Origin of the sequence: Corallococcus sp. AB045, assembly GCF_003668895.1 — a bacterium.
Classification (GTDB): domain Bacteria; phylum Myxococcota; class Myxococcia; order Myxococcales; family Myxococcaceae; genus Corallococcus; species Corallococcus coralloides.
This window is the reverse complement of the sequence record NZ_RAWN01000041.1, coordinates 1-56,072: the sequence shown is the minus strand read 5'-3', so window position 1 is coordinate 56,072 and position 56,072 is coordinate 1. Positions and strand designations below refer to the sequence as shown.

Annotated in this window: 52 protein-coding genes (1 of these 52 running past the window's edge); 23 read left to right on the top strand and 29 right to left on the bottom strand. The window is 70.5% G+C overall.

The genetic code is table 11. The features are described 5' to 3' along the window. The 9 genes from D7Y21_RS12680 to D7Y21_RS12640 form a co-directional block, all read left to right on the top strand. Positions 1–981: the 3' portion of an RsmB/NOP family class I SAM-dependent RNA methyltransferase gene (locus D7Y21_RS12680; protein WP_120568408.1), read on the top strand. 384 nt of this gene lie to the left of the window's left edge; only the last 981 of its 1,365 coding nucleotides appear in the window; its start codon lies beyond the left edge, outside the window; the stop codon is at positions 979–981. 36 nt (positions 982–1,017) lie between these two features. After that, the gene (locus D7Y21_RS12675; RefSeq protein ID WP_120568409.1) at positions 1,018–2,790 is read left to right on the top strand and encodes a M61 family metallopeptidase; all 1,773 of its coding nucleotides are present in this window, start codon (positions 1,018–1,020) and stop codon (positions 2,788–2,790) included. A gap of 13 nt (positions 2,791–2,803) precedes the next feature. Then, a complete protein-coding gene (locus D7Y21_RS12670; RefSeq protein ID WP_147469263.1) occupies positions 2,804–4,231 on the top strand; it encodes a tol-pal system YbgF family protein in 1,428 nt (475 codons plus the stop codon). A gap of 67 nt (positions 4,232–4,298) precedes the next feature. Beyond that, a complete protein-coding gene (locus tag D7Y21_RS12665; RefSeq protein ID WP_233592116.1) occupies positions 4,299–4,688 on the top strand; it encodes a carboxypeptidase-like regulatory domain-containing protein in 390 nt (129 codons plus the stop codon). Positions 4,689–4,967: 279 nt separating this feature from the next. Continuing rightward, positions 4,968–5,846, top strand: a complete 879-nt coding sequence (locus tag D7Y21_RS12660; RefSeq protein WP_120568412.1) for a ribonuclease HII — start codon at positions 4,968–4,970, stop codon at positions 5,844–5,846. Then, positions 5,843–6,478, top strand: coding sequence for a hypothetical protein (locus D7Y21_RS12655; protein ID WP_014398272.1), 636 nt, complete (start codon positions 5,843–5,845; stop codon positions 6,476–6,478). Before D7Y21_RS12660 ends, D7Y21_RS12655 begins: the two co-directional genes overlap by 4 nt. 81 nt (positions 6,479–6,559) lie before the next feature. Further along, the gene (locus D7Y21_RS12650; RefSeq protein WP_233612076.1) at positions 6,560–7,459 is read left to right on the top strand and encodes a peptidoglycan-binding protein; all 900 of its coding nucleotides are present in this window, start codon (positions 6,560–6,562) and stop codon (positions 7,457–7,459) included. Between the two features lie 54 nt (positions 7,460–7,513). Further along, positions 7,514–8,407: a hypothetical protein gene (locus D7Y21_RS43620; protein ID WP_199735414.1), complete on the top strand. Its 894-nt coding sequence runs from the start codon at positions 7,514–7,516 to the stop codon at positions 8,405–8,407. Positions 8,408–8,488: 81 nt separating this feature from the next. Continuing rightward, positions 8,489–8,851 carry a DUF3060 domain-containing protein gene (locus D7Y21_RS12640; protein ID WP_121713373.1) on the top strand — a complete coding sequence of 121 codons (363 nt, stop codon included), beginning with the start codon at positions 8,489–8,491 and terminating at the stop codon, positions 8,849–8,851. 49 nt (positions 8,852–8,900) lie between these two features. Here D7Y21_RS12640 and D7Y21_RS12635 read toward each other — a convergent pair whose 3' ends face one another. Beyond that, positions 8,901–10,688, bottom strand: coding sequence for a DUF885 domain-containing protein (locus tag D7Y21_RS12635; RefSeq protein ID WP_121713371.1), 1,788 nt, complete (start codon positions 10,686–10,688; stop codon positions 8,901–8,903). Positions 10,689–10,794: 106 nt separating this feature from the next. Between D7Y21_RS12635 and D7Y21_RS12630 the strand changes: the two genes are divergently transcribed. From D7Y21_RS12630 to D7Y21_RS12620, 3 genes are all read left to right on the top strand, one after another. Then, positions 10,795–11,268, top strand: a complete 474-nt coding sequence (locus D7Y21_RS12630) for a MarR family winged helix-turn-helix transcriptional regulator (RefSeq protein WP_120568415.1) — start codon at positions 10,795–10,797, stop codon at positions 11,266–11,268. Next, positions 11,258–11,869 (top strand): VOC family protein, encoded by a 612-nt coding sequence (locus D7Y21_RS12625; protein ID WP_121713369.1) that lies wholly within the window; start codon positions 11,258–11,260, stop codon positions 11,867–11,869. The genes D7Y21_RS12630 and D7Y21_RS12625 overlap by 11 nt, the downstream gene beginning before the upstream one ends. 152 nt (positions 11,870–12,021) lie before the next feature. Further along, complete coding sequence (locus tag D7Y21_RS12620; protein WP_121713367.1) at positions 12,022–13,743, top strand: GMC oxidoreductase; 1,722 nt, start codon at positions 12,022–12,024, stop codon at positions 13,741–13,743. A 3-nt stretch (positions 13,744–13,746) separates the two neighbouring features. Here D7Y21_RS12620 and D7Y21_RS12615 read toward each other — a convergent pair whose 3' ends face one another. After that, entirely contained in the window at positions 13,747–14,304 is a 558-nt protein-coding gene (locus D7Y21_RS12615; protein WP_121713365.1) for an SMI1/KNR4 family protein, read from the bottom strand. A gap of 229 nt (positions 14,305–14,533) precedes the next feature. Between D7Y21_RS12615 and D7Y21_RS12610 the strand changes: the two genes are divergently transcribed. Continuing rightward, entirely contained in the window at positions 14,534–15,145 is a 612-nt protein-coding gene (locus D7Y21_RS12610) for a hypothetical protein (RefSeq protein ID WP_121713364.1), read from the top strand. Positions 15,146–15,157: 12 nt separating this feature from the next. Here the strand turns inward: D7Y21_RS12610 and D7Y21_RS12605 are convergent, their stop codons facing one another. Further along, positions 15,158–16,066, bottom strand: a complete 909-nt coding sequence (locus D7Y21_RS12605) for a LysR family transcriptional regulator (RefSeq protein ID WP_121713362.1) — start codon at positions 16,064–16,066, stop codon at positions 15,158–15,160. Positions 16,067–16,161: 95 nt separating this feature from the next. Here D7Y21_RS12605 and D7Y21_RS12600 point away from each other — a divergent pair, with 95 nt between their 5' ends. Further along, positions 16,162–17,040 carry an aldo/keto reductase family oxidoreductase gene (locus D7Y21_RS12600; RefSeq protein ID WP_120563306.1) on the top strand — a complete coding sequence of 293 codons (879 nt, stop codon included), beginning with the start codon at positions 16,162–16,164 and terminating at the stop codon, positions 17,038–17,040. Positions 17,041–17,292: 252 nt separating this feature from the next. On the opposite strand, the gene D7Y21_RS12595 is transcribed toward D7Y21_RS12600, so the two are convergent. Both D7Y21_RS12595 and D7Y21_RS12590 read right to left on the bottom strand, forming a co-directional pair. Continuing rightward, complete coding sequence (locus D7Y21_RS12595) at positions 17,293–18,105, bottom strand: HEAT repeat domain-containing protein (RefSeq protein WP_147469262.1); 813 nt, start codon at positions 18,103–18,105, stop codon at positions 17,293–17,295. 421 nt (positions 18,106–18,526) lie between these two features. Then, complete coding sequence (locus D7Y21_RS12590) at positions 18,527–18,898, bottom strand: type II toxin-antitoxin system PemK/MazF family toxin (protein WP_120563308.1); 372 nt, start codon at positions 18,896–18,898, stop codon at positions 18,527–18,529. A gap of 101 nt (positions 18,899–18,999) precedes the next feature. Here D7Y21_RS12590 and D7Y21_RS12585 point away from each other — a divergent pair, with 101 nt between their 5' ends. Beyond that, a complete protein-coding gene (locus D7Y21_RS12585; RefSeq protein ID WP_121713358.1) occupies positions 19,000–19,917 on the top strand; it encodes a CPBP family intramembrane glutamic endopeptidase in 918 nt (305 codons plus the stop codon). Positions 19,918–19,979: 62 nt separating this feature from the next. Here D7Y21_RS12585 and D7Y21_RS12580 read toward each other — a convergent pair whose 3' ends face one another. The 7 genes from D7Y21_RS12580 to D7Y21_RS12550 form a co-directional block, all read right to left on the bottom strand. After that, a complete protein-coding gene (locus D7Y21_RS12580) occupies positions 19,980–20,195 on the bottom strand; it encodes a hypothetical protein (RefSeq protein WP_147443184.1) in 216 nt (71 codons plus the stop codon). Positions 20,196–20,276: 81 nt separating this feature from the next. Next, positions 20,277–21,218: a LysR family transcriptional regulator gene (locus D7Y21_RS12575; protein WP_121713356.1), complete on the bottom strand. Its 942-nt coding sequence runs from the start codon at positions 21,216–21,218 to the stop codon at positions 20,277–20,279. A 14-nt stretch (positions 21,219–21,232) separates the two neighbouring features. Next, on the bottom strand, positions 21,233–22,021 hold the full coding sequence (locus D7Y21_RS12570) for an SDR family oxidoreductase (protein ID WP_121713353.1): 789 nt from the start codon (positions 22,019–22,021) through the stop codon (positions 21,233–21,235). A gap of 78 nt (positions 22,022–22,099) precedes the next feature. Further along, positions 22,100–22,993: a protein-glutamate O-methyltransferase CheR gene (locus D7Y21_RS12565; RefSeq protein ID WP_120563312.1), complete on the bottom strand. Its 894-nt coding sequence runs from the start codon at positions 22,991–22,993 to the stop codon at positions 22,100–22,102. A 4-nt stretch (positions 22,994–22,997) separates the two neighbouring features. Further along, positions 22,998–23,555 carry a chemotaxis protein CheW gene (locus D7Y21_RS12560; protein ID WP_121713351.1) on the bottom strand — a complete coding sequence of 186 codons (558 nt, stop codon included), beginning with the start codon at positions 23,553–23,555 and terminating at the stop codon, positions 22,998–23,000. A gap of 15 nt (positions 23,556–23,570) precedes the next feature. Beyond that, positions 23,571–25,259 (bottom strand): methyl-accepting chemotaxis protein, encoded by a 1,689-nt coding sequence (locus D7Y21_RS12555; protein ID WP_120563314.1) that lies wholly within the window; start codon positions 25,257–25,259, stop codon positions 23,571–23,573. Positions 25,260–25,286: 27 nt separating this feature from the next. Further along, positions 25,287–26,951 (bottom strand): chemotaxis protein CheA, encoded by a 1,665-nt coding sequence (locus D7Y21_RS12550; protein WP_233612075.1) that lies wholly within the window; start codon positions 26,949–26,951, stop codon positions 25,287–25,289. 502 nt (positions 26,952–27,453) lie between these two features. On the opposite strand from D7Y21_RS12550, the gene D7Y21_RS12545 reads away from it, so the two are divergent. Then, positions 27,454–29,241, top strand: a complete 1,788-nt coding sequence (locus D7Y21_RS12545; RefSeq protein ID WP_121713348.1) for an FAD-dependent oxidoreductase — start codon at positions 27,454–27,456, stop codon at positions 29,239–29,241. Positions 29,242–29,252: 11 nt separating this feature from the next. Here the strand turns inward: D7Y21_RS12545 and D7Y21_RS12540 are convergent, their stop codons facing one another. Next, a complete protein-coding gene (locus D7Y21_RS12540) occupies positions 29,253–29,645 on the bottom strand; it encodes a cupin domain-containing protein (RefSeq protein ID WP_120563317.1) in 393 nt (130 codons plus the stop codon). 165 nt (positions 29,646–29,810) lie between these two features. On the opposite strand from D7Y21_RS12540, the gene D7Y21_RS12535 reads away from it, so the two are divergent. After that, positions 29,811–30,860 carry a hypothetical protein gene (locus D7Y21_RS12535; RefSeq protein WP_120563318.1) on the top strand — a complete coding sequence of 350 codons (1,050 nt, stop codon included), beginning with the start codon at positions 29,811–29,813 and terminating at the stop codon, positions 30,858–30,860. A gap of 24 nt (positions 30,861–30,884) precedes the next feature. On the opposite strand, the gene dusA is transcribed toward D7Y21_RS12535, so the two are convergent. Then, on the bottom strand, positions 30,885–31,886 hold the full coding sequence (gene dusA / locus D7Y21_RS12530) for a tRNA dihydrouridine(20/20a) synthase DusA (protein ID WP_120563319.1): 1,002 nt from the start codon (positions 31,884–31,886) through the stop codon (positions 30,885–30,887). A gap of 114 nt (positions 31,887–32,000) precedes the next feature. Between dusA and D7Y21_RS12525 the strand changes: the two genes are divergently transcribed. Beyond that, positions 32,001–32,735, top strand: a complete 735-nt coding sequence (locus D7Y21_RS12525) for a hypothetical protein (protein ID WP_121713346.1) — start codon at positions 32,001–32,003, stop codon at positions 32,733–32,735. On the opposite strand, the gene D7Y21_RS12520 is transcribed toward D7Y21_RS12525, so the two are convergent. The 3 genes from D7Y21_RS12520 to D7Y21_RS12510 form a co-directional block, all read right to left on the bottom strand. Then, the gene (locus D7Y21_RS12520) at positions 32,719–33,249 is read right to left on the bottom strand and encodes a hypothetical protein (RefSeq protein ID WP_121713345.1); all 531 of its coding nucleotides are present in this window, start codon (positions 33,247–33,249) and stop codon (positions 32,719–32,721) included. The genes D7Y21_RS12525 and D7Y21_RS12520 overlap by 17 nt on opposite strands. 84 nt (positions 33,250–33,333) lie before the next feature. Beyond that, a complete protein-coding gene (locus tag D7Y21_RS12515) occupies positions 33,334–34,305 on the bottom strand; it encodes a squalene/phytoene synthase family protein (protein ID WP_158627282.1) in 972 nt (323 codons plus the stop codon). 140 nt (positions 34,306–34,445) lie between these two features. Further along, the gene (locus tag D7Y21_RS12510) at positions 34,446–36,155 is read right to left on the bottom strand and encodes a dipeptidase (RefSeq protein ID WP_120563323.1); all 1,710 of its coding nucleotides are present in this window, start codon (positions 36,153–36,155) and stop codon (positions 34,446–34,448) included. A 238-nt stretch (positions 36,156–36,393) separates the two neighbouring features. Between D7Y21_RS12510 and D7Y21_RS41765 the strand changes: the two genes are divergently transcribed. Then, positions 36,394–36,549: a hypothetical protein gene (locus tag D7Y21_RS41765; RefSeq protein ID WP_158619257.1), complete on the top strand. Its 156-nt coding sequence runs from the start codon at positions 36,394–36,396 to the stop codon at positions 36,547–36,549. Between the two features lie 30 nt (positions 36,550–36,579). On the opposite strand, the gene acs is transcribed toward D7Y21_RS41765, so the two are convergent. After that, positions 36,580–38,532, bottom strand: a complete 1,953-nt coding sequence (acs, locus tag D7Y21_RS12505; protein WP_121713341.1) for an acetate--CoA ligase — start codon at positions 38,530–38,532, stop codon at positions 36,580–36,582. A 63-nt stretch (positions 38,533–38,595) separates the two neighbouring features. After that, positions 38,596–39,078, bottom strand: a complete 483-nt coding sequence (locus D7Y21_RS12500) for a hypothetical protein (RefSeq protein ID WP_233612074.1) — start codon at positions 39,076–39,078, stop codon at positions 38,596–38,598. 73 nt (positions 39,079–39,151) lie between these two features. Here D7Y21_RS12500 and D7Y21_RS12495 point away from each other — a divergent pair, with 73 nt between their 5' ends. From D7Y21_RS12495 to D7Y21_RS12480, 4 genes are all read left to right on the top strand, one after another. Beyond that, a complete protein-coding gene (locus D7Y21_RS12495) occupies positions 39,152–39,574 on the top strand; it encodes an NUDIX hydrolase (protein ID WP_120563326.1) in 423 nt (140 codons plus the stop codon). Between the two features lie 21 nt (positions 39,575–39,595). Further along, positions 39,596–41,041 carry an RIP metalloprotease gene (locus tag D7Y21_RS12490; protein ID WP_121713337.1) on the top strand — a complete coding sequence of 482 codons (1,446 nt, stop codon included), beginning with the start codon at positions 39,596–39,598 and terminating at the stop codon, positions 41,039–41,041. A gap of 163 nt (positions 41,042–41,204) precedes the next feature. Continuing rightward, entirely contained in the window at positions 41,205–45,005 is a 3,801-nt protein-coding gene (locus D7Y21_RS12485; RefSeq protein WP_121713335.1) for an ATP-binding protein, read from the top strand. An 85-nt stretch (positions 45,006–45,090) separates the two neighbouring features. Then, positions 45,091–45,771: a hypothetical protein gene (locus D7Y21_RS12480; protein WP_121713379.1), complete on the top strand. Its 681-nt coding sequence runs from the start codon at positions 45,091–45,093 to the stop codon at positions 45,769–45,771. A gap of 10 nt (positions 45,772–45,781) precedes the next feature. Here the strand turns inward: D7Y21_RS12480 and D7Y21_RS12475 are convergent, their stop codons facing one another. From D7Y21_RS12475 to uppS, 10 genes are all read right to left on the bottom strand, one after another. Next, positions 45,782–46,444: a molybdenum cofactor biosynthesis protein MoaE gene (locus D7Y21_RS12475; protein ID WP_120563329.1), complete on the bottom strand. Its 663-nt coding sequence runs from the start codon at positions 46,442–46,444 to the stop codon at positions 45,782–45,784. Between the two features lie 24 nt (positions 46,445–46,468). Continuing rightward, positions 46,469–48,277, bottom strand: coding sequence for a PKD domain-containing protein (locus D7Y21_RS12470; RefSeq protein WP_121713333.1), 1,809 nt, complete (start codon positions 48,275–48,277; stop codon positions 46,469–46,471). An 11-nt stretch (positions 48,278–48,288) separates the two neighbouring features. Then, positions 48,289–49,008 carry an MXAN_2562 family outer membrane beta-barrel protein gene (locus D7Y21_RS12465; RefSeq protein ID WP_120563331.1) on the bottom strand — a complete coding sequence of 240 codons (720 nt, stop codon included), beginning with the start codon at positions 49,006–49,008 and terminating at the stop codon, positions 48,289–48,291. Further along, a complete protein-coding gene (locus D7Y21_RS12460) occupies positions 49,005–50,036 on the bottom strand; it encodes an MXAN_2561 family MXYO-CTERM-anchored protein (protein WP_120563332.1) in 1,032 nt (343 codons plus the stop codon). Before D7Y21_RS12460 ends, D7Y21_RS12465 begins: the two co-directional genes overlap by 4 nt. A gap of 126 nt (positions 50,037–50,162) precedes the next feature. Next, positions 50,163–51,194 (bottom strand): aspartate-semialdehyde dehydrogenase, encoded by a 1,032-nt coding sequence (locus tag D7Y21_RS12455; protein WP_120563333.1) that lies wholly within the window; start codon positions 51,192–51,194, stop codon positions 50,163–50,165. Positions 51,195–51,261: 67 nt separating this feature from the next. Continuing rightward, positions 51,262–52,005, bottom strand: a complete 744-nt coding sequence (tsaB, locus tag D7Y21_RS12450; protein ID WP_121713331.1) for a tRNA (adenosine(37)-N6)-threonylcarbamoyltransferase complex dimerization subunit type 1 TsaB — start codon at positions 52,003–52,005, stop codon at positions 51,262–51,264. Positions 52,006–52,027: 22 nt separating this feature from the next. Further along, positions 52,028–52,513 (bottom strand): septal ring lytic transglycosylase RlpA family protein, encoded by a 486-nt coding sequence (locus D7Y21_RS12445; RefSeq protein WP_121713377.1) that lies wholly within the window; start codon positions 52,511–52,513, stop codon positions 52,028–52,030. A 10-nt stretch (positions 52,514–52,523) separates the two neighbouring features. Further along, positions 52,524–54,155 (bottom strand): RIP metalloprotease RseP, encoded by a 1,632-nt coding sequence (rseP, locus tag D7Y21_RS12440; RefSeq protein WP_120563335.1) that lies wholly within the window; start codon positions 54,153–54,155, stop codon positions 52,524–52,526. Between the two features lie 84 nt (positions 54,156–54,239). Then, a complete protein-coding gene (locus tag D7Y21_RS12435) occupies positions 54,240–55,067 on the bottom strand; it encodes a phosphatidate cytidylyltransferase (protein WP_120563336.1) in 828 nt (275 codons plus the stop codon). Beyond that, on the bottom strand, positions 55,064–55,861 hold the full coding sequence (uppS, locus tag D7Y21_RS12430; protein WP_120563733.1) for a polyprenyl diphosphate synthase: 798 nt from the start codon (positions 55,859–55,861) through the stop codon (positions 55,064–55,066). Before uppS ends, D7Y21_RS12435 begins: the two co-directional genes overlap by 4 nt. Positions 55,862–56,072 lie beyond the last annotated feature (211 nt).

Genomic DNA, 56,072 nt, shown 5'->3' with positions numbered 1-56,072 from the left:
GACCGCCTGCCGGACGCCGCCGCGGACCTGGACGCCCTGCCGGAAGCGAAGCGCTTCCCCATCGCCGCGTCGCTGCCGGACTTCCTCGCGGACCGCTTCAAGGCCGTCTTCGGCAAGGACGCCGCGCGCGCCGCCGAGGCCATGAACGAGCGCGCCCCGCTCATCGTCCGCGCCAACACGCTCAAGGGCGACCGCGCCCAGCTCCAGGAGCGCCTGGCCGCGGAGGACGTGGAGTCCACCAGGCCCACCGCGCTGTCCCCCTTCGGCCTGGTGATGGAGACGCGGCTCAACCTCTTCTCCCTCCAGGACTTCAAGGACGGGGGGTTCGAGATCCAGGACGAGGGCAGCCAGCTGTTGGGCATGCTCGTGGACGCGCCGCCCACCCGCGTGGTGGACGCGTGCGCGGGCGCGGGTGGCAAGACGTTGCAGCTGGCCGCGCAGATGAAGAACCGCGGCGACCTGCACGCGCTGGACGTGGACGAGGGCCGCATGGAGGACCTGCGCAAGCGCGCGCGCCGCGCCGGCGTGCACAACGTGCGCACGCAGCTCATCCCCCACGAGGGCCCGGACGCGGACGCCGCGCTCACGCCGCTGAAGGGCCTGGCGGACCGCGTGCTGGTGGACGCGCCGTGCAGCGGCACCGGCACCTTCCGCCGCAAGCCGGACGCGAGATACCGCCTCACGCCGGAGGATTTGGAGATGCACGTGGGCCGGCAGAAGGCGCTGCTCGCGCGCTTCGCCATGCTGGTGAAGCCCGGCGGCCGGCTCATCTACGGCACGTGCAGCGTGCTGCGCGAGGAGAACGAGAACGTGGTGGAGGACTTCCTGTCCAAGCACCCCGACTTCAGCGTGCGCCCCGTGGCGGAGGTGCTGGGCGCGGAGCTGGGCGCGAAGCTCGGCCCCGGTCCGTACCTGCGTCTGGCCCCGCACACCCACGGCACCGACGGCTTCTTCGGCGCCGTGCTCGTCAAGGCGAAGTAACCCCGCGGTCCCCCAATAAAGAAAGGCCCTCCGTCCATGTCGCTCGCCGTCCACTACCGCGTCGCCATGCCCCGCCCGCATGCGCACCTGTTCGAAGTGGAGGCGAGCTTCCCCGCCGGGACTGACTTTCTCGACGCGGTGATGCCGGTGTGGACGCCGGGCAGCTACCTGGTGCGCGAGTACGCCCGCCAGGTGCAGGACGTCACCGCGCTGGGCCCGGATGGCCAGCCCCTGCCGGTGCGCCGCGTGGACAAGCGCACCTGGCGCGTGGACGCGCGGGGGCAGGCCGTCACCCTGCGCTACCGCGTCTACGCGAACGAGCTGTCCGTGCGCACCAGCCACCTGGACGGCAGCCACGCCTACTTCAACGGCGCCACCATGTTCCTCTACACGGAAGGAACGCGCACCCTGCCCCACCACGTCACCGTGGACGCGCCGCAGGGCTGGCGCACGTTCTGCGCGCTGGACTCGGAAGGGGCCACCTTCCACGCGCCGGACTACGACACACTCGTGGACAGCCCCTTCGAGGTGGGCCCGCACACGCCGCTCACCTTCACCGCCGCGGGCGTGCCGCATGAAGTGGTGGTGTGGGGCGACAGCGTGCCGGACGCGGACCGGCTGTGCGCGGACATGCAGCGCATCTGCGAGGCCCAGGCGCGCATGTACGAAGGCCTGCCGCTCAAGCGCTACCTGTTCCTCGTCTACCTCACCGACAAGGGCCGCGGAGGCCTGGAGCACCAGGCCTCCACCGCGCTGCTCTTCCCGCGCACGGGCCTGTCCTCGCTCCGGGGCTGGGAGGACTTCCTCACGCTGGTGGCGCACGAGTACTTCCACCTGTGGAACATCAAGCGGGTGAAGCCGCGCGCGCTGGTGCCGTTCGACTACTCGCAGGAGAACTACACCTCGCTCTTGTGGGCCTTCGAGGGCGGCACCGCCTACTACGACAACCTCTTCGTGCGCCGCGCGGGCCTGATGTCCCCCACGCGCTACCTGGCCAGGCTGGGGGAGACCTTCTCCCTGCTGCACTCCACCCCGGGCCGCCGCGTGCAGACGCTCACGGAGGCGTCGCTCGTCAGCTGGGTGAAGCACTACCGCCCGGACGAGCACTCCACCAACAGCGCCATCTCCTACTACCTGAAGGGGGAAGTGGTGTGCGCGCTGCTGGACCTGGAGGTGCGCCGCGCCACCGGCGACGCGAAGTGCCTGGATGACGTCATGCGGTTGCTGTGGCAACGCCATGGCGACGGCTCCGGCGTCCCCGAGGACGGCGTGGAGCGGGCCGCGAGCGAGGTGGCGGGCGTGGACCTGACGCCCTTCTTCGACCGGGCGGTGCGCTCCACGGAGGACCTGGACTACGGCGTCTTCGCGCACGTGGGGCTGGAGGTGTCCTTCCGCATGCGGGAAGCCCCCAACGACAAGGGTGGCACGCCGCCGCGCCTCAAGGGCGAGCCCAAGCCCAAGGGCTGGCTGGGCGTCACCGTGCGAGGCTCCTCGACGCTGTCCACCGTACCGGAGGGCACGCCCGCGCTGGACGCGGGCCTGTATCCGGAGGACGACGTGGTGGCGCTGGACGGTTGGCGCGTGGACGGCGCGGGGCTCATCGCCCGCTGCGAGGACAAGCGCCCCGGCGACACCGTGCGGGTGACGCTGTTCCGCCGCGACCGCATGATGGAGGTGCCCGTCGTCCTGGGCCAGAAGCCCGCGGACGCCGCGTGGCTGCAGCGCGTGGAGCGCCCGACGGACGCGCAGAAGGCCGCGTTCCAGGCGTGGCTGGGGTCCCCCTGGGACGAAACTCCCGGCCCGGCATAGGCTCGTGGGCCGAATGGCCCCTTCCCCCACGACTGCCCCTCCCTCCTGCGCGGGACACCCGGCCGCCGCCGCCGGCTGGCGTTGCGAGCACTGCGAGGCCCTGCTGTGCCCCACGTGCGTGGAGACCCGGCGCATGGGCCCGGTGGAGTACACCGTCTGCGTCCGGTGCGAGGGCACGGCGAACGTGCTCCTGCGCCACCGCTCCCAGCGCGCCCTCCGGACCCGCCTGCTGGACGCGCTGCGCTTTCCCTTCACTGTTCCGGGCCTGCAGACGCTCCTGGCCGTCAGCCTGATGCTGACCGTGCTGCGCGTGCTCGGGATGGGCGTGCGCATCCTCGTGGTGCTGCCCATGGCGCTCGGGCTGGGCATCTTCTGGTCCGCCTTCTTCGCGCTGGTGCGCGGCGCGGCGCGGGGCGACGCGGATCCAGAGGGCCCCGGCTTCACCAGCATCATCCAGGACAACATCGTGCCGGGCCTGCGCGGCCTGGGCGTCACCGTGGGCGTCTTCGCGCCCGCGCTCGCTCGCGCCTGGCACCTGCTGCCCTCCGCGTCCGCGTTCGACAACATCGGGCGGGCCATGCTCCTGCAGCAGACCCTGGGGGAGGCCGTCGTGCGCGAGGACCCGCTCTTCTGGGGGCTCGCCGGACTGGGACTCCTGTGGATGCCGTGGGCACTGCTGCTGGCCGCTACGTCGCAGTCGGTGTTCGCCGCCTTGAATCCCTTGCGCACGCTCAGGTGTCTGCGGACGGTGGGCGGCGACGCGGGGCTGGTGACGGGCGTGTTCGTGCTGCTGGCGTTCGTCCACGGCGGGTTGCACTGGGGCGCGGCATGGGTGTTCTACCTGCCCGTGCCCTTCTTCTCCGGATGGCTCGCGGAGGCGCTCACGTGCCTGGTGCCCTTCGCCGCCGCGAACCTGCTGGGGCGCGTGCTGTACGTGCACGGGGACGCGATGGGCTACCTGCCCGCGCGCGACTTCCTGGAGCCCACGCTGGGTGACACCGCGCCCCAGCGCGTGCCCGTGTCCCTGCGCGAGTCCCCGGTGCCAGAAGCCCCCGCGCCCGACGCCACCGGAGTCGCAGCGCAGGTGGCCGAATTGGGCGCGGCGGTGGAGGCGCGCGACGTGGCGAAGGCGCTGGCGCTGTATGGCGCGCTCCACGTTCTGCCCCGCCTGAAGCTTTTGCCGTCACACCATCTGTTCATCGGACAGGCCGCGGCAGTGGAAGGAGATTTCCCACTGTCGGTCAAAGCGTTGGAATCCGCGGCGGACACGGCGCCGGAAGAACCCACCGCGCCCCGCGCGCTGGTGCTGCTGGCGCGCGTGCAGGGGGAGAAGTTGGGAAACACAGTGCGCGCGGAGGAGATCTACCGGTACATCGTGCATCGGTATCCGGACACAGAGGCCGCACGTTTTGCCCATGCGCGGCTGCCGCCCGCCGCCTGACACATGCATTGCAGCACCCGACCCCCGGTACCAGATTCCGTGCATGGGACGGGTTGGGGGCGTGGGGATGAGCAAGCAGTGGAAGCGGTATGGTTGGTTGGGGCTCCTCGCGAGCGTGCTGATGACGGGCTGTGATGATGCCCCCAGCGCGAACCGGCACGAGGACACCTGCGCGGAGCCGATGTCGCTGCGCGTGGAGGTGATGTCGTCGGACGGCGCGTACATCCAGGGCGCGTCCGTGACAGCCACCAACCTGGAGAGCAACGTCAGCATCACCGGCGTGACGGATGACCGGGGCGTCACCACGGCCATCAACGAAATGCTCGCGCCCAGCCCCATCCGCGTGGTGGCCACGGCGGGCTCGCACGTGACGCTCGCGGAGCGCGTGGAGTGGGCCTGCGACGAATGCCACTGCACGCCTGTTCCCGACACGGTGACGCTCAAGCTCCAGGATTGAGCCGGAAGACCCGGCAGTGAGGGCCGGCGGGCGCGGAAAATCCACCGCGTCAGGCCGTGGGGCGGTTGTGCACACCCACCTGTGCGCGGTACCACTTACGCCATGCGTCAAACCCGCATGCGCGCGTCCGCGTCGGTCCGGCTCTCCCCCAGCCTTGCCGCCCGCCCGTCTGGCCTGACGGCGTGCGAGCGGGCGTGTTGTCGCGGCACTGGTGTTCCCTCACTCCAGTAAGCCGTGCAACCGCGCTACCCGCCGGGTAGGCAATCCCGAAGGTCCCCCATGTCCGCAGAGAGTGTGCAGGCGCTGCTCGAATGCTCGGTCACCGAGCTGACCGGGCGGTTCGTCACCCAGGCGCAGCCCGTCCCCCAGGGTCTGTTGGAAGCGCTGGAGGCAGACCCCCGTCAGGGTGCGCAGGCGCTCGCGCGCAAGCTGCGCTCGCGGCAGGAGAAGAACCGGGCGGAGGGGCAGCGGCTGCGGCACCTGCTGAAGTTCGAAACAGAGCTGTGGGAGCAGGGCCTGCTGAAGGTCGCGGGCGTGGACGAGGCCGGCATGGCGCCGCTCGCGGGCCCCGTCGTCGCGGCGGCGGCCATCCTGCCCCGGGGCTACAAGCTCAAGGGGCTGGACGACTCGAAGAAGATCCTGGACCCGGACAAGCGCGAGGCATTGGCGGAAGCGCTCAAGCGCGACGTGGTGGCGTGGGCGGTGGGCCGGGCGGAGGTGGAGGAGATTGATCAGCTCAACATCTACCACGCGGGCCTGCTGGCCATGCGGCGCGCGGTGGAGGGATTGGGGCTGACGCCGGACTACGTGCTGGTGGACGCGCGCACGATTCCCCAGTGCCCGGCTCCGCAGCGCGGCATCATCAAGGGGGACTCGCTGTCCCTGAGCATCGCGGCGGCGTCCGTGCTGGCGAAGACGACGCGCGACCGGCTGATGGCCCAGTTGGATGCGCAATATCCCGGCTACGGCCTGGCGGCGCACAAGGGCTACCCCACCGCGCAGCATGTGCAGGCCATCCAGGCCTTGGGCGTGCTGCCCATCCACCGCCGGAGCTTCGGTCCGGTGCGCGAGGCGCTCGGGCTGGCGCAGCCCTCCGGGCCCGTCCCGATGCAAACGGAGCTGTTCGCCGCTACTCCTGCTCCGATGGCGAAGCGATGAGCGCGGACAGGGACATCGACGGGTGGTTGGCGGAGCGGGGCGTCACGCTGATGGACGCGCGTGCGCGGGCGAGGGGCGTGCTGGAGGAGGCAGGCCTCACGCGGCCGGGCAAGGCGCGGATGAGCGAGCCCAAGCTGCTGCGAGCGGCCGAGGTGCTGTCCGAGCGCTTCTTCCAGGTGTGCGCGGATCCCGGCTGCATCCAGGTGGCGTCGGCGAGCGGCCGGGAGCCCCTGCGCGTGGAGCCCCGGAGCCACTGCGCGCGGTGCGGCGGTTCCGCCAACCGGCGCGCGGAGGTGGCCTTCCTGGAGATGTGCCATCAGCGCGGCGTGCAGCGCGTGGTGGTGGTGGGCGGCTCCCCGGCGGTGCGTGAGGAGCTGGAAGCGAAGCTGAGCGGCCCCATCTCCCTGCGCATGGTGGACGGCACGGAGCGCCGCACGGCGGACCGCGCGAAGAGCGACCTGGAGTGGGCGGACCTGGTGTTGGTGTGGGGCGCCACGGAGCTGCACCACAAGGTGTCCACCCACTACACGCACCTGGCGTCCTCGCATCACCGCAAGGTGGTGCACGTGGTGCGCCGGGGCGTGGCCGCGCTGCTGGACGAGGCCATGATTCATTTGCAGCGCGCGCGCTAGGAAGCAAGGCGCACCTCGGAAGGAGGCTCCCGCTCCTGGCGCCTCCCCGAGCCGATTCGCATGTTGCCGGCAGGAGGCCGCATGCGAAGGAAAACACAGACATCCCGGGCACGGCCGGGCAAGGCCCGCAAGCGGAAGGCCCCCGCCGGCTACAGCCGGGCAGAGGTGCCGAGCCTCCCGTTGAAGGGCTACACGCTGCCCACGGTGGACCTGGAGCGCGGCTCGAGTGGCATGGGAGTGAGACAACTCCAGACCGCGCTGGTGAAGCTGGGCCACATGACCCAGGCGCAGATGAACACGGGCCCTGGCACCTTCGGTGCCCAGACGGAGGGCTCGCTCAAGAAGTTCCAGAAGGCGCACGGCGTGGATGCCATTGGCGTCTATGGCCCGAAGACGCGCGCGGCGTTCAAGGCCTTGGGCGCGACCCTGGGTGGCGCGGAGACGCCCCCCACCCCTACGCCAGCAGTGCTCCGCACGAAGATCGTCGCGGAGGGACTGTGGGGGGCCGCCAACCAGGACCAGATCCACTACGCGCAGATCCGCCCCATTGACGGCCTCCGGCTGCGCCACAAGCTGCCGCTCAACATCGACTGCTCGGGCTTCGTGACGCTTTGCTACAAGTGGGCGGGCGCTCCCGACCCCAATGGCAACCGCTACAGCGGCGCGGGCTACACAGGCACGCTCGAAGCCCACATGCTTCACATTCCGTTGACCCAGGTCCAGCCAGGGGACCTCTGCCTCTGGCAGGGCAAGCACGTGTCATTGGTCATCCAGGTCGGCGAGGATCCCCTGCTCATCTCCCACGGCTCGGAATCCGGTCCCTACGCAATCCGGACGTCGGCCCAGAAGAAGTGGTACCCGGCGGGGACGCGCCTCATCTGGCTCACCTCTCCCCAGGGAGCGAAGGCGGGCGCGCGGAGGACGCTCAGCCGCGAGGACAAGGCGCGCGGTGACCCTCCCGCGGAGGAAGGGCTCTCTTAAAAGCGTGAAAAGCGCCAAGATGGACGCCTGGACATACAAACCCAGGAGTCCTGCGTGCGAAGCCTCTCATTCCGGATCACCGGCCTCGTCTCGGCGCTTGTCGTGCTGGGCGGTTGTGAGCGTCAGGAGAAGCCACCCGCGCCCCCACGGTCCGAGCCTGCTCCGGTCAAGGCCAGCACTCCCCCGCCGCCCGCGCCCGCCACGCCCTCGCGGAGCACCACCGAGCAGGAGCTGCGCGAGCGGCTGCGGTGCGAGGCGCTCCTGGGCCTCCGTGAACTGTTGGCAGGCCAGCAGCAGTATTTCGGGGAGAAGGACGCCTGGACCCCGGACGTCACCCGACTCCCCACCCCGGCGGCGTGCGCGGATGGCAGCCGCGTGCCCGCGCCGGACGCCACCTGGCTCGCGGGTTGCCACTTCCGCTATGCGGTCTCGGTGGCCGGCTCGACGCCCGACGACAGCACCTTCAGCGTGCGCGCGGTGGGCGTGGGCGGACTCGCCGAAGGGCTCACGTACACCCTGACGCATGGGTACGCGGACAGGAAGCTCGTGCGCGTGTGGCCCTCGGAGCTCGTCCTCGAGGACTGCCATGGCGTGCGCAGGCCGGAGGGGACGCCCCTGCCAGCCCCGGTGTGCGAGGGCGCCTTCAACCTGAAGGCGCTCTTCACGGCCGAGAAGTCGTATTTCGGGGAGAAGGACCGCTACTCGGAGAGCGCCGCCCAGTTGGGCTTCCTTCCCGAGCCCTGCCTCGACGGCTCCCGCGCGCCGGTGCCCGATGACACGTGGATCGGGAGCTGTCGATTCATCTACCGCGCCGAGGTCTCAGGCACGGCGCCGGAGCAGACCTTCCTCCTCACCGCGCGCGGAATGAGTGGCCCCGTGGTGGAACAGAAGCTGACGCTGGACTCCCAGTACACCTGGAGCCCAGCGGATCCGGGCTGCGCGCCCTGACTTGTTGAATCTTTCGGCGCCCGTCACGTAGATGGGAGCCGTGCGGCATCAGGCCCGCACCTCTCGTCGGGGGACAAACGGATGAACAGGAAGCTCGGCACGGCAGTGTTCATGATGGTGGCGTGTGCCTTCGGGCCGATGACGGCCGTCGCGCAGGAGGGCACGGGCAACATCGATATCACCGGCAATGACGAGACGGCGACCCACGCCTGTACGCCGGGCAGCACGGTGGAGATCACCGGCACGGACAACACCGTGACGCTGACCGGCGAGTGCAAGAGCGTCACCGTGAACGGCACCGACAACAAGGTGAAGGTGGAGGCCACCGGTGCCATCTCCGTGACGGGGAACTCCAACTCCGTCACCTGGAAGCGTGGACTCGGCAAGTCGAAGCCGAAGGTCAGCCGCACCGGCACGGACAACAAGGTCACGCAGGAGAAGTAGCCGTCGGACCGCGCGCCCGCTTCGTCACGGAAGCGGGCGCAGGCGGCGCTCAGCGGGACGCGGAAGGCGCCGCATCCTCACCGAGCAACAACTGCCGCACGATGGGCACGGGCGGGTAGCCGTGGGAGACCACGGCGTCGTGGAAGCGCTGGAGGGTGAAGTCCTTGCCCCACTTCACCTTCGCGTCCTCGCGCAGCTCCATCAGCATCTTCTTGCCCAGCGCGTACACCAGGTACGTCGGGTCGGACGTGCCACGGCGGGCCTCGCGCTCCGCGTTGATGCGCGTCATGTAGGCCTCCTGTTCGAAGAGGCTCACGGCCTGCTCGTACGTCATCCCGCGCGTGTGCAGCGACAGGCCCGCCACGTAGCGCGCCAGCCGCTGGAGGTAGAGCGCCAGCTGGTTCAGCCGCAGCCGGTCGGCTTGCGGGCCCGTGCCGCCGTAGCCCTCGTCCAGCATCATCTGCTCGGTGTACAGGCCCCAGCCTTCGCTGAAGGAGCCTGAACCCAGCAGCCGGCGCACCTTGGACTGGATGCGATTGGTCCACAGGAACTGCACGTAGTGCCCGGGGTAGGCTTCGTGGATGGAGACGATGGGCAGCGCGTAGCGGTTGTAGAAGCTCATGTGCTGCGTCGTCTGCTCCGCGCTCCACGCCGGGTCCGGCGGCGTCACGTAGTAGTACGCCTCCGTCGCCTTCATCTCGAACGGGCCGGGCGTGCTCATGCTCGCGAAGGACAGCGCGCGGCTGAACACCGGCGTCTCCGCCACCTTCGCGCGCACCTCGCTGGGCACCGTGATGATGCGGTGGTCGATGAGGAACTGGCGGATGTCCTCCAGCGTCGCCGTCGTGGTGGACACCAGCTCCGCGCCAGCCGGGTGCTCCTTGCCCAGCTCGCGGTACACGTCCATGGGCGCCTTGCCCGGGGCAATCCGTCCCGCGACCTCGCGGAACTGGTCCTGCGTGCGCTTCATCTCCGCGCGCCCCCAGGCCAGCAGCGAGTCGATGCTGTCCGTGACGCCCTCCTCGTACTGGAGCTTCTGGCGGTACGTCTGCTCGCCAATGGCGAAGTCCCCATTCGAGCGGGCCAGCAGGTCGTCCTTCAGGAAGCGGATGTAGCCATCAATGGCCTCCAGGCACCGCGCCTGCGCCCGCTTGAAGTCCTCCTGGAGCGCCGCGTCCTGCACCGGCGCGAAGGCCTGCGGCAGCGTCTGGGCGTAGAGCGAGCGCGTGCCCTTCGCCTGCTCCAGGGCAATCTCCGTCCACAGCTTCGGCGGGTTCTTCAAGTTCGCCGGCGCCGCCGCGAAGACCTCCGGCACCACCGCCATGCGCTTCACCGCCGAGCGCATCCGCTCCTCCAGTGGCGCGAAGTCACGGTTGATGAGCTGGTACACGCCGTTGGACGCGAAGCCCAGGTAGGCGTTCGGGTTGCGCTCCCACGAGCGCACCGTCTCCAGGTCCAGGATGCGCGCGCGGAAATGGTTCTCCAGGATGTCGTAGTCAGCCCGGTCACCGGGCGGCAGCGAAGCCCGGTCCACCGCCTGGGGCAGCGCCGCGAGCCGGTCCTTCAGGAACGCCAGGTGCGACGCCCGCTCCTCGGGCCGGAAGCCGCGCAGCTCTCCGTCATACGTGTGCACGCCCGCGGACGTGGCGGACATCGGCGAGCGGCGGAAGTGCTCCTCGAAGTACGCGTCCACGAAGCCGCGCAGCGCCACCTGCGCGGATGACTCCGCGGGCGCGGCGGCCTGCGCTTCCGCCCGCTCCGCGGGGCGAGACGTGGTGCATCCCGGGGACAGCAGCAGCAACGCGGCGAGGACGCTCGGGGTTCGCAGTGCCTTCATGGAGCCTCTGGGGGAAGGAGACGCGGGCAGCGTCGCTGAAGGCTCCTCACACGACAAGCGACCCGGAGAGTTGACATGGACCTGTCAAATTGACAGGTTCCTGCCAATGCCACCGTTGACCCAGAAAGCAGAGACCTTCAGTGCCCTGGTCCTGGAGGTGTTCCAGTTGAACGGGTTGTTGCTCCAGGCCGGAGACCGGCTGAGTGCTCCGGCGGGATTGACGAGCGCCCGCTGGCAGGTGCTGGGCGTCATCGACCATGGCCCCGCCACGGTCGCGGCCGTGGCGCGCACGATGGGGCTCGCGCGGCAGAGCGTGCAGCAGACGGCGGACGCGCTCGCGAGCGACGGGTTCGTGGAGTTCGTCGACAACCCGCATCACCAGCGCGCGAAGTGTGTCGCCCTCACGGCCGCCGGGCGCCGCGCCTTGCGCAAGGTCGAGCAGGCGCATGCCGCGTGGGCGGACCGGCTGGGCGCGAGCCTGCCTCCAACGCTCCTCGCCGCGGCGGTCGAGGGCGTCCGCGAAGCGCGCCTGCGGCTCGAAGAGGACCTGGCCGAAGCGGAGCGCTCCCATGAGAAGTGACACCAGCATCCCCCTGCTCCCCTGCGTGGAGCTCGCATCGACGCTCGAGTTCTACGCGCTGCTCGGGTTCGAGGTGACGTACCAACAACGCTCACCCAATCCCTACGCGGCGACCCAGCGGGGAGGCGCCCAACTCCACTTCTTCGGCCTGAAGGGATTGGATCCGCTGAAGGCCTTCAGCAGTTGTCTTATCATCGTGGACGAGGTGGAGGCGCTGCACGCGAGCTTCCTCGCCGCGCTGAAGAAGGCCTATGGCCGGACTCCCGTTCGGGGACTTCCACGAATGACTCGCATGCGAAAGGGACAGACGCGATTCACCCTCACCGACCCCTCCGGCAATGCGCTGATGTTCATCCGGCGGGATGAACCCGACGGCTATGGAGATGACGGCAAGACACCGACCTCCATCCTCGGCAAGGCCCTCAAGACGGCCCGGCGCCTGCGCGACTTCAAGGGCGATGACGCCGCCGCCGCGAAGGTCCTGGATGCCGCGCTGAAGAAGCCGGACGCGGGGACGGAGCAGGAACGGGAGCAGGCGCTCGCGGACCGCGCGGAGCTGGCCGTGGCCCTGGGAGAAGTGCCCGACCCTGCGTCCCTGTAAGACGCCAGCGCTTCCTGAAGCGACGCGGGCCCTCCCGCTCGCGCGTGCGCCCCACTCCCGGGCTGTCGCGGCGTGTCAGGTGTTCGGAATGCGGCACGGCACCTGCAAACCCAAAGGGCATCACCTCCACCTGTGTCGCGTGAAGAGGTCCCATGGCCGCCAATTACAAGAAGTTCTTCGCTGGCTCCCGCAACATCCCGAAGGGCATCTCGCTCGGCTATCCCGTCCCCGGTCCGCAGGAGGCCAGCGCGGATCAGATCGCCGGACAGGCGTTCTTCGCCACGCCGAACGACTGGAGCGCCATCCAGGCGTCCGCGTATGACTTCATCGTGATTGGCACCGGGCCCACCGGTGTAGCCTTCATCGAGCAGACGCTGAAGCACAACCCGAACGCGCGCATCCTGGTGCTGGAGCGGGGCGGCTTCTGGCTGCCCACGCACTACCAGATGCTGCCGCTCGCCTTCCAGGCCGCGACCGGCTCACCGCCCACCACGTACCCGTGGACCCGCACGACGCGGATGGCGACCACGGAGCTGGAGTTCTTCCAGGCCGGCTACATCCCCGTGCTGGGCGGGCGCTCCACCTATTGGAGCGCCTGGTGCCCCGCCCCGACGCCCGACCTGATGCGCGACTGGCCGCAGGAGCTGATCGACGTCACGCTCCAGCCGGGCTTCTGGGACCGCGCCCGTGCCTTCCTGCACGTCACCACGATGGACAGGGTCCACGATGGTGTCTACGGCAGCCTCCAGCATCAAATCGACGTGAACCTCCGGGAGAACTTCAAGCGCTACGTGCCCTCGGCGGAGAGCGCGTTCCCGGCGCCCATCGCCGTGGGCAATACGCCCTGGAAGGGGGTCAAGTTCTACAAGTACTCCACCGTCGGCGCGCTGCTGGATCTGCAGCAGTCACAGAAGGCGCTGGCGGCCCAGGGCCAGGGGCAGCCCCTGACCATCGTCGACCACTGCGTCGTGGACCGCCTGGTGCATGACAACCATGGGACGGTCACCGCGCTGGAGACGAGCCGTGGCCCGCTGGCGGTGAGCTCGGCGAAGGTCGTGCTGGCGATGGGGACCATTCCGCCCGCGACGCTGCTGATGAACTCCTTCAAGGAGGCCCTGCCAAACATTGGCAAGCGTTACACCGGCCACTTCATGTCTCACATCACGGCGCGCGTGAAGCGCTCGGCGTTCAAGGACCTGTCCGCGCTGGAGATTGGCGCCACCTACCTGGACGGCAAGGCGCCCAATGGCTTGCAGTATCACGTGCAGACCAGCGCCTTCGCCTCCGCGAACCCGGAGGCCGACGAGAGCACCATCGCCCACGAGGCCCCGGACGCGGCGGCCGTCGCGTCGATGGCGCAGCTGAAGGGCTCCGAGGACTACGTCGTGTTCGTCTGCGCGACCCTGGGCGAGGTGAGCGAGAAGAACCCCGACAACTGGATCCGCATGAACGGCGGCACCGACCCCGCCACCAACATCACCCTCCAGCTCCAGCCCGGCGTGGAGGACCACCACCTGTGGGACGTGCTCGACGAGGCGACGTATCAGTCCATCGACGTCATGGCGGGGTGCGCGGGCTGCGCGGGCCCGGAGGTCGAGTACTGGGTCGACGACGCGAGCGGCAACGGCGGCCGTTGGCAGCAGGAGCGGCCGGACCGGAAGAAGATCCGCCTGAACATCATCGTGCACGAGGCCTCGCCGCTGTGGATGGGCAGGGACCCGGCGACGTCGGTGGTCGGTCTGGATTACCGGCCGCACGGCGTGCACAACGTCTACGTGACGGGCGGCGCGCTCTTCCCCACTTCGGGCTCGTGGAACCCCACGCTCACCATGTGCGGCCTGGCGCAGGACCTGGCGGACCGCTTGCGCGGCTAAAGCCTACAGGAGCGCGCGGATGACCTGGAGCAGGTGCTCGTCGAAACCGAACGTGCATCCGGATGTATCAGGGGCCTCATCCAGCAACCACGGCGCGAGGTCGTAATCGTCGTGGCAGGCTTTGAGGATGAGCATGCCTTCGTCGCGGCACAATCCTGTGTCAAAGCTGTAGAAGTCATGCACGGACGAGTCGGCGATATACTGAAAGGGAATGAGCCGCCTGCGCACTTCCAACTCGCGCAGGGCGGCTTCCCGCTCGTCCTCCTCTTCACCAAAGGAGTCCTCCTCCACGAACTCCTTGTACCACTCGTGCCGCTCCAGCACCTCGGAGGGACTCAGCATCCGTGCCCGCTCGTAGCCGGATGCATCCGTCGCGACGAACAGGCCGTGCCGCGTGATGAACTGGAGGTAGGCATTGGGGAGGAGGGGGCCCAGCGCATCTTCCAGCAGGCGCAGGTCCTCCTCGCGGACCGGGGTCACGCTCACGGCTCGGAGGGGAAGCCCCTGCTCGCGCGACAGTCGTTCCTTCAGGGCGTTGATGGCTTCGATTGCGCCTGGCATTCCCTGGGCTCCTTCCCGGTAGGCCCCATCGATGTTCCGTACCACGGAGGGGGGCTTGTCCCCTCCGCTCCCAGTGTCCGCGTATGACACGGATGTCCTGATGAGGACGACGGCGCACGACGCACGGAGCCCGCTTCCCTCTGGGAGCATGTGGCATTGAGCTTGCTGTGCGTCTCGCCACCCGGCGTTCCCCGTACGCCCGGAACCTTCACGCCTGCCCGAGGAAGCCATGCGTCGAGCCCGTCCCTCCGTCTTCGAGCGAATCCCCACCGCGGCCCGCACCTGGGCGTCACGCCTGGTGCTGCTGATGGCCTGCGCCAGCGTCGTGGCCACGTCGCGAGCCCGGACCGAGGATGTGGCGTCCCCGGTCCACACCGGCACGCCCTTCCGCCTGACGACAGAGACCGGCAGGGTCACGCGCACGGTGGTCGTCCGGGCCTCCGCGACGAAGAAGTTGTCGGATCCGGTGGAAGGCGAGGTGCGCATCCAGGCCAAGGCGAAGTGGACGCCGGGTAACCCCACCCCAACAACGCAGCCGTCGTTGGTCATCAGCTACCTTCACGGAGACGCCTTCTATGAAGACCGCAGAAGCGTCCTGGAGCCCGACGTCGCCGTGACGGTGGAGAGCGTGAAGTACCTCGACGAGAGATGCTCGGAGGGTCAAGGCTGCGAGTGGACTGTGCAGGCCATTTTTGACGTCGGCGTCCAATCCGACGCGGACTCCGGCACGGTCGCGGCCCCCGGCACGATCGACGTCGAGTGGACGGCCCAGGCCTTCATGCGCGTGCTGGACGAGTCCAATGTCCCCAAGGGCTTCACCGTGAGCCTGTCCGAGCCCTGATGCCCCCTGGCATCACGGCCCGGTCTCCGGGGCCTTGATGAAGTCGATGAACGCCCGGAGCGGCGCGGGCACGAAGCGCCGCCCCGGGTAGTAGAGGAACGGCCCCGGGAAGGGCTGCCACCAGGGTTCGAGCACGGGGACCAGCGCGCCGCTGTCCAGGTGCGGACGCAGCCAGTCCTCGAAGAGGTGCACGATGCCGGTGCCCGCGATCGCGGCGTCGACGGCGAGGTCCGTCCCCCCGCCCGCCCGCACGATGAGCGGTCCCGAGGGCTCGACCGTCACCACCTCGCCGTCGCGTTCGAACTCCCAGAGCGTCATCGCGCCGCTCGCGAAACGGCCGCGCAGGCACGCATGCCGCAGCAGGTCCCGGGGGTGTTCCGGCCGCCCATGCCGCTCCAGGTACGCCGGGGCCGCGGCCGTGGCGTGGCGCTGGACCCGCGGCCCGATGGGCACAGCGATCATGTCCTGCTCCAGCCGCTCGTCGTAGCGGATGCCCGCGTCACAGCCGGCGGCAATCACATCCACGAAGCTGTCCTCGGAGATGACCTCCAGGTGGATGTCGGGGTACGCGGCGAGGAACGGCGGGACGATGCGCGGCAGCACCAGCCGTGACGCGCTGATGGGCACGTTGAGGCGCAACACGCCCGCGGGCCGGCTGCGAAAGCCGTTCACCACGTCGAGCGCGACCTCCATCTCCGTCAGCACGGGCGCCAGGCGCTCCAGCAGGCCCTCTCCGGCTTCGGTGGGGACAACACTGCGCGTCGTGCGGTTGAGCAGGCGGACGCCCAGGCGTTCCTCCAGCCGGCGGACCGCGTCGCTCAGCGAGGACGCGCTGCTCCCGCTCAGGCGCGCACCCTCGCGGAAGCTGCGGGCCCGCGCCACCACCACGAAGGCGTTCAAATCACCCAGGTCGACCTTCACTGTTCGCCGCTCCGCACAACCTGTACGGGTCGTGCCCCGTTATGCAGAAAGTCCACGGTGGCTATGCATGATTCATCTCAAAAAGGAGATGGAGCATGCCCGGTATCGATTCATCCAGCACCTTCCCCCTCGGGGGCCGCCCCGTGAAGCGTCTCGGCTATGGGGCCATGCAGCTCGCGGGACCCGGCGTCTTCGGCCCGCCCAAGGACCCGGACGCCGCCCGGGCCGTGTTGCGCGAGGCCGTGGCCCGCGGGGTGAACCACATCGACACCAGCGACTACTATGGCCCGCACGTCACCAACCAGCTCATCCGCGAGGCGCTCGCGCCCTACTCCGACGGGCTCGTCATCGTCACCAAGATTGGCGCCCGGCGCGGCAATGACGGTTCCTGGCTCCCGGCCTTCTCGAAGGAGGAGCTGACCCAGGCCGTGCACGACAACCTGCGCAACCTGGGGCGGGACGTGCTGGACGTGGTCAACCTGCGCTTCATGTTCGACACGCACGGGCCCGCCGAAGGGCCCATCGAAGCGCCCCTCACCGCCCTCGCCGAGCTCCAGCGCAAGGGACTGGTGCGCCACATCGGGTTGAGCAACGTCACCGCTACGCAGGTCGCGGAAGGACGGCGCATCGCGGACATCGTCTGCGTGCAGAACCACTACAACCTGGCGCACCGTCACGACGACGCGCTCATCGATTCGCTCGCCCGCGACCAAATCGCCTACGTGCCGTTCTTCCCGCTGGGAGGCTTCAGCCCGCTTCAGTCGTCCACGCTGTCCGCCGTGGCGGCTCGCCTGAACGCGACGCCCATGCAGACCGCGCTGGCGTGGCTGCTGCACCGCTCGCCCAACATCCTCCTCATCCCCGGCACGTCATCCGTCGGGCACCTGAAGGAGAACCTGGCCGCGGCCGAGCTCAAGCTGCCGGATGACGCTCTCAAGGAGCTGAACTCCGTGGCGAGCGCCCAGCCCGCCTGAGCTTCAGGAAGCGCCTCCACGGCCGTCGCGCAGCCGCGCCAGCAGCTCCACGACGGCTGGCCGCACGGGGGACCTGGGTGCGTTGCACGGCACGCACCGTGTTGGTCAGCGCGGGCTTGCCCCAGTTGGAAGGGGGAGGTCCGCGTGGGAGGTGTGCGTTTCATCGACCCTCGCCTCCTGGTGCGAACCGGCGGGCAGTGGCGCATCTCCGTTGCGGCCTGGGGCAATCCCGTTCCGCCTCCGTGAGGCGACTCAGGACACCGACTCCAACGCGGCGAGGGCTTGAGCCAATGCGCGGGTGAAGGGGCGTTCGTCCTGACGTTGCCCCTCCAGTGCGCGCAACGCAGGGAGCAGCGATGGGTCACCCAACGCTCCGGCGGCTTCCACGAACTCCTGTCGGACCCGGGAGCGGCGGAGGACCTTGCGCAGCGGCTCCAGCGTTCGCGGGTCCTTGCGCTGCGCGAGCAGGAGCACGGCTTCGGCCCGGAGGACCGGACTCCCGTCGTCCATGCGGCGCACGAGCGAATCCCGGAGCGCAGGCGTATCGACCTCTGGAGGCAAGGTCCGCAGGTGGGCCATCGCCAGCCCCCGGACGCCTTCGTCCACGTCATCCGCGAACGCGAGGAGCACGGACAGCGGATCCTCACCGGGCGACTTCAGGAGGCTCAGCAACACGGCGCCACGAACCTGGGCGGAGGGATGATCCCGAAAGGATGTAATCGCCGACGGGACCCGCGCGTCCTCCAGGTGTCCCAGGCACGCGATGAGCGCTGGCAGGACCTGCGCGTCCTGTTCTTCGTTGAGCAGCGGCAGCATCCGGTCCGCGGCGCGCGACCGCACGTCGGAAGGCTGTTCAAGCTGCGCCAGGATGTCGGCGCCCCGTGCGCGCTCCCGGGGGAGGCGCGAGCGAAGCAGCGCGCTGGCGGCATCGAAGACGGCTTCCCCTCCCCTGCGGTGCAGGGCGCGGATGGCCTCCCAGGCCTCGGAGCTTTCTGGGACGCCCTGGAGCGCCGTGGCCACCAGCGCCTCCACCGCTCGGTCATCCTGGTCTGGCTCGCGTGCCACGCGACGAGCGTAGCCCCAAGCTCCGGGCCTGAGGTGCGGGGACCGCCCGGCAAGCGTTCGGACATGGATTCCGCCCCCGACGGATGGGAACAGGAGAACCTTGCTGGGGTTCCCCGTCGGCGGCGCAGCCGACAAACCTGTCCGACTGTCCGACAAGTTTGGAGGACCTCGCCCGGGGGGAGGCACCCTTCACCTGCTCCGCGGAAACCTGTCCGACTGTCGGACAGGTTCTTGAGGGCCTCCGCCGGGGGCCGCTCCCTTCATCCGAGCCGCTGAATCCGGTCCGGTCCGACTGTCGGACAGGTTCTTGAGGGCCTGCGCCGGGGGCCGCTCCCTTCATCCGAGCCGCTGAATCCGGTCCGACTGTCGGACAGGTTCAGGCCGGGTCGGGGCGGGAGGTGGACCGCAGGGCCCCGGGGGCTCAATCGCGGAAGAAGGACGCCTGCTGGAAGCGCAGGCCCGCGAGGACCTGTTCGACCCGTGCGTCGGAGAGCGCCCCTATGCGCTCACCGAGCCGAGACTTCTCCACCGAGGACACCTGCGACACGACCACGACGCTCTGCTTCGCCAGGCTGCCCTCCCCCACTTCGAGCAGCACGTTGCCGGGCTCGCTCGCCTTCCTCAGGTTGGAGGTGAGCGCGCAGACGATGACGGTGTGGATGCGGGAGCGGTTGAAGACGTCGTCCTGGATGACGAGGTACGGGTGGGCGATGGGCGGCACGGAGCCCCGGGCCTCGTCCGGCTCGCACCAGTACAGGTCGCCCCGGCAAATCGTCTTCGGGCCCGTGCTCATGCGCCGGGTTGTGCCACGCCGTGTCGAACCGGGGCAATCCTTCCCGGGGTCGCGAGTAGGCTGTAGGCAGGGCGCGCAACCACGCTGCGAGGTTCCTCATCATGAAGGCCGTGTTCCGGGATGGCGAAGGGCACTTGCGCAATGGCTGGAAGGGCGCCGGCTTCCTCGTTGTGTCCGCCGTCCTGGCCGGCATCCTGATGTGGCTCCAGACCTTGCTGCCCGCCGCCGTGAGGCCGTTCGCGCCGAACCCCTTCTTCGGCTTCCTGGGCGTGCTGCTCGTGAGCCTCGACTTCCTGTATCTCGAAAAGCAGCCCGTGACCTTGACGTCGCTCGGCATGTCGCTGGACCGGCGCGCGGGCCGTGACCTCGGCGTGGGGGCGCTGGCCGGCGTGGTCCTGGTGGGGCTCGTGGCCCTCTGCGGCTGGGTGGCTGGTGGCTACCACCTGGAGCGCGCCGCGAACACCCCGGTGACCGCGATCGTGAAGGCGGCCTGGGTGATGCTGGGCGTGGGCCTCCTCGAGGAGGCGCTGTTCCACGGCTACCTCTTCCAGCGCGCCATCCGGGGCCTGGGCACGCGCTGGGCGCAGGTGGTCATCTCCCTCCTCTTCTGCCTGGCACACCCCTTCACCCCGGAGATGGAGGTCCCCACGCGCGTCGTGGCGATGGTCGCCACCTTCCTCGCGGGCTGGATGCTGGGCCTGTGCTACCTGCGCACGCGGCACCTGGCGCTGCCAGTCGGCGTGCATATGGGCTGGAACTGGTTCCTGGGCACGCTGGGTTTCGGCGTGAGCGGCAAGGAGGCCCACGGCTGGTGGACGCCCGTCTTCCACGGCCGCCCGGAGTGGCTCACGGGCGGCGCCTATGGCCTGGAGGCGTCCATCTTCAGCGTCGTCGTCCTGGGCGTGGCAATCATTGCCCTGACGCGCTGGAAGGGTTCCGCCGCGCCAGAACCGCGAGAGACGCCCCGCTCCGACGAGGCTCCGGCTCTGCACGGACAGGCGCTCACGCCCCCACGCTGACGGTCTCCTCGAAGCCACCCTCTCCCCTGACGGTGATGGTCTGGAGTTGGGGAAGCGCCCCTTCACCCGCTCCACCAGATCCGGCAGCGCATCCCGGGCTTGCGGATCACGGCGTCCTCGCCCGACCCCGCCATCACGCTTTGGGCGATGGCGGAGACCTGCGTGTCCCATGGCTCCAGGGCGTAGGGCTCACCGCGAACGTCCAGGGCCTTCAGGCGCCGCGTCAGTTCCTCCACCTTCGCGGTGAGCCCTTCCTTCGCCAAGAACTCGGGTCGCACCACGTCACCGCGCGTGGTCGCGGCGATGCGTGAGAGGCCTTCACCCGAGTCCGGGTTGACGAGGTCGACAGTGAACAGGCTTTATCGACGGCCTCCACCGGGCCGACGGCGAGCGAAGGCTTCCGCTTCGGCCTGCGCGGCCAGGTACTCCGCGAACACGGCCTCGAAGGTCTTCGCGAACTCCCGGATGCGGGGCACCTTGCGCAGGTCCTTGTGCATCGTGAGGTAGAAGCGCAGCGACGGCAGCGGCGTCTCCAGTCGCACCCGCCTCAACTCCGGATGCTGCTTCTCGGCTCCCACCCCGAGCATGACCAGCCCCATGCCTCCCTTCGCCGCGTGCAGCCGCGCCTCCATCGAATTGGAGCGGAAGGGAAAACGGGAGGCGCCCCGCTGGCTCAACCACTGCGCGGGGCCCTGTCCACGTGGCGTCTCGTCCTCCACGACGAAGTCCTGTCCGCGGTAGTCGTCAGCGCCCAGGAAGCGCTTGGGAAGGGAGCGCGAGAGGTAGTCCTCGCTCGCGTAGAGGCCGCTCAAGACCTCACCCAATGGCTTGTCGACGAGCACCGGAGAGGAGGACCGGCCACCCCGTACGCCCATGTCCGCCTCGCGCGAGGACAGGTCCACGAAGCGCAGCTCCGAAATCACTTCAATCAGCGTCTCCGGATGCAGCCGCCGGAAGCGAGTCGCCGCCTCCGCCGCTCCCGTCAGGAAACCGTCCGGGAGGGAGATGCGAATCCTGCCCGCGTAGGGTGAGCCTCCACCGCCATCGCGCCGGTGCGCGCGCAGGGACTGCTCGAAGCGCTCCGCCAGCGTGATGAGCTCCAGGGCTTCCTTCTCCAGCCACGCGCCCTGCGAGGTGCGGTGGACCAGTGTGAGCCCCAGGTCCTGCTCCAGCGCCCCGATGCGGCGCGCGACCGTGGACGTCGACAGGCCCAGCGTGAGCCCCGCCGCGAGGAAGCTGCCGCCTCGATGCACTTCGAGCAGGACGCGGAGGTCATCCCAGGCGGGCAGCTTGTTTTCCATGAATGGAAAGCACTCTAGGTCGCCGGGAGCGCGGGCGTCTTCGGCCGGGTCATCCGCGCGATGACCTTCGCGCTGAGCTCCCGCGAGAAGAACCGGTTGGCGAACGCCGCGAGCTGGTTGCCAAAGCCATGCACCACCGACGAGCGCCCCGCGATGAACGCATCGAGGCCGACCTCCACCACGTCCTCCGGGCGCGCCTTCTTCCCAGGCGAAGCACCCTCCCCCGAACGCTCGAAGAACGGCGTGTCCGTGGCCCCCGGCGACAGGGCGAGCACGCGCACGCCGCGCTCGCGGTACTCCGCCCAGAGCGCCTCACTGAAGGACAGGACGAAGGCCTTCGTCGCGCCGTAGACCGCCATGTACGGCGTCGGCTGGTACGCCGCCATGGAGGCCACGTGGATGACGCCTCCCTGGCGCCGCTCCAGCATGGGCAGGAAGACGTGCGTCAACTCCACGAGCGCGTGGACATTGAGGTCGATCTGCTCCAACTGGTCCTTCAAGGGCAGCACGTCGAAGCCACCGTGGAGCCCGAACCCCGCGTTGCTCACCAGGACGTCCACCTCCAGCCCCTTCGCACGCACCGCCTCGAAGAGCCGCTGGGGCGCGCCGGGAGCGGTCAGGTCCGCGGGAAGGACATGCGCGTTGCCCAGCGCCGCCGCGAGCGCCTCCAGCTTCGCCTCGCTCCGGGCCACCAGCACCACCGTGGCCCCGCGCCGTGACAGGTGCCGGGCGAACTCCGCGCCGATGCCCATGGAGGCTCCCGTCACCAGCACCGTCTTGCCCGCGAAATCAAATCGTTTCATGGGACAAGGATGGGCGCCGGCCGCCCCGTCAACAACGGGCAGCGGCGGGCACCTGCTTTCCATGAATGGAAAACGGCGCTACTCGCGTGACGGAAACGGCGGTCCGGGGCGCGGCGTGTACACGTTGGCGCTCACGGAGCGCGCCGCCGCGGTGATGCCAATCAGGCTCTCCGCGTGCCCCAGGAAGAAGTAGCCCGTCTCCGGCAGCCGCGACAGCAGCCCCTGGATGACTCGCGTCCGGGCCTCCCTGCCAAAGTAGATGAGCACGTTGCGGCAGAAGATGATGTCGAACGGCCCCACCGGCCAGGTGGCCGGCGCGTGCAGGTTCGCGCGGGCGAAGCGCATGATGTTTCGCAGCTCCGGGCCCGCCGTCATCAGGCCCTCCTGGGTGCGCACGCCCTTCAGCATGTACTTGCGCAGCAGCAACTGCGGAATGCTCCGGGCCCGCTCCATGCTCCAGAGGCCCTCCTCCGCGCGCTGCACCGCCCAGGTGGACAGGTCCGTGGCGACGATCTCCAGGCTCCACCCGGAGCCCTTGGGGAACGCCTCCAGCAGCTCCATCGCCAGCGAGTACGGCTCCTCGCCCGTGGAGCATCCGGCGCTCCAGACGCGGATGCTCCGGGGCCGCCGGCCTTGCGCCGCCTGGGCCGCCCACTCCGGGAAGACGTGCTCGCGCAGGAGGTCGAAGTGCCGGGGCTCACGGAAGAAGGACGTCTCGTGGGTGCAGAGGCTGTCGAGCATCCGCACCTTCTCCGCCTCGTTCCCCCGCGAGGTGACGTACGCGTGGTAGGCGGCGTAGGACGTCAGCCCCAGCTCCCGCAGCCGCCGCGACAGCCGGTTCGCCACCAGCGCGTTCTTGGCCGAGGACAGGTGGATGCCCGCCTCCGCCTCCACCAGATGCTGGAACAGCGCCAGCTCCGAGCGCGACAGCGCCGGAGGCAGCGCGGACGGCCAGGGCGCGTCCTCGCTCATCCCCTCACCCGTTGCCCGATGCTTCCGGCGCAGCGGCCGGAGCCACCGGTGCCGGCGCGGGGGCCGCGGCCTCGTCGGTGGCGGCCGTCAGCCGGAGCAACTCCTCCAGCGACAGGAGCCGGTCCAGGTCCAGCAGCAGGATGAACGTGTCGTTGTGGCGGCCCATCCCTCGCAGGAACTCCAGCCGCACGCGCGTGCCGAAGGCGGGGGGCGGTTCGATGTCCGCGGAGCCCAGCTCCAGCACCTCGCGCACGGTGTCCGTGAGCAGGCCCAGCACCGTCTGCTGGCCGTCGAGCGCCACCTCCACGATGACGAAGCAGGACCAGCGCGTGATGGGCCGGGGCGGCAGCCCGAACTTCACCGCCAGGTCCACGACGGGCACCACGCTGCCGCGCAGGTTGATGACGCCCTGCACGGCCGCGGGCATCCCCGGCACGCGCGTGACGGGGCGGTGTTCGATGATCTCCCGCACCCGCAGGAGGCCCACGGCGTACTCCTCGCCCGCGAGCATGAAGCTCAGGTAGCTGGACCTGCCGCTGCCTGGTTCGGTGGACTGGCTCATGGTGCGCGCCCCTTCCTAGAACCGCTGGAAGTCATGAGGGGCCGGCGCTTCCGCGCCGTTCTGGAGCCGGGACAGCGCCCCGTTCGTGGACGTGGCCAGCGGCCCCTGCGCCGCCGCCTGGAGCCCCCGGACGGGCGACATCTGCGGCCGGTGGGCCGGGGCGCGCGGCGCGGAGGAGGCGTTGAAGCTCAAGCCCTCCACCAGCCGGAAGAAGTTCATCATCTGCAACAGCGACTCCGCCTGGGTGGCCATCTCCTCCGCGGTGGAGGACAGCTCCTCCGCGGCGGACGCGTTGCGCTGCGTGACTTGATCCACCTGCGTCATGGCGCGGTTCATCTGCGACACGCCGATGGACTGCTCGCGCGAGGCGTTGGCCACCTGCTGCACCAGCTCCGACGTGCGGCGGATGGCGGGCACCAGCTCCGACAGCAGCTGGCCGCTTCGCTCGGCGACCTTCACGCTGGAGGTGGCCAGGCTCCCGATCTCCTTCGCGGCCTTCTGGCTGCGCTCCGCCAGCTTGCGCACCTCCGTGGCGACGACGGAGAAGCCCCGGCCGTGCTCCCCGGCGCGCGCGGCCTCCACGGCGGCGTTCAGCGCGAGCAGGTTCGTCTGGTAGGCGATCTCCTCCACGATGTCGATGCGCTCCGCGATGGCGTTCATCGCCTCCACGGTCTCCTTCACCGCGCGGCCGCTCTCCTCCGCGTCGCGGGCGCCCTTGACCGCCGTCTGCTCCATCTCCCGGCTGTTCTCCGAGTTCTGGCGGATGCTGACGTTGAGCTGCTCCAGGCTGGCGGTGGTCTCCTCCACGGAGGCCGCCTGGGAGCTGGTGCCCTGCGACAGTCCCTGCGCGGCGGACGCCACCTGGAGGGACGCGGATGACAGAGAGCCCGCGGCGCCGCGCACCTCGCTGATGACGCCCGACAGCCGGTGGATCATGTCCCGCATGCTGCCCATCATCCGGCCCGTCTCGTCCGTGCCACGGGCGGTGATGTTCGCGGTGAGGTCGCCGGCCGTCACCTGCGCCGTCACCTGCACGGCCTCCGTGAGCGGCTGCACGATGCTGCGGGTGAGGAAGTAGGACAGCAGGGCCGCGAGCACCACGCCCAGGGCGCCCCCCATGATGATCATGTCGTACAGGTCCACCACCATGCTCGCGGTGCGGGCGGTGCGCTCGGCCAGCAGGGCCGTCTCGTCGTCCGCCAGCTTGGTGAGCTGCATCCGGATGCGGTCCGCGGTCTGCTTGCCGCGCGCGGACTGCTCCACCGCGATGAGCTGCGCCAGCTCACCGCGGCCCGCGGTGACCTCGCGGCGCTGGGCGATGAGCGGCTCCAGGTGCTGGGAGATCCACTGCTGCAACAGGTCGCGGATCTCCTGCTGGCGCTCCTGCTGGCGGCGGTCGCTCTGGGTGTGCTGGCGGATGCTGTCCAGGCTCTGCGACAGGCTCAACCGGGCCAGGTTGTAGGGCTCCAGGAACTTGTCGTCGCCGGTGATGAGGAAGCCGCGCTGCCCCGTCTCCAGGTCGGCCATGTCACCCTCCAGGGTGCGCACGGCGATCAACACCTTGTGGCTTTCGGTGTCGCCCTCGGCGGTGACGGAGACCTTGACGATGGTCGTGTACACCACCACGACCAGCGCGATGATGATGGCGACCATCGCGCTGAAGGCGAGCGTCAGCTTCGCCGTGATGCTCAGGTTGTTGAACATGATGACTCCGGAAACAGAGACGGACCGCTACGGCGCCCGGGGGGCGTTCGCGGGAGAAGGGGTTGCCAGGGGGGAGGGAGGACTGAGCGCGGCCTCGGAGGCGTGGAGGATGGCCCTGCGCACCAGCGCGGGCGTGTCCAGCAGCAGCCCCACCCGGCCGTCGCCCAGGATGGTGGAGCCGGAGATGCCGGGGATGCCCTGGAAGAGGCGCCCCAGGGGCCGGATGACCCGCTGGCCCTCGCCCTGGAGCTCATCCACCGCCAACCCGATGACGCCGTCCGGGTGCCTCAGGACGACCACGTTCTCCCGGGCCGGTGTGCTGCCGCCCAGGGAGAACACCTGGCGCAGCCGCAGGAACGGCAGCGGCTGGCCACGCAGCGACAACACGCCGGACGCCTCCGCCGTGCGCTCCTGGGCGGGGACCTCCATGCACTCCTGCACGCCCTCGATGGGGACCACGTACACCTGGTCCCCCACGCCCATGGCGAAGCCCTGGATGACGGCGAGCGTGAGCGGCAGCCGCAGCGTCAACGTGGTGCCCTGCCCCTCCTGACTCTGGATGGACACGGAGCCGCGCAGGGCTTCGATGTCCCGGCGCACCACGTCCATGCCCACGCCTCGGCCGGACAGCTCCGTCACCTCGGTGGCCGTGGAGAAGCCGGGCTCGAAGATGAGGCGCAGCAGCTCGTCGTCGCGCAGCCGCTCGGGCGCCGCCACCAGCCCCTTCTGCCGGGCGCGCTCGCGCACCCGTTCGCGCTGGATGCCGCGGCCGTCGTCGGCCAGCTCCACCACGACGCTGCCGGCGTCATGGTAGGCCTTGAGCCGCAGGCGGCCCCGGGGGTCCTTGCCCGCGGCGCGCCGTTCCTCCGGCGACTCGATGCCGTGGTCCAGCGCGTTGCGCAGCAGGTGGAGCAGCGGGTCGCGCATCGCGTCCAGCACCGCGGTGTCCAGCGTGGCGTCCTCGCCCTCCAGCTCCAGCTGGGCCAGCTTCTGCTGGGAGCGGGCCAGGTCGCGCACGGTGCGCAGGTGCTGACGGAACAGCGGTCCCACCGGGACCATCCGCACCTTCATCACCTCTTCCTGGAGCGCCTCGAAGAGCGGATCCATCTCCCGCTGCTGGGTGAGCGCGTCCTCCCAGCTGGCGCCGGTGTCCTCCGCTCGCGCCAGGAACTGCGCCATCCGCCCGCGCGCCACGGACAGCTCCGCGGTGAGCGTGACGATGCGGTCCAGGCGCTCCATGTCCATGCGCACGCGGGTCCGCGCCGTGCTCCGCACCTCCGGCATGCGCGGCAGCGCGGCGGGAACCGGCAGCGCCTCCGTGGGAGCCCCCGCGACGATGCCCTCGCGCAGCCGGGAGAGGTGGGCCTGGTGCACCGCGCCCAGCGAGTCCACGCCCGCGAGCGACGCCTGGCACAGCTCACGAAGGTGATCCACCGCGCCGAGCAACAGCGACACCCGCGTCTCATCCAGGGCGATGCTTCCGTCGAGCAGGGCCTGGAGGAGGTCCTCGACGCCGTGTGTGTAGTCCGTGACGGCCTGGAAGCCGAGCGACGCCGCCGCGCCCTTGAGCGTGTGGGCTCCACGCAGGATGCCTGGCAGCAACCCATCCGCCGGAGAGACCTCCAGCGCGATGAGGTTCTCTTCCATGGAGGAGACCAACCCCTCCGCTTCGTCCGCGAAGACGGCCAGCACCTTCTGCCACTCCGCTGCGGTCTCCGACGGTATGTCCCCCGGGCCTGTCGTCACCTCGCGCCCCAGGGGCGAAGGGAGACCGGCACACGTAGGGGGATGGGTGGAGGGATTCTCAAGAACACGGACTGGCGCCCCCCTTCCTCGACATGCAAGGCATTGCCATGAAGGTGGGCCGTCCCCCAGGCGAGGAATGAATCGAGAACTGAACAGTAGCGAAATGAACACAAAGAAACAACCTCACCGGTGATTTCACGGAGCGTTGGAATCCACGGGAAAACGAGGCCGGAAGCAGGGCAGGACGTCACGGGTTGGCTGAAAGAGGCACCGCGACGAGAGTGTGTCTCGCCTGTCTTGAGTTACATGTTTCAATCCCTTCCATATCCAACACGCTGCGTCTCGTACGTTCGTCCAAGACATCTCACTCACACTCCGGGGTGATGCGGACTCCCTGGGGCCTACGCGACGCTCCCCTGCGCACACGAAGCCCAGGCAAGGGAGCCACATGCCCAGCGTCATCGTGGTGGGAGGGGGCGTCGCGGGACTGACGGTCGCGCACGAGCTGGTGGAGCGCGGCTTCGAGGTCCACGTCTTCGACACGCGGACGAGCTGGGGCGGCAAGGCCCGCTCACAGCCGGTGGTGGGCACCGGGACCCAGGGCCGGCGCGACCTGCCAGGCGAGCACGGCTTCCGCTTCTACCCGCGCTTCTACCGCCACGTCATCGACATGATGCAGCGCACGCCCGCCGGTCCTGGCGCGGCCACGCCCACGGTGGAGCAGCAGCTCAAGGCGACCACGGAGAGCGCCATCGCGCTCATCGACGAGGACACGTGGTACCGCTTCTCCCGCCGCAAGCTGGACAAGCCCTATGACGTCCTGGAGGCGCTGGAGCTGTTCTTCCAGAAGCTGGACTTCGACAAGGCCGACAGCAGCCTCTACAGCCTCAAGATCCTCCAATTCCTCTCATCCAGTGAAGCCCGCCGGTTCGGCCAGTATGAGCGGATGTCCTGGTGGGACTTCGCGCAGGGGGACCTGTACTCGCCGAAGTTCCAGCGGCAGCTGCGGGCCGTGCCGCGCACGATGGTGGCCATGGATCCGCGGCGCGGGTCCGCGCGGACGATTGGCGCCATCTCCATGCAGCTCATCCTCGACTTCGCCCAGAGCGGGGTGAACAACGACCGGACGATGGGCGGCCCCACCAGCCAGCTGTGGCTCGACCCCTGGATTGCCCACCTGCGCGGACTGGGCGTGCAGTTCCACGCGGGCATCGGCTGCACCGGGCTGGACGTCGCGGGCGGGCGCATCGCCAGGGTCCGCCTCACCAACGGCGAGCCCCGCACGGCCGACCACTACGTGCTCGCGGTGCCGCTGGAGGCGGCGCATGCGCTGATGACCCCGGAGCTGGCCGCGTTGGACCCTGCGCTGGCCAGGCTGCGCGCGGCGGACGTGGAGCAGCTGGTGTCCTGGATGGTGGGCATCCAGTTCTTCCTCTACGAGGACGTGCCGCTGGTCCGCGGCCACACCTTCTATCCGGACTCGCCCTGGGCGCTGACGTCCATCTCGCAGCCGCAGTTCTGGCGCGAGCTGGGGCTGTTCCGGCGCGTGTTCGGGGATGGGCAGGTGGGCGGGCTGCTGTCCATCGATGTCTCGGATTGGAACACGCCCGGCACGTTCGTTCCGAAGCGCGCGAAGGACTGCACGCCGGAGGAGATAAGCACGGAGGTCTGGGGACAGCTCAAGGCGGCGCTCAACGGGCTCGACCCGGACGAGCAGGTGCTGACCGACGAGCTCCTGCACTCCTTCCACCTGGACGCGGACCTGGACTACGGCGGAGGGCTGCCGCCGCGCAACTCGTCCGGCCTGCTGGTCCATCCGCCCGGCTCCTGGGACGTGCGTCCGGAGGCCGCGAGCGCCATCCCCAATCTCTGCCTCGCGGCGGACTACGTCCGTACGCACACGGACCTGGCCTCCATGGAAGGGGCGTGCGAGGCGGGCCGTCGCGCGGTCAATGCCATCCTCGACCGGACGCAGTCCCAGTCCCGCCGCGCGCTCATCTGGCCCCTGGAGGAGCCGGCGTGGGTGGAGCCGTGGAAGCGCCTGGACGCGGCGCTGTATCAACGCGGACGCCCGCACCTGTTCGAGCTGCTGGGCCTGCGCACCGCGGTCCAGGCCTCGGACGTGCTGCGCCGCTTCGCGGCGCTCACGGGCCTCACCGACGTGGATGATTGGCTGGACCAGTTCCGCGTCTCCAACGTGGTGGACGCGCTGCTGGAGCGGCTGGGCATCGACTGAGCGACGGAGGACTACTGGAGCGACGGCTGCTCCTGTTCCTCCTTGCTGGCCTTGGCGTAGTCCTCCGCGCCGGTGAAGTCGACGACGCGGCAGGGTTCATCGCCCACGACCCAGGCGTCATGGCCTGACGGGATGAAGGCGACGTCGCCCGGCTCCAGGTCCAGCTCCTGACCGTCATTCATCAGGACGTGCATCCGCCCGGACAGGACGCTGAGGGTGTGGACCACCTCGCAGCGCTCCGTGCCCGCGATGGGTTTCACGTGCTCCGACCACCGCCAGCCGGGCTCGAAGTAGCCCCTGCCGATGCTGAGCGCTCCCATGTTCAGGACGATGGCCTCTCCGTGCGACACGAAGGGCCGGCGCTCGTCCGCCTCGTTGGCCTTCTTGATGATGGCGCGTGCCATGGTGCAATCCCTCGCGGTGAATGGGTCCTGGGAAAGCTGGGGGCTCCGCGCGCCGGAGGAAAGGGTTCGAGCCCGGACGCGAGCGGTGCACCGGAGCACGGGGTGTAGCGCCCGTCCCCACCTCCGTACCTTCGTGCCGCAAACCGGTCCCGAGGGAATCAAGCCATGCGCCTCACGTCGCGCCTTGCCCTGTGGGCATGTCTGTTCATCGCGCAGGGATGCCGCACGCATCACGAGCCGCCTCCCGCGCCTCCACCCACGCCGCCCACGGCCACCGCCCGGCCGCTCAACCTGGCGAAGCCGGAAGCCATCGAGTTCGAGTTCGGCCAGCCCCAGGCCACCGCCTGCAATTGCTTCAAGGCGGACGCCAGCGCGAAGGAGGCGGGCGCATGCGCCACGCCGCGCTTTGGCACGTACCTGCTCGCGCTGACGTGGGCCCCCACCTTCTGCCGGACCCACCCGGACAAGGAGGAGTGCGGGGACCTGGAAGAATCCTTCGGCGCGACGCACCTCACCATCCACGGGCTGTGGCCCCAGTTCAACGACGAGGAGGCGCGGGAGCTCAACTGCACCTATCCGGCGTACTGCGGTGGGCTCTGCGAATGCCAGGGCAGCAATGCCCCTTCGAAGTGCTTCCCCGACCCCGCCACGATTCCGCCCGCCATGGGCACCTACGGGCCGGGCTTCGTCACGGACAACTTCTTCCTCGCGAACCACGAGTGGCCCAAGCACGGCAGCTGCACGGGGATGGATACCCGGACCTATTTCCAGAGCACCATCGACGCGCTGCTGTCATTGCCGGGCGACCAGGGGACGCCGGCCGCGATCACGGACAACGTCGGCGGGAGCGTGGCGCTGGAGAACCTGCGCGCCGCGTTCGGACAGGGCGACAGCGTCGCCTTCTCTTGCGACCCGAACTGCAACCTCATGGAGGTCGGCGTCTGCTTCTCCGTGGATGATCAGCGGCGCCCGGCGGCGCGCATGACGTGCCCGACGAACGTCACCGGCGGCGCCACCAACAACTGCATGGGCAATGGTTCTCAACCCCGCTGCCCCATGGTGAAGATCCAGGCCGCGAAGTCCGGTGTCGGGCCGTCCCCCTCCTGCGGACAGCCGGGCCAGGGCCCGGCGTGCACGAATGATCAGCTCTGCCAGAACCAGGGCTGGGTCCGCTGCGCGCGCTCCGGGTGCTGCACCACCGTGCCCAAGCGCTGAAGGCCCGGGCCAGGCTCGGTGTCGTCAGGCCACGGCCTGGAGGTCGGCGGCGCGCGGCACCTTCGCGGCGGCGGCGCGCACCAACTCCGGGCTCGCGCCGTCCTTGTGGGCGTTCTCGCTCAGGTGCCGGCGCCAGGCGCGCGCGCCGGGCAGGCCCTGGAAGAGGCCCAGCATGTGCCGGGTGATGGCGCCCAGCGGCGCCCCCTGGCTCATCTGCGTTTCGATGTACGGCAGCATCGCGTCCACCACCTCGTGCCGCGTGAGGGGCGCCTGCGTGCCGCCGAAGAAGCGCCGGTCCGCGTCCGCCAGGAGGTACGGGGATTCGTAGGGCGCGCGGCCCATCATCACGCCATCCACGCGGCCCAGGTGCTCCGCCGCCGCGTCCAGCGTCTTGATGCCGCCGTTGAGGCTGATGTCCAGGTGCGGGTACTCGGCCTTGAGCCGGTGCACCAGGTCGTAGCGCAGGGGCGGCACGTCCCGGTTCTCCTTGGGGGACAGGCCCTGCAGCCACGCCTTGCGCGCGTGCACGATGAAGCGCGTGCAGCCCGCCGCGGAGACGCGCCGCACGAAGTCCTCCAGCGTGGGCCACTCCTCCAGGTCGTCGATGGCGATGCGCGACTTCACCGTCACGGGGATGCGCACCGCTTCGCGCATGGCGGCGACACCGCGCGCCACGAGGTCCGGCTCCGCCATCAGGCACGCGCCGAAGCGGCCGGACTGCACGCGGTCGCTGGGGCAGCCCACGTTGAGGTTGATCTCGTCGTAGCCCCACTCCTCGCCAATGCGCGCGGAGGCGGCCAGGTCCGCGGGCTCCGAGCCGCCCAGCTGGAGGGCCACGGGGTGCTCGGCGGGCGTGAAGCCCAGCAGGCGGTCGCGCTTGCCGTGCAGCACCGCGCCCGTGGTCACCATCTCCGTGTAGAGCAGCGTGTGGCGGGAGATGAGCCGGAAGAAGTACCGGCAGTGCCGGTCCGTCCAGTCCATCATCGGCGCGACACACAGCGGCATGGGGTAGGCCAGGGCAGTCATCGCCCTACCCATATCCGGACTCCCGCCGTCCGCCCAGGGTCTCCCGAGGCCCCCTCTGGCGGCAGGCGGACGACCGAGCCCAGGCGGGCACCACCGGCCCTATGCTCGCGGGCCATGTCCCCTTCCCCGCCCTGGCTTCCCGCCGTCCGGAACAACGCGGAGTGGTGCGACGCCGTCTGCCGCGCCCACGGCCGCCCGGGCCGGTTCGAGGACGGCCTGTGGCTCAACCCAGCGCCAGTGCCGGCCTTCTATCCCAATGCCGTCACGCTGACGGCGGACCGCACGGAAGCCACGCTCCACGCCCTGTCCCGACTGGAGCTGCCGGGCCGCTGGGGCGTGAAGGACAGCTTCGCGACGCTCGACCTCGCCGCGCACGGCTTCGACCTGCTGTTCGAGGCCTGGTGGATCCACCTGGCGGCCACCGCGCCCGTGCCGTCCCCTGCTTCAAGCACGGCGTGGCGCAAGGTGCGGACACCGGAGGAGTTGGAGGCGTGGGAGGCCGCATGGAGCGGCCTGCCCCCGGGAGCGAGGCCCGCGCCCGGGGCGCGCGTGTTTCCTCCCTCGCTGCTCCAGGAGGAGGGCGTCGTCTTCCTTGCCGCGGGTGAGGGGACGCGCCCCCAGGCCGGAGGCATTGCCTCCTTCGCCGCGAAAGCGGTCGGACTGTCGAACACGTTCCGCGTCGAAGGCGCGCCCGCCGCGCTGGACGCGGAGCTGCTCGCGCACGTCCGAGCCCATTTCCCGGGCCAGCCCGTCGTCGGCTACGAGCACGGCGAGGCGCTCGACGCCTGGCGGGCCCTGGGCTTCGAGTCCGGGGGACCGCTCAGGGTGTGGCTCAGGCGGGAGGGCTGAGCACCACGCCCTGCTCCGCGAGCCACACGTCCACCAGCCGCTGGCCGGCGTCCGTCAGCGTGAAGCCCAGCCCGGCCCACTGCTGGCCGTTGAGCATCACCACCTGGCCCAGCGCGCGGGCGAAGGCCACCTCCGGCGCCGCGTGCTTGAGCAGCGCGCCCGCGTAGTGGTGCAGGAACAGGTCGAAGTTCTTCGCGAAGTCCGGGTGCCCGGGCAGCGAGTCGCTGCGCGTGTCCGCCGTCACGTCATACGTCTGGATGACCGCGCCGAAGCCCAGCACGTCCACCAGGAACGCCTGCATCCGGTCCTTCCCCCGCACCCGCCCGGGCAGCCACCGCTCAGGCCCCGCCGGCGTCTGGAACGTCCACAGGCCGCGTTGACGCGTGGCGGCGAACGGCAGCCCCCCACCCTTCCGCTCCACCTGGACCGCCCGCCGGTGCACCCTCAGAGGCGAGGTCTCCGAACGCGCGGGGAAGTAGACGATGACCGCCGGTGCGGAGCGCGCGCAGTTCATGGGAGACACGACTCCAGAGGGGGAACACCTGCACCGGAATTATCCCGCGCCAGTGCCCAGGAGTTGCTTCCCGCTCAACGCTTTTCAGGGGCCGCCCGGCATGGGCCCGGCCAGCGCCTCCACGGCCTCGGGGAGCATGCCCCGTTCGAGCGCGGCCTGGACGGCGTTCATCTGGGCGGTCACCTCCGCGCGAGACACCTTGGCGCCCGCGCCGTCGCGCACCAGCAGCTCCAGGGTGGCCTGGGCCAGCAGCAGCGGCAGCGTGGTGAAGGCGAGCACGTCCCGGGGCGCCCCCGCCAGGTGCAGGGAGCGCACGTAGCGCGCCGCGGCGATCAGGTCCTGGCCCGCGAGCCGCTCCACGTCCTGGAGCTGCACGCCGTCCGGCAGCCACACGCGGCCCTCCTTCCGGTCCTGGCGCGCGTCCTTGAGGATGTTGACCAGCTGGAGCCCCTCACCGAACAGCGGCGCCACCGAGCGCAGGTTCGGCGCGTACGGCGCGAGGCGCGGCTCCAGGACGAACAGCTCCGTGAGCAGCTCGCCCACCAGTCCCGCCACGATGTAGCAATAGTCACGCAGGGACTGGAGCGACCCGAGCTTCAACTGCCCGTCTTCGGAAGCACCGGCCAGCACCTGCCCCATGCCCTGCACCGTCTTCACGACGAAGTGGCGCAGGATGGCGCCGGCCTCCGGGCGCAGCGCGTCCAGGCTCGCCAGCAGCGTGGGCGTGCGCGCGAGCAGGTCCAGGTAGCCCGCGTTCTCGCTGGGACGGCGCGCCAGCCACTCGCGCGACAGCGCCCCGGCGTCCACGCCCGGCTTCTCCTGGAGCAGCGCTTCGAAGGCGGCCAGTGCCTCCCGCCGCTCGTCGCGCGACCAGGGGGCGGCGTCCTCCAGCGTGTCGGCGACGCGCAAGAGCAGGTAGCCCAGGCCCACCTCGCGGCGCAGCGGCTCGTCGAGCAGCGGGATGGCGAGCGCGAACGTGCGGCTGGTCCGCACGAGGAAGTCCGCCAGCTCGTCATCCCGGAACGGAAGGGCCGTCGCGGTGGGGGCGTCACTCAAAGGAACCGTCCTCCGGGCACGGGCGCGCCTGCCGCCCGCGCCCTCACTGCCACAAGCCATTCACCGACACACGCGAGAACGTGCGGACCCGGCGCGCGGGGCCCAGGACGGACACCGCGCGCCCGGGTTTTCCCGGTGCTTCAGGGCGCCGGGGCGACCGTCGGCTTCGGGGCCACGGGCTGCGCGGGGGCCACGGGCTGGGCCGGCGCGGCGGCGGGCTTCGGCTCCGGCTTCTCGTGCGACTGCAGCATCTTGCCGTTGTCGGCGGCGATGCGGCGGTACCACGCGTCCGGGTAGCGGGGGTGGCCCACCTTGCCCGTGTTGTCGCGCACGTTGCCGTCGATGTACTTCACGAGCAGCTGCTCGCCCAGCTTGCGCCAGCGCGCGTGCACCTTGTCACCCTGCTGAAGGGAGTACTCGGTGAGGTACTGGCGGGCCTGCTCCGGCGTCCGCTTGTAGAGCACCTGCGCGATGCTCTCGATGTTGGCCTGGTCCGCCAGGAACTGGCCCTCCAGGTCGCCCTGCGCCTTCTGCACGTCCACAATCATGTCGCTCCAGCGCCCGTAGGCCTGGTTCGACACCCAGTTGAAGACCCAGAAGGACGAGTCCCAGGAGAACTCACCGCGGCCGGCCACGCCCTGGGCGAAGTTCTTCGGCACCTGCCGGATGCCCGCGTACATGGGCGTGTAGACGGTGGTGAAGGTGTCATCCACGCCGAACCAGAGCACCCCGCCGATGGCGTCCGGCAGCGCCGAGCGCATCTGCGCGACGAAGGAGAAGCCCGTCTGCTGCGTGGAGATGGCGCGCTCGTGCACGTAGTTCTTGCCGTCCACGTCCCACGTCATGGGGCGCCAGCGGTAGGGCACCGCGTAGGGCCCCGCGCCCACGTCCTTGGACATGTCCAGCGGCGTGCCTTCGAAGTGGTCGCGCATGAGCGCCATGGCGTCCTGCACGGACACCTTCTTGTCCGGCTTCACCCACAGGGGCAGCCGCTTCGTGGTGTCCGCGCCGTCCGCGTACTCCACGCCCAGCTTCAGGGACGGGGCCGCGCGGCGGAAGATGCTCCACACGCGCGACTCGCTGAAGCGCTGCCCGCCGAAGTCCAGCGGGTGGTACGTGTCCGCGAAGCTGAAGTCCTTGTCCGCGCCCGTGTACCAGCCCTTCGCGCGCGCGAAGGAGATGACGTCCGGCGAGTACAGCGTGGTGGCGCTGTCGTTGAGCGGGAACTGGCGGATGCGCGACTGGTTGGCGTGCGCGGAGAGGTAGCCGTCCGGCAGCTTGCGGGCCACCCACACCGCGCCCTTCTGCCCCTCGCCCTTGCCAATCATCTCCAGGATCCACGCCTCCTTGGAGTCGGCGATGGAGAACGTCTCACCCGTGGACGCGTAGCCGTACTCGGCGACCAGGTCCGTCATCACCTGGATGGCTTCACGCGCCGTCTTCGCGCGCTCCAGCGCGATGTAGATGAGCGAGCCGTAGTCGATGATGCCCGCGGGCCCCTCCAGCTCCTTGCGGCCCGTGAAGGTGGACTCGCTGATGGACAGCTGGTGCTCGTTCATGTTGCCCACCACCGAATAGGTGGCGGCCGGCTGCTTGATGCGGCCCAGGAACTTGCCGGTGTCCCACTCCACGACGTCGCGCATGGAGCCGGCCGCGTGGCGGCGCGCGGGCGTGTAGTACAGCTCGCCGTACAGCTCGTGGGCGTCCGCCGCGTAGGTGATGAACGTGGAGCCGTCCGTCGTGGCGCCCTTCGTCACCAGCATGCTGGTGCAGGCGTCCGCGACGACGGGGGCGACGAGCACCGCCGTCAGCGGCAGCGCGGTGAAGAGGGTCGAAGGGAATCGGTTCATGGCGGCGCAATCTAGCAGGACCGTCGCCCGCTGCCCTCCCGGACAGGTTGCCCGGCACCCAGGCACCCGGGCCCCGGCCGCCCTGCCGCGGGACGCCATGCGAGAAGCCGATGGCCGCCGAGCGCCGCGCTACTTCCCGGCCCTGACGTTGGATGGCACCCGCCGTGTGGGGAGGATAGGGTTGCCTTTTCCTGCCCTGGGTCTTTCCAGAAACCCCGGGCTCCCTTTGGAGGAAGGCGTGACGGAGATCGTGGTGGGCCTGGTGGTGTTCTTCGTCTTCACTGTCGTGCTGGGGCCCGCCTTGTGGAGCTCCCGCATCTGGTGGAGCAAGGCGGACCGGGAGCAGGTGAAGGACAAGTACGGCCGCCCCCAGAAGGACCCGAAGGACGCTTAGGGGCGGCCGCCTGAAGTGCCTGGCTGGCGGCTACTCGTCGTTCTGGCGCAGCGCCGCCAGCACGTTGAGGTCCTCCAGCGTGGTGGTGTCCTGCGAGGACTGCTTGCCCGCGGCCACGTCGCGCAGCAGCCGGCGCATGATCTTCCCGGAGCGCGTCTTGGGCAGCCCTTCCGCGAAGCGGATGACATCCGGCCGCGCGATGGCGCCAATCTCCTTGCCCACGTGCACGGCCAGTTCCTTCTTGAGCGCGTCCGAGGGCGCGTTGCCCTGCTTGAGCGTCACGAAGGCGACGAGCGCCGTGCCCTTCAGGTCATCCGGGCGGCCCACCACGGCGGCCTCGGACACCTTCGGGTGCGCCACGAGCGCGCTCTCCACCTCCGCGGTGCCCAGGCGGTGGCCCGCCACGTTCACCACGTCGTCCACGCGCCCCATCAGCCACACGTAGCCGTCCGCGTCCGTGCGCGCGCCGTCGCCGGTGAAGTACATGCCGGGCAGTTCGCTGAAGTACGTGTTCACGTACCGGTCCGGGTCCCCGTACACGGTGCGCAGCATGGACGGCCAGGGCTTCGTGACGAAGAGCAGCCCGCCCTGCCCCTTCGGCACGCGCTTGCCGTCGCGGTCCAGGATTTCGGTGTGGATGCCAGGCAGCGGGAAGGTGGCGGAGCCGGGCTTGGTGGGCGTGGCGCCGGGCAGCGGTGAGACCATGATGCTGCCCGTCTCCGTCTGCCACCACGTGTCCACGACAGGGCAGCGCCCCCCGCCGATGACGTCGCGGTACCACATCCACGCCTCGGGGTTGATGGGCTCACCCACGCTGCCCAGCAGGCGCAGCGAGGACAGGTTGTGTTTCTTCACCGGCTCGTCGCCCAGGCGCATGAAGGCGCGGATGGCGGTGGGCGCGGTGTAGAGGATGGTGGCCTTGTAGCGCTCGATGATGTCCCAGAAGCGGTCCGGCCCCGGCTGCGTGGGTGCGCCCTCGTAGATGATGGTGGTGACGCCGTTCATCAGCGGGCCGTAGACGACGTACGAGTGGCCCGTCACCCAGCCCACGTCCGCGGTGCACCAGTAGACGTCCTCGTCGCGCAGGTCGAACACCCAGCGCGTGGTGAGCGACGCCATCACCGAGTAGCCAGCCGTCGTGTGCAGCACGCCCTTGGGCTTCCCGGTGGAGCCGGACGTGTAGAGGATGAACAGCGGGTGTTCACTCTCCACCCACTCCGGTTCGCAGACGTCGGACTGGCCCTTCACCAGCGCGTCCCACGCCAGGAACTTCGGACCTTCGGGCAGCTTGCCGTCACCGGTGCGGGTGAGGACGACGACCTTCTCGATGCTGGGGGCGTTCGGGAGCGCGGCCTCCACGTTCTTCATCAGCGGCACCACCGCGCCCTTGCGCCAGCCGCCGTCCGCGGTGAGCAGCACCTTCGCGCCCGCGTCCTTCATGCGGTCCTGGAGCGCTTCGGCGGAGAAGCCGCCGAACACCACCGAGTGCACCGCGCCCAGCCGCGCGCACGCCAGCATCGCGACGGCGGCCTCCGGCACCATGGGCAGGTAGATGCCCACGCGGTCGCCCTTCTTCACGCCCAGGGACTTGAGGCCGTTGGCCAGCCGGTTCACCTGCTGGGACAGCTCTCCGTAGGTGATGCTCCGGCGGTCGCCCGGTTCACCCTCGAAGAGGATGGCGGGCTTGTCCTGGAGCTTCGGCAGGTGCCGGTCCAGGCAGTTGTAGGCAAGGTTGGTCTTCCCCTCGACGAACCAGCGCGCGTGGGGCGGCTTCCAGTCCAGCACCGTCTGGAAGGGTTCCTTCCAGAAGAGTTCCTCGCGGGCGCGGTCGCCCCAGTACTTGTCCGGATCCTTCGCGGCTTCGTCCCACAGCCGCTGATAGTCCTGCATGCCGCGGATGTGGGCCCGCCGGGAGAAGTCCTCGGGCGGGGGGAAGACGCGGGACTCGGTCAGGACCGAGACGATTTCATGCGGGTCTGCCATGGGCGTTCCTCCAGCATTGGCGTGGGAACAGCCCTCCTGTTGTAGGAAGCCCTCTTCACTATCTCAAGGGTTCCCTTCACAGCGGGTGTTCCCCTGAACGCCGTCGAAGCGGATCCACAGCTCGCAGGTGCAGCCGGTGTTGTTGTTGGCGTCGTAGGCCAGCCGCATCTGCCCGCTGAACTCCGTGTCGCACAGGGTGGTCGCGTCCAGGTGCACACGGACCTGGTCGAGCAGGCACTCATTCGTCCCGTCGACGGTGGTGCTGACGTTGGCCACGCTGCCATCGACGGTGAAGGCCTCGCCGTCCTCCAGGACGTAGCCCAGCAGCTGCATGTTCTGCACGCCAAAGTCCGCGCGCACCACGCGTCCGGCGATTTGAAGATTCAACTGGAGGTTGCCCTGGAACTTCTCCAGGAGGTCGCAGTCGTCGCGCAGCGTCTCCGTGGGGATGAGCTCGTACACGCCCTCGTTCTGGCTGTAGGGCAGGCAGCCCGCCAGGGTGGAGGCCAGCAGGACGGTGAGGCAGAGGCGTCTCAGGGTAGACACGGCACGCACCATCGCCCACGGGAGGCATCCGGAACGGGCGCTCGCCAGGGGGCTTTGGGTAGAGTGCGACGCCATGCCTGAATACCGCAACCCCAAACCCACCGTGGACTGCATCATCGAATTGTCCGGCGAGCGCATCGTGCTCATCCGCCGCGCGAACCCGCCGGTGGGCTGGGCGCTGCCGGGCGGCTTCGTGGACGAGGGCGAGCCGCTGGACAAGGCGGCCATCCGCGAGGCCAAGGAGGAGACGGGGCTGGACGTGGAGCTTACGGAGCAGTTCTTCAGCTATTCGGATCCAGCGCGGGACCCGCGCCTGCACACGATTTCGACGGTGTTCATCGCGAAGGCGACGGGCGAGCCGGTGGGCGCGGACGACGCGGCGGAGGCGAAGACGTTCACCGTGGACGCGCTGCCGAAGGACCTGTGCTTCGACCATGGCACCATCCTGTCCGACTACCTGACGTACAAGCGCACCGGGAAGCGCCGCAAGCTGTAGGCGGGAGACGGGCCTCCACGGATGCACTACCTCTTCGTCCTCCTGGCTCTTGGAGCGCTGCTCATCGTCCATGAGCTGGGGCACCTGGTGGCCGCGCGCCTGTTGGGCGTGCGGGTGCCGCGCTTCACCGTGGGCTTCGGGCCGCCGCTCCTGTCATTCCGGCTGGGCGGGACGCAGTTCGTGCTGGGCGCGGTGCCGCTGGGCGCGTCCGCGAACCTGCAGGGGATGAACCCGCACCGCTCCGCGGAGGAGGACACGTCCGGGTTCGGCACGCTGGGGCCGCTCAAGCGGATGGCCATCATCCTCGCGGGGCCGCTGGCGAACTACGCGGTCGCGTTGGGGCTCCTGTTCGCGCTGTATTCGTCCGGGACGCACGTGGTGGTGCCGCTGACGGTGGGCACGGTGCTGCCGGGTTCGGAGGCCGCGCGGGCGCAGCTGTTGCCGGGGGACCGGCTGGTGGGCGTGGACGGCAAGCCGCTGGCGAGCTGGTCGGACTTCGTCGCGCGGGTGGCGGACGGCGTGGGCGGGCAGCTGGAGCTTTCGGTGGACCGGCACGGCGAGCCGCGCAAGGTGACGGTGCGGCCCCGGGCGGACGAGCGCGGCGCGGGGCGCATTGGCGTGAGCCAGCAGTACGTGTTCCGCACGCACGCCCCTGGCGAGGCGTTCACCCAGTCGCTGGTGCACACCGGGCGCGTGGCGTCCGAGGCGCTGTCCACGCTGGTGGCGATGGTGCGCGGGCCGGAGGTCGCGGGCAAGGCCGGGCCGGGCGCGCTGATGCGCCAGGAGTCGTCCGACGTCGCGTCGTCCACTGCGTCCGGGGCGGATGCGCTGGTGCGCGCGTTGGTGGCGGCCTCCGTGGCGCTGGCGATGCTGACGCTGGTGCCGGTGCCGGGACTGGATGGAGGCCGGGTGCTGCTGCTCGCCATCGAGGCGGTGAGCGGCCGGCGCATTCCTCCGCGCGTGGAGACGGTGGCGCAGACCGCCGGGTTCCTCTTCCTGTCGATTGGCATCGTGGCCACGGCGGGCGCGGAGATCCGCCGCGCGCTGCCGTCGCCAGAGGCTCCGCCCCCTGGAGTGAAGCCCCCCGCCGTCGCCACGCCGGCTCCGGCCGCACTGGATGCGGGCGTCGTCGCGGTGGCGAGCCCCGCGCCGGTGGCGACGAAACCGGTGGCCGTGGCCCCCGCGATTCCGGATGCCGGGACGCCCGCGGCCGCTGCCGCTCCTCGGGTGCAGGACGCGGGCACGGTCGTGTCCGTCACCGCGCAGCCGGATGCGGGCTCGGCCGTGTCCGTCACCGCGCGGCCGGATGCGGGCTCAGCCGTGTCCGTCACCGCGCAGCCGGATGCGGGCGCAGCCGTGTCCGTCGCCGCGCGGCCGGATGCGGGGACGTCCGGGTCCGCCGTCGCGCCTCTGGACGCGGGGACTTCCGTGCAGCCGGCGCGCGTCGTGACGCCTTCGTCTCCCTGAGGCGTCCGCCCGCCTGCTCCACTGGCCTCCCGCCTGGGAGCGGAGCCTTTGTTGGATGGCGGGTGCCGCACGGTCGCGGTCGGCCTCAGTGATTGCACGGCCGCATGTGGGCCAATAGAAGCCCAAGGCTTCTTCCACCTCGCGCTGCCCTTCTGAGATCCGCATGCTCCAGTCCCCGTTCCCCGCCGTCCCCCCTTCCGAGGAGCGCCACTTCGCGGGCGGCGGTGAGATGGGTGAGCTGGTGCGCTCGCTGGACTGGTCCCGCACGCCGCTGGGTCCGTCACGCGACTGGCCCGTCAGCCTGAAGACGATGGTGGGCGTCGTCCTCCACAACCGGTTCCCCATGCTCATGTGGTGGGGCCCGGAGATGATCCAGGTCTACAACGACGCGTACCGTCCGGTGCTGGGCCGCAAGCACCCGGGCTCCCTGGGCGCGCCGGGTGAGAAGATCTGGTCGGAGATCTGGGACGTCGTCGGCCCCATGGCGCGGGGCGTGCTCAACGGCGGCCCCGCCACCTGGAGCGAGAACCTGGCGCTGTTCCTCAACAGCCGGGGGTTCGTCGAGGAGACGTTCCACACGTTCTCGTACAGCCCCATCCCCGACGAGCAGGGTGGCGTGGGCGGCGTGCTCGTCACCGTGCGGGAGACGACACAGGAGGTGCAGCTCGACCGGCAGCTGCGCATGCTGCGCGACCTGGCGGCCCGCTCCGCCGACACGAAGTCCCCGGAGCAGGCGTGCCACACCAGCCTGGACGTGCTCGCGGGCAACGACCTGGACCTGCCGTTCTCCCTGCTCTACCTGCTGGACGCGAACGGCGACACCGCGCGCCTCGCGGGCAGCAGCCGATTGCCCGACACCGTCCTGGCCGTGCTGCCCGCGCAGCAGTCTCTCTCCACCGAGTCCGGCACCGACTGGCCCTTCGCCGAGGCCGCCCGCACCGGCGACGCCGTCGTCGTGAAGGACCTGGGGCAGCGCCTCCACGGCCTGCCCGGAGGCCGCTGGAACACGCCGCCGTCGCTCGCCGTGGTGCGCGCCCTGACGCGGCCTGGACAGTCGCGGCCGTCCGGCTTCCTCGTGGGCGGCGTCAGTCCCCGGCGGCTGCTCGACGCGAGCTACCACGCCTTCTTCCAGGCCACCGCCGAGCAGGTCGCCGCCTCGGTCGCCAACGCGCGCGCCTATCAGGAGGAGCGTCAGCGCGCGGAGGAGCTCGCCGCGCTGGACCGCGCGAAGACGGCCTTCTTCAGCAACATCAGCCACGAGCTGCGCACGCCGCTCACGCTGCTCTTGGGTCCCACCGAGGACGCGCTCGCCAGCCCCGAGCGAACACTCCAGGGCGACTCGCTGGAGACGGTGCACCGCAACGCCGTGCGGCTGCGCAAGCTGGTCAACACGCTGCTGGACTTCGCGCGCATCGAGGCCGGGCGCGTGCGCGCCGCCTACGAGCCCACCGACCTGGCCGCCCTCTCCGCCGGGCTCGCCAGCGCCTTCCGCTCCGCCATCGAGCGCGCGGGCCTGGTGCTCGACGTGGACTGCCCCACCCTGCCGGAGCCGGCCTGGGTGGACCACGAGATGTGGGAGAAGATCGTCCTCAACCTCGTCTCCAACGCGCTGAAGTTCACCTTCACCGGCACCATCACCGTGGCGCAGGCGCTGAAGGACGGGCACATCGAGCTGCGTGTCACCGACACCGGCACGGGCATCCCCGCGCACGAGTTGCCCCGCCTGTTCGAGCGCTTCCACCGCGTCCACGGCGCCCGCGCGCGCTCCCACGAAGGCTCCGGCATCGGCCTGGCGCTGGTGCACGAGCTGGTGCGGCTGCACGGCGGCACCCTCACCGTCCAGAGTGAGCTGGAGCGCGGCACCACCTTCACCGTGCGCATCCCCACGGGCTTCGCGCACCTGCCGCCGGAGCACGTGACGTCCGCGAAGAGCCAGCGCTCGCTGCCCGCGGGCGCGGACCCCTACGTACGCGACGCGCTGGGCTGGCTCACGGAAGTGCCGCCCCCTCCGGGCGAGGACGGCGGGACGCCCCCGGCCCTCGACCCGGCGTCGATGGGCATGGAGGAGCGCGGGCGAGTGCTGCTCGCGGACGACAACGCGGACATGCGCGAGTACGTGGGCCGGCTGCTGGGTGCGCACTGGACGGTGGAGGCGGTGGCGGATGGCGAGGCCGCGCTCCAGGCCGCGCTCGCCCGGTCCCCGGACCTCATCCTGTCCGACGTGATGATGCCCCGGATGGACGGCTTCGAGCTGCTCCAGGCCCTGCGCGCGGACGAGCGCACCCGCACGGTGCCCGTCATCCTGCTGTCCGCCCGCGCGGGCGAGGAGGCCCAGGAGGAGGGCCTCACCGCGGGCGCGGATGACTACCTGGTGAAGCCCTTCTCCACGCGCGACCTGCTCGCGCGCGTCACCGCGCAGCTCACCCGTTCCCGCCTGCGCAAGCTGGAGGCCGCGCACGGTGAGCGGCTGGCGCGCATCTTCCAGCACGCGCCCGTGGGCATCGCCATCCTGCGCGGCCCGGAGCACGTCTTCGAGTTCGCCAACGAGAACTACCTCAAGCTCATCGCGCACCGGAACGTGACGGGCAAGAGCATCCGCGAAGCCCTGCCGGACCTGGCGCACCAGGGCATCTACGAATTGCTGGACGGCGTCTACGCCACGGGCGAGCCGCACATCGGCCGCTCGCTGCGCGTCGTCTTCAACGACGGCCCCAACCAGTCCGCGCGCGAGGTGTTCTCCGACTTCGTCTACCAGCCCATGAGCGACGCGAAGGGCCAGGTGGAGTCCATCATCGTGGTCGCCTTCGACGTGACGGAGCTGGCCACCGCGCGCCGCGAGGCGGAGTCCGCCAACCGCGCCAAGGACGAGTTCCTCGCGATGCTCGGCCACGAGCTGCGCAACCCCCTGGCCCCCATCCTCACCGCGCTCCAGCTGATGCGCCTGAGGGGAGAAACGGCGGCGGAGCGCGAGCGGACGCTCATCGAGCGGCAGGTGACGCACCTGGTGCGCATGGTGGACGACCTGCTGGACGTCAGCCGCGTCACCCGGGGCAAGGTCACCCTCAAGCGCGAGCGCGTCACGCTCACCGACGTGGTGGCCAAGGCCATCGAGCAGATCAGCCCGCTCATCGACCAGCGCCAGCACACGCTGGAGGTGGACCTGCCGGACCGGGGCATGGACCTGCACGGCGACCCCACGCGCCTGGCGCAGGTGTTCGCCAACCTGCTCACCAACGCCGCCAAGTACACGGAGCCGGGCGGCCTCCTGGCCGTGACGGGCACGCGCGAAGGCCGGGAGCTCGTGCTCAGCGTGCGCGACACCGGCGTGGGCATCGATCCGGAGATGCTGCCGCGCGTGTTCGACCTCTTCGTGCAGGAGCATCAGGCCCTGGACCGCTCCCAGGGTGGACTGGGGCTGGGGCTCGCCATCGCGCGCAGCCTGGTGACGCTGCACGAAGGCGCCATCAGCGCGCACAGCGCGGGCCGGGGCCGCGGCAGCACCTTCACCGTGCGCCTGCCCGCGCTGGAGGCGGAAGCCCCCGCCGCGCTGCCCACGCCGCAGCCCGGCGCGCTCATCCCCCAGGAGCCCACCGCCGTGAGCGCGCGCGTGCTCATCGTGGACGACAACCGGGACGCGGCGGACGTGCTGTCCGAGTCCCTGGAGTTCCTGGGCTGCACGACGCGCGTGTCCTACGACGGCCCCAGCGGCCTGGAGGCGGCGAAGGAGTTCCGCCCCGAAATCGCGCTCCTGGACATCGGCCTGCCGGTGATGGACGGCTACGAGCTGGCCCGCCTGCTCCGCCAGCAGGAGGAGCCCCGCCCCCTCAAGCTGGTGGCGGTGACGGGGTACGGCCAGGAGTCCGACCGCCAGCGCTCCAAGGCCGCGGGCTTCGACGCGCACCTGGTGAAGCCGCTGCACTTCGAGACGCTGGAGGCCCTGCTCAAGGAGCTGACGGGCGCCTGAGGGGCAGGCCGCCCGTCGGCCAGGGGACGTCCGGCCCCACGAAGCCGGGCCGGGCGGCCGCCAAGGCCTTATGCTCCGGCCCGACATGCCCACGCCTTCCGCGCCCTCCGCCTCCGTGGCGGACGGTGGACTCTTCTGCGAGCTGTACTGGGGCACCTCCCTGGCGGAGGCCTGGAGCTATGGCCCCGAGCTGGGCCAGGTCCACGCCGCGCCCGACGAGGCGGCCCCCCTGCCCCTCTACGGCTTCACGCTGCCGGAGGAGCCCTTCCTCCTCGCCGAGCGCACCCCGAAGGGCTGGCGCATCCACGTGCCGCCGTCCGCCCGCGTGGAGAAGCGCCTCAAGGGCAACGACTTCCAACCGGTGGGCCCCGACGAGCTGACGGGCGCGCCGGGCCGCACGGCGGTGGAGCTGCACGAGGGCATGACGCTGCGCCTCGTGGAGGGCGAGCTGAACCTGCTGGTGCAGCCGTCGGTGGTGAAGGAGCGCGCGGGGCGCTTCCTCGTGAAGGACGTGGCCTGGATCATCACGGTGGCCATCCTCTTCCTGAGCGCGCCCGTCGCCTTCCTCGTCATGGGGCCGGATCCGGCGCGCATGGCCGCGAACAACGCGCGAGCGCTGCAGGTGGCGCACGACAAGGAAGAGGCGCGGCGCAAGGCCATGGGGTTGGACAAGCCCCTCAAGCCGCTGACGGAAACCGAGCGCGCCGCGCAGAAGCAGGACGGCGGCGCGCGCGTCACCGTCCCGGCGAGCTTCGGCGTGCGCTAGGGACGCGGGCTCAGGGCCCCAGGCCCACCCAGACCTCGCCGTCCTCGAAGAACTCCTTCTTCCAGATGGGCACGTCCTGCTTGAGCCGCTCGATGGCGTACTCACAGCCCAGGAAGGCCTCCTTGCGGTGCGCGGAGGCCGCGGCGATGACGACGGCCAGCTCGCCCGGCACCAGGGTGCCCACGCGGTGCATGATGGCCAGCCGCGTCCCCGGCCACGTCCGCGCCACCTCGTCGCCAATCTCCGTGAGCTTCGCCTCCGCCATGGGCGCGTAGGCCTCGTACTCCAGCCGGAGCACGCGCCGGCCCTTCGTCTGGTCGCGCACGGCGCCGGAGAACGTCACCAGCCCGCCCGCCCCTTCCGAGGCCACCGCGTCCACGACCTCCGAGAGCTGGAGCGGCCGGCCCACCACACGGAAGAGGCGCGGCGCCCCACCGGCCACCGGCGGAATCAACGCCAGCTCCGCGTCCGGCGCCACCGGTGAGTCCAGCCCCACGAACTGCTGCTGCACCGCCACGCGCAGGTGCGGCAAGAGCGGCGCCAGCGGCGGGTGCTTCGCGGCGAGCAGCGCGAGCACGTCCGAGACGCGAGAGCCGGGTGGCACGTCCAGCGACTCGCGGGACAGGCCCGCGCGCTCGCGGGCCGCGGCGAAGTACAGCACCGTGACGGACATGGCCTGCCTCCTGCTGGCGTGTCCCTAGCGCTCGCGCAGCACGACGCGGCCCTGGAGCCGCCCGCCGCCGTCCACCGGGGAGAAGTCGAGGAACCCGTACTCGAAGGGAGTGAACTTCTCCAGGAGCGCCGACACCAGGAGCTGGCTCGCCAGGAGTTCTCCCGTGCCGACACCCGACACCGAGCGCACCCCGGCGAGGTCCGCCCTCAGTCGCCCCATGTCCACCATCAGCGACAGGTGGCCCGGCCCGAACGCCTCCGCGCCGAAGCGCGTGCGCAGCGTCGCGCCCACGTCCCCCAGCTCGCGGCCGGTGAGCACCTCGCCGGCCTCCAGCGTGGCGCGCTCCGGGGTGAGCGAGAGCGACACCGGCTGCTCCATGAGCCGCGTGCGGAATCGCGTGGTGTTACCCTGCGCCTCCTTCTGGAAGACGAGCCCGTTGTCCTCCAGCTGCTTCTGGAGGAGCTTCAGCACCGGCTGCACGGACGCGAGCCCCGCCTCCATCACCACCGTGCCCTTGGGCGCGGGGCGCCGGTCCCGGATGAAGCTCCGGAAGAAGGCCGCCGCGTCGAAGTAGACGAGCATCGCCACGTCCCCGCGCAGCGCCTTCAGGAGCGGCTCCGCGTCCAGCCCCTGCGCGCGCCAGCGCTCCAGCGTCCGCTGCCGCCGGGGCGACTCCGGAGAGCCGAACACCAGCCGCGCCAGCTCCTCCGGAGGCACCGACAGCTGCGCCGCCGCCACCGGCCCCACCGCCGCGCGTCCCAGCAGCTGCGACGCCGGCCCCCGCGCGCCGCCCAGGAGCGGCCGGGACGAGGACAAGAAGCCGTCCAGCTCCGCCTGGTCCGCCTGCACCGCGAGCGCGCCGAAGAAGCCGCGCACCGGCATGTCCTCCTTCTCCGCCTCCGGCACCGGCGGCGCGGAGAACAGGAACACGCTGCCGTCGCGCACCTTGCCGCGCAGCTCCGCCAGGAGCGCGTTCTCGGAGATGCCCGGCCCGGACAGCGCCTCCACCTTGCGGCGCACCCGCTCCACGTCCGGGGACTCCTGCACCGCCAGCGCCTTCACCGGCTCCCCGGGCTCCGGCGCGTCCGGCGAATCCGGCACCGCGAGGTACACGTAGCCCCGGTCCGCGAACAGCAGCATGGCGTTGCCGCCGTCCACCGGCTCCACGCGTGCGCTGCCGTCCTCGCGGGGCAGCACCCGGTGGCCGGCGTCTCGCAGCTCGCGCGCCACGGCCGAGAGCGCCGCCCGCGAATCCGTCACGCCCAAGAGCGCCACCACGCCGTCGAAGTCCGGCAGCAGGAAGAAGCCGAAGCCCTCCTCGGGATCCACCTCCGAGGGACCGGGCCTCAGGCTGCGCAGGAGCAGCGGCACGAGCGGCGTGTCCGCCAGCGTCTGGCGCACGTTGCCCTCGCCCACCAGCCGCCCGTAGAAGTTCACCAACCCCTCCACGTTGCCGCGCAGGCGGGGCACCCAGAGGACCGTCTGCGCATCCTCGGGCACCGCGCGGAGCACCGGACGCGGCACCACGGTGAGCACCACCCGGGCCAGCTCCTTGTCCCCGTCCAGCGCCCGCACGGTGTAGCGGCCGGCGGTGGCCCAGGCGTGGCGGACGCCCGGCACCGTCTGGGGAGGCGTGCCGTCCCCGAAGTCCCAGGTGATGGAGGGCGCCTTCGGGGAGGTGGAGCCGAAGGCCTCCGGCACTCCCGCCTCCAGCGTGCGCTCCGGCCCCAGGTCCGCCCTCAGCCCCCGGCAGCCGGAGGCCCCCAGGCCCACGGCGGCCACGAGGAGGAGGAACGGAAGCGGGGACGGGTGCGCGCGCGGTCGGGAGGCCATGGGCCTTTCGGTTAGTAGTCCAACGCCAGACCGAACATCCAGCGCCGGCTGCCCAGGTTCAGGCCCTTGCCGCCGAAGTTGTTCACATCCGCATGCGTGTACTCGGCGAAGAGGTACGAGTGGTTCACGCCCAGGTCCGAGTCGAAGTCGCGCGCGAAGCGCGGCTCCAGCACGTCCAGGAGGAACGACACGCCGGCGGTGCCGCCCCAGCCCCACTTGCCGCCGCTGGCCTTGCTGCCCTCCACCACCTCCGTGGCGCTGCCCTTGGTCATCCACCACGGGGAGTAGATGAGGCCCAGCTTGGCGTACGGCACCAGCGGGATGCCCCAGCGGAAGGCCGCGTAGTCGAACTTGTAGAAGGCGTTGAGCTGGATGGGCAGCACCTTCAGCGCCGCCTTGTCCGCCGCCGCCGAGCCGTCATCCAGCTTGGCGTCCGCGTACTTCTCCCCGTAGCCCAGGCCCAGGCCCAGGCCCGCCGTGCCGATGCCCTGGTAGAAGAAGCGCTGGAGCTCCCCCTCGACGAGCAGCAGCGACGTGTCACCGAAGGTGTCCTCGTACGGCGTCGCGCCGTTGAGGGCCTTCTCGGTGTCGATGCGCGGCTTGTAGCCGCCCGCGCGGAAGATGACCGCACCGGTGCGCGGAGAGCGCGTGGGGATGGTCACCTCCTGCGCCACCGCCGGTACCGCCAAGAGAAGCGCCGCGACTCCCAGGCCCACAGCCGTGCTGCTCATGACACCTTCCTCCGAGACGACAGCCAGATGCCCAGGGCGGCCAGCACCGCACCACCCGCGATGCCGCCGCCAGCAGCGGCACACCCGCCGCGCTCCTGACCGCCATCTTCCACATACTGATCGAACAAACCATTGCTCTTCACGGGCGTCGCATCCACCTGGGCGGACCCACCGCTCACGTTGCCCGCGGCGTCGATGATGGTCGCCTGGAGCCGGTACGTCACGCCATTCGTGAGGCCGTTGACGACGACGTTGCCCTCGCCGGACGCCTTGGTGACGCGCGTCACCGGCCCCGTGGTGCCCTCCAGCGCCAGCGCGCCCACCAGCCCCTGCCCGCCGTCCTCCGTGCCCGCGTCCACGTCCGTCCCGGCATCGACGTCCGTGCCGGCATCCTCATCCGTCCCGGCGTCATCCGAGCCCACCGTGGCCACCCTCGCCGCCTCCACCACGACGGTGGAGTTCGCCTCCGCGCCGTCCACCTGCACCGACAGCGCCGAGTCCCGGACGATGACCTTGCCGATGCTGGGCGTGTTGGGCGGCTGCGGGTCGTACTTCACCACGAAGGGGGGGCTGCCCACGTTGGAGAAGGTCTCCTGGCAATCGAACCCCAGGCTGCCGCCCAGCCGCCGCGCGGACGCGCACAGCTTGAAGGAGATCTCCGTGTCCTGGGTGTCGCACGTCGTCACGGTGCCCGCGTCCGCGCTGCCGCCGCGCGCGGCGAGCGCATCCGCCACGGTGAAGCGCACGACACCGCTCGTCGGGTCGGACGTGTCGACCGAATCCAGGAGCAGGTCCGTGGCCGCGGGCCGCGTGCCGCAGGACCCCGTGGTCACGTAGATATAGATCGAGTCATCACAGGCGTTCCCGTTGCGCTGCCAACTGAAGCGGCGCTCCTGGCCACATTCACTCTTGGGCACCGTGACGGTGTTGTTCGTGGCGGTGGATGAGCTCGTGAACTGCACCGTGGGCCCCGTCTGGGCCACGGCCGTGGACGCGAAGAGCAGGAGGCCAATGAAGGGAAGGCGCATGGATGGGCTGGAAGCTAGCAAGGGCGGGGCCACCCTCAAGCCCCGACCGGACGGCCTGTTTCCCAAGGAAAACCCCGGGTTCGCGCGCCAAACAGGCAAGGCGTCCCCGGGGGCTTTGCCAAAATGTCAGGCGGGGCGTTCCGCCAGCTTGAGGCCCGCGTCCACCAGGTGGGCAGCGGCCCGGCCGGCGTTGTCCACGGACGCGAAGAGCGTCACCCACTCCGGGGCCTGGGGGAAGGCGCGCACCCGGCCCACGTGGACGGCCGGGTCGCTCATCACCAGCATGGGCATGGGGTAGACGCGCTCGCCGGGGACATCCAGCACCTTGAGGGACGGGGACGTCTTCAGCGCGGCGCGCACCTGCTCCACCGGGCCCGGCTTCTTCAGCTGCACGTTCACGGTGAGCCCGTGGCCGTGGAAGGTGGGCACCTGCACGGCGGTGCCGGCCAGGACGGGCGTCTCACCCAGGGCGGAGAACAGGCGCGCGGCCTCCAGCGTCCAGCCGCCCTCCTCTTCCGTCCACGGGCTGTTCACCATGAAGCCGCCCACCTGGGGCACCAGGTTGAAGCCCACGCGGTGCGGGAAGGCCTGCGGCTCCGGCTCGCGGCCGGAGAGGAGGTCCGCGGTCTGCTTCTCCAGTTCGGAGATGCCGCGCACGCCCGCGCTGGAGGCGCCCATCAGCGCCGTCACCTGCGCGCGCACCACGCCGAACGCGCGGCGCAGCGGCTCCACCAGGTGCACGGTGGCGCTGGTGACGATGCCCGGCAGGCTCACCACCCGGCCCTTGAAGCTGAAGCCCGGCCCCAGGGCCTCCGTGTTGAAGCCCGGGAGGATGAGCGGCACGTTGCCGTCGCCGCGGAAGGCGCTGCTTGCGTCCACCACCCACGCGCCCGCGGCCTGCGCGGCCGGAGCCAGCGTGCGGGACGCTTCCGCCGGTGTGGCCAGCAGCACGACGTGGATGCCCCGGAAGGCCTCCGCCGAGGCCCGCTCCACCTCCAGCGTGTCCTCGCCGTACTCCACCTCCAGGCCCTTGGAGCGCTCCGAGCCGAAGGCCCGCACCTGCTCCATGGGCACGTCGCGCGCGTACAGGTTCGCCAGCACCTCGCGGCCCACCACGCCCGTGGCGCCCACCACGGCAATCCGAAGGTTCTCTCTCATGACGGGCTCCTTTACGTCAGCGCCTCCGCCCACGCGAGCACGACGAAGCGCCCTTGAGGCGGAGGCCTCAGTCTTCCTTCAACCGCGCCGTGGGCGCGGGGCCCGGCAGCGGCGGGAACTTCGGATTGCGCTCCGGTTCGGAGGCGCGGACGTAGTGCGGCTCCAGGGCGAAGAGCGCCTGTTGCGAATAGGCCTCCGGCAGCCTCGCCAGCCGCCCCACCTCCACCGCGGACGGGAAGGCCGGGCCGGACAAGAGCCGGTGCGGCGCGACGCCGTGCTTCTCCAGCGCCTGGCGGTAGTCCGCGAGCGCGGGGCCCAGGGCCACGGCCTCCGGTTCGGCCGCCATGCGCCGCGCGACCTCTTCCGGCGACATGGCCGTCTCCGGCTCCAGCGCCTCCACGGTGAAGCCCACGCGGCGGTAGGCGCCCAGGTAGAGGTCGTCCTTGCGCGCCACGGCGAGGCAGAACAGGGGCACGCCCTCCGGCCCCTCCAGCGCCACCGCCGCCAGCGACGACGCGCCGGCCACCTTGAGGCCCGTGGCGTACGCCAGCGCCTTCACCGTGGCCAGGCCGATGCGCAGGCCGGTGAACGAGCCCGGCCCCAGGCCCACCGCCAGCCCCTCCAGGTCCTTCAGCTTCAGGCCGTGACGCTGGAGCAGGTCCCCGACGACGCCGGGAAGCGCCTCGCTCTGCTTGTCCGGCGGCGGCACCACCACGTGCTCCACGGCGCGCACGGCGTCCCCCTGGCGTTCCACCAGGGCAAGCGACAGCGTCAGCGTGGAGGTGTCCAGCGCGAGCAACACGGGCGACATCCCTTCTTTCGTTTCAAGGCACTCAGGCCGGAACGGCCCAGAACTCCACCGGCACCTGCGACACGCGGTCGCTGCCGCACCGGTACAGCCGCACGCGAGCCAGGCCCTTGTCCAGCATGCCCAGCTGCTTCGCCGCGGCCTTCGATACATCGATGATGCGGCCGTCCACGAAGGGGCCGCGGTCGTTGACGCGCACCTCCACCTCGCGGCCGTTCTCCATGTTCATCACCTTCACGCACGCCCCGAAGCGCGCCGTGCGGTGCGCGGCGGTGAGGGCGTTCTGGTTGAACCTCTCCCCGCTGGCGGTGGGCCGGCCGTGGAGGCCGGGACCGTAGAAGGACGCGATGCCCTCACCCAGGTAGTTGCGCGGCATCTTCTCCCGGCGCGTCACCTTCGCGCCTTCGCCACCACCGGAAGGGGTCTCCGGCGGCTGGGGCTTCGCCGCGCGCTGCGCGCAGCCAGCGAAGAATCCCATCCCCAGCAGCAGGAGCGCGGTCCGTCCTCGCATCATCACCTCGTTAGCGGGTCACGTCGTTGGTCACGGCCAGCAGCATGAGCAGGATGAGCAGCGCCAGTCCCACCATGTTCGCCACTTCGCGCACGCGCACGGGGATGGGGCGGCGGCGGATGCCCTCCCACGCGGCGGACAGGAGGTGGAAGCCGTCCAGCACCGGGATGGGCAAGAGGTTCATCACGCCCAGGTTGATGGAGATGATCGCCATCAGGTTGAGGAAGCTGTCCAGGCCCTGCTCGGCGCTCTTCGCGGCCAGCTGGTACATCATGATGGGGCCGCCAATCGTGCTGGGCGACACCTTGCCCACGAACAGCCCGCCCAGCACCTGCACCATCTGCCCGACAATCTTGGGGACGATGAGCGCGGCCTCCTTGAAGGCGGCGGCCGGGCCCAGGTCGATGGTCACCTTCTCCACCGGCGGCAGGTCCGCGCTGCTGTAGCTCCACGGGCGCACGCCGAACACCAGCGGGGCGCTCGTCTGGCCGTAGTCGTCGCGCGTCTTGAGCGGCGCCTGCGCCAGCTGCTGCGTGCGCTCGCCCTGGGCACCGCGCCAGGTGAGCGTGAAGGGCTGGGCCTGCAGGCCGTTGAGCACCGTCGCCAGCTTGTTGAAGGACTTCAGCGGCGTGCCGTTGATGGCGACGATGCGGTCGCCCGGCACGATGCCCGCGCCTTCCGCCACGCTGCCAGAAGCCACGCTCGCCACGTAGAGGTCCACGGCCTCCGCGCCCAGCGCCGCCGCGCCCTCGCCGGGCTGACGCGGCAGGGACACCTTCACCACTTCCGGCAGCCGGCCGGTGACGGCGCCCACGTCCACGGGGGCCAGGCGCGCCACGCTCAACTCCATGGGGGTGCCTTCCGGCACCTTGGCCACCTCCCGGTAGAGGGCGGCCTCGTCCTGCACGTGCACGCCGTTGACGGACAGCACGCGGTCGAAGCTCTTGAGGCCCGCGGTGGCCGCGGGGGACGTCGCCGGCACACCCACCACCGGCGGCTGCGGGTAGGGGCTCACGCCAATCATCCCGCGCTCGATGGTGTCCACCGGAGACACCTCCGAGCTCTTCTCCGGCGTCACCTCCACCACCTGCTGCTTCCCGTCGCGCTCCAGGGTGATGGGGACGGGGCGGTTGAACTTGCCGACGAACGCGTCGCGCATGTCGTCGAAGGTGCGGACCGGCTCGCCCTCCACGGACAGGATGCGGTCACCGGGGCGGACGCCCGCGGCGGCGGCGGCCATGTCCGGCGACACCATGCCCACGCGCGTGGACAGCGTCTCCTGGGGCCCCAGGAAGACGAAGAAGTAGACGAAGATGGGGAACAGCAGGTTGAAGGCCGGGCCCGCCAGGACGATGAGCCCGCGCTTCCAGGGCGGCTGCGCCAGGAAGCCGCGCGCGGCCTCTTCCGGCGGGAGCTCTTCGTGCGGAAGGTCTCCGGCCATCTTCACGAAGCCGCCCAGGGGCAACAGCGCCACCTGGTACTCCGTCTCACCCTTGGTGAAGCCGATGATCTTCGGACCGAACCCGATGGAGAACTTGAGGACCTTCACCCCGCAGGCCTTGGCCACGAGGAAGTGGCCAAGCTCATGCACCGTGACGAGCACGCCCAGCAGGAGGATGAAGTACCCGAGGTTCAGGAGCATGGCCGGAAGAGTAATCGCGGCCCCCGGGACGGACAACGCACAACGCAAGCCGCAAGGCGGGCGGCCAGGCGCGAAATCAGGCACTTACGGCAGCAGGTGCCTCACGAACTGCACATAGACGAACACCAGCGGCGCATTGAAGATGAGCGCGTCGATGCGATCCAGCACGCCGCCGTGTCCGGGAATGAGCTTTCCGGAGTCCTTCACGCCGTAGGCGCGCTTGAGCATGGACTCGCAGAGGTCACCCACGGGGCCCAACAGGCCACCCGCGATGCCCAGCACCACACAGTCCCACACGGTGAAGATGGGGAAGAAGCCGAGCTTGGCGACGAACATGCCCAGCACGGAGCCGACCATGCCGCCGAAGAAGCCCTCCCACGTCTTGTTCGGGCTCACCGCGGGGTAGAGCTTGTGCTTCCCCAAGAAGCGGCCGGCGAAGTACGCCAGCGTGTCGTTGGCCCAGGTGATGGTGAGCGCGCAGATGACCCACGCGTGCCCTTCCGGCAAGAGGCGCAGCGCGGACAGCGCGGTGAGGCCAATGGAGCCGTAGAGGAAACCCGTGACGAGGTGCGCGGCCCGGGTGGGCGCCTCCGCGAGCACGCCCCGGAACAGGTTGTAGATCCACGCGAAGAAGAAGAAGACGGACGTCAGCCAGAAGGCCGCCTCGCCGGTGCGCGCGGCGTCCCGCAGCGGCAACAGCGGCATCACGAAGGCGAAGGCCATGCCCACCCAGGCGGCGGCGCCCAGGCGCTTCTGCGTGATGAGGTAGTACTCGCCGGCGCACACGGCCGCGGCGGCACCCAGGAGGATGGCGCTGGAGTACCCGCCCAGGAACAGGAGCAGGAGCACCAGCGGCAGGAGGGTGACGCCTGTGACAACGCGGATGAGGAGGTTCTTGTTCTTCTCGTTCACGCCTTGGCCCGCTGGGGGGTGTCGTCCCGGTTGACCTGGGCGGACGTCAGACCGAAGCGCCTCTCGCGGCCCTGGTACTGCGACAGGCAGCGGAGGAACTCGTCGGTGCGGAAGTCGGGCCACAGGGCGTCGGTGAAGCACAGCTCGGCGTACGCCAGTTGCCAGAGCAGGAAGTTGGAGATGCGCTGCTCGCCGCTGGTGCGGACGATGAGGTCCACCGGCGGCAATCCCGCGGTCCACAGCCGGGACTCCAGGTCGTCCGCGTCCAGGCGCGCGGGGTCCAGCTCGCCGCGGGCCGCCGCTTGCGCCAAGTCGCGAGCGGCGCGCAGCAGCTCCTCGCGGCCGCCGTAGGAGAGCGCCAGGGTGAGCACCATGCCCGTGTTGTGGGCGGAGTCCGCCCGGAGGCGCTCCAGGGGCTCGCGGACGTAGCGGGGCAGCTTGTCCACCTCGCCAATGGCGTTGAGGCGGATGCCGTTGTCCAGGATTTCCGCGCGCTCGGACTCCAGGTACTCGCGCAGCAGGTCCATGAGGCCGGCGACCTCTTCCGGCGGGCGGGCCCAGTTCTGGGAGGAGAAGGCGTAGAGGGTGAGGGCCTGGACGCCGACGCGGCGGGCGGTGCGGGTGACTTCCCGGACGCTCACGCTGCCCTCGCGGTGTCCCTCCAGCCGGGGCTGGCCGCGAAGCTCCGCCCAGCGGCCGTTGCCATCCATGATGATGCCCACGTGGCGAGGGAGCGGCCGGGTCTTGACCTGGAGCTCGAGAGCGGTGGGCAACACTGTGGGAGGGCGATCCATGAAGCCGCGCACCCTAGCGGCGGCGCCGCGTCGCGTCCACGGGCGCGTGGCCGCCCGGTCCCCCTCCCTGGGTGGGCGGTCGTCTGGCGGGGTTGAACGGTTCATGAGGGGACACGAGCCCGGCTAGAGTGGTCTTCCATGAAAACTCCTCATGGGTGTCCCTCCTTCCGGGTGCTCGGCGGGCTGCTTGGGTTCTGGGTGTTGGGGGTTG

Coding starts and splice junctions, on each gene's coding strand:
- D7Y21_RS12675 (WP_120568409.1), top strand. CDS start 1,018: ATGTCGCTCGCCGTCCACTACCGCGTCGCCATGCCCCGCCCGCATGCG.
- D7Y21_RS12670 (WP_147469263.1), top strand. CDS start 2,804: ATGGCCCCTTCCCCCACGACTGCCCCTCCCTCCTGCGCGGGACACCCG.
- D7Y21_RS12665 (WP_233592116.1), top strand. CDS start 4,299: ATGAGCAAGCAGTGGAAGCGGTATGGTTGGTTGGGGCTCCTCGCGAGC.
- D7Y21_RS12660 (WP_120568412.1), top strand. CDS start 4,968: ATGTCCGCAGAGAGTGTGCAGGCGCTGCTCGAATGCTCGGTCACCGAG.
- D7Y21_RS12655 (WP_014398272.1), top strand. CDS start 5,843: ATGAGCGCGGACAGGGACATCGACGGGTGGTTGGCGGAGCGGGGCGTC.
- D7Y21_RS12650 (WP_233612076.1), top strand. CDS start 6,560: ATGCGAAGGAAAACACAGACATCCCGGGCACGGCCGGGCAAGGCCCGC.
- D7Y21_RS12640 (WP_121713373.1), top strand. CDS start 8,489: ATGAACAGGAAGCTCGGCACGGCAGTGTTCATGATGGTGGCGTGTGCC.
- D7Y21_RS12635 (WP_121713371.1), bottom strand. CDS start 10,688: ATGAAGGCACTGCGAACCCCGAGCGTCCTCGCCGCGTTGCTGCTGCTG.
- D7Y21_RS12630 (WP_120568415.1), top strand. CDS start 10,795: ATGCCACCGTTGACCCAGAAAGCAGAGACCTTCAGTGCCCTGGTCCTG.
- D7Y21_RS12625 (WP_121713369.1), top strand. CDS start 11,258: ATGAGAAGTGACACCAGCATCCCCCTGCTCCCCTGCGTGGAGCTCGCA.
- D7Y21_RS12620 (WP_121713367.1), top strand. CDS start 12,022: ATGGCCGCCAATTACAAGAAGTTCTTCGCTGGCTCCCGCAACATCCCG.
- D7Y21_RS12615 (WP_121713365.1), bottom strand. CDS start 14,304: ATGCCAGGCGCAATCGAAGCCATCAACGCCCTGAAGGAACGACTGTCG.
- D7Y21_RS12610 (WP_121713364.1), top strand. CDS start 14,534: ATGCGTCGAGCCCGTCCCTCCGTCTTCGAGCGAATCCCCACCGCGGCC.
- D7Y21_RS12600 (WP_120563306.1), top strand. CDS start 16,162: ATGCCCGGTATCGATTCATCCAGCACCTTCCCCCTCGGGGGCCGCCCC.
- D7Y21_RS12590 (WP_120563308.1), bottom strand. CDS start 18,898: ATGAGCACGGGCCCGAAGACGATTTGCCGGGGCGACCTGTACTGGTGC.
- D7Y21_RS12585 (WP_121713358.1), top strand. CDS start 19,000: ATGAAGGCCGTGTTCCGGGATGGCGAAGGGCACTTGCGCAATGGCTGG.
- D7Y21_RS12575 (WP_121713356.1), bottom strand. CDS start 21,218: ATGGAAAACAAGCTGCCCGCCTGGGATGACCTCCGCGTCCTGCTCGAA.
- D7Y21_RS12570 (WP_121713353.1), bottom strand. CDS start 22,021: ATGAAACGATTTGATTTCGCGGGCAAGACGGTGCTGGTGACGGGAGCC.
- D7Y21_RS12565 (WP_120563312.1), bottom strand. CDS start 22,993: ATGAGCGAGGACGCGCCCTGGCCGTCCGCGCTGCCTCCGGCGCTGTCG.
- D7Y21_RS12560 (WP_121713351.1), bottom strand. CDS start 23,555: ATGAGCCAGTCCACCGAACCAGGCAGCGGCAGGTCCAGCTACCTGAGC.
- D7Y21_RS12555 (WP_120563314.1), bottom strand. CDS start 25,259: ATGTTCAACAACCTGAGCATCACGGCGAAGCTGACGCTCGCCTTCAGC.
- D7Y21_RS12545 (WP_121713348.1), top strand. CDS start 27,454: ATGCCCAGCGTCATCGTGGTGGGAGGGGGCGTCGCGGGACTGACGGTC.
- D7Y21_RS12540 (WP_120563317.1), bottom strand. CDS start 29,645: ATGGCACGCGCCATCATCAAGAAGGCCAACGAGGCGGACGAGCGCCGG.
- D7Y21_RS12535 (WP_120563318.1), top strand. CDS start 29,811: ATGCGCCTCACGTCGCGCCTTGCCCTGTGGGCATGTCTGTTCATCGCG.
- dusA (WP_120563319.1), bottom strand. CDS start 31,886: ATGACTGCCCTGGCCTACCCCATGCCGCTGTGTGTCGCGCCGATGATG.
- D7Y21_RS12525 (WP_121713346.1), top strand. CDS start 32,001: ATGTCCCCTTCCCCGCCCTGGCTTCCCGCCGTCCGGAACAACGCGGAG.
- D7Y21_RS12520 (WP_121713345.1), bottom strand. CDS start 33,249: ATGAACTGCGCGCGCTCCGCACCGGCGGTCATCGTCTACTTCCCCGCG.
- D7Y21_RS12510 (WP_120563323.1), bottom strand. CDS start 36,155: ATGAACCGATTCCCTTCGACCCTCTTCACCGCGCTGCCGCTGACGGCG.
- acs (WP_121713341.1), bottom strand. CDS start 38,532: ATGGCAGACCCGCATGAAATCGTCTCGGTCCTGACCGAGTCCCGCGTC.
- D7Y21_RS12495 (WP_120563326.1), top strand. CDS start 39,152: ATGCCTGAATACCGCAACCCCAAACCCACCGTGGACTGCATCATCGAA.
- D7Y21_RS12490 (WP_121713337.1), top strand. CDS start 39,596: ATGCACTACCTCTTCGTCCTCCTGGCTCTTGGAGCGCTGCTCATCGTC.
- D7Y21_RS12485 (WP_121713335.1), top strand. CDS start 41,205: ATGCTCCAGTCCCCGTTCCCCGCCGTCCCCCCTTCCGAGGAGCGCCAC.
- D7Y21_RS12480 (WP_121713379.1), top strand. CDS start 45,091: ATGCCCACGCCTTCCGCGCCCTCCGCCTCCGTGGCGGACGGTGGACTC.
- D7Y21_RS12475 (WP_120563329.1), bottom strand. CDS start 46,444: ATGTCCGTCACGGTGCTGTACTTCGCCGCGGCCCGCGAGCGCGCGGGC.
- D7Y21_RS12470 (WP_121713333.1), bottom strand. CDS start 48,277: ATGGCCTCCCGACCGCGCGCGCACCCGTCCCCGCTTCCGTTCCTCCTC.
- D7Y21_RS12465 (WP_120563331.1), bottom strand. CDS start 49,008: ATGAGCAGCACGGCTGTGGGCCTGGGAGTCGCGGCGCTTCTCTTGGCG.
- D7Y21_RS12460 (WP_120563332.1), bottom strand. CDS start 50,036: ATGCGCCTTCCCTTCATTGGCCTCCTGCTCTTCGCGTCCACGGCCGTG.
- D7Y21_RS12455 (WP_120563333.1), bottom strand. CDS start 51,194: ATGAGAGAGAACCTTCGGATTGCCGTGGTGGGCGCCACGGGCGTGGTG.
- tsaB (WP_121713331.1), bottom strand. CDS start 52,005: ATGTCGCCCGTGTTGCTCGCGCTGGACACCTCCACGCTGACGCTGTCG.
- D7Y21_RS12445 (WP_121713377.1), bottom strand. CDS start 52,513: ATGCGAGGACGGACCGCGCTCCTGCTGCTGGGGATGGGATTCTTCGCT.
- rseP (WP_120563335.1), bottom strand. CDS start 54,155: ATGCTCCTGAACCTCGGGTACTTCATCCTCCTGCTGGGCGTGCTCGTC.
- uppS (WP_120563733.1), bottom strand. CDS start 55,861: ATGGATCGCCCTCCCACAGTGTTGCCCACCGCTCTCGAGCTCCAGGTC.